Origin of the sequence: Staphylococcus sp. T93, from assembly GCF_016743875.1 — a bacterium.
In the GTDB taxonomy this organism is placed as follows: Bacteria; Bacillota; Bacilli; order Staphylococcales; family Staphylococcaceae; genus Staphylococcus; species Staphylococcus aureus.
Genome location: NZ_CP068247.1, coordinates 230,686 through 288,356 on the forward strand (window position 1 = coordinate 230,686; position 57,671 = coordinate 288,356).

Annotated in this window: 55 protein-coding genes (2 of these 55 only partly in view); 41 read left to right on the forward strand and 14 right to left on the reverse strand. The window is 32.4% G+C overall.

Features of this window, described 5'->3' with window-relative positions; genetic code table 11:
• From JG553_RS01115 to JG553_RS01125, 3 genes are all read left to right on the forward strand, one after another.
• Positions 1-349, forward strand: partial view of an ABC transporter permease/substrate-binding protein gene (locus tag JG553_RS01115; RefSeq protein ID WP_000180991.1) — the end only. Its footprint begins 1,166 nt before the window's first position; 349 of the gene's 1,515 nt are visible here — the last part of the coding sequence; its start codon lies beyond the left edge, outside the window; the stop codon is at positions 347-349.
• 239 nt (positions 350-588) lie between these two features.
• Entirely contained in the window at positions 589-1,647 is a 1,059-nt protein-coding gene (gene hisC, locus JG553_RS01120) for a histidinol-phosphate transaminase (RefSeq protein WP_000663030.1), read from the forward strand.
• 350 nt (positions 1,648-1,997) lie between these two features.
• Positions 1,998-2,540 (forward strand): 5' nucleotidase, NT5C type, encoded by a 543-nt coding sequence (locus tag JG553_RS01125; RefSeq protein ID WP_000197271.1) that lies wholly within the window; start codon positions 1,998-2,000, stop codon positions 2,538-2,540.
• Between the two features lie 623 nt (positions 2,541-3,163).
• Here JG553_RS01125 and JG553_RS01130 read toward each other — a convergent pair.
• Positions 3,164-4,081: a diacylglycerol/lipid kinase family protein gene (locus tag JG553_RS01130; protein ID WP_000429014.1), complete on the reverse strand. Its 918-nt coding sequence runs from the start codon at positions 4,079-4,081 to the stop codon at positions 3,164-3,166.
• A 90-nt stretch (positions 4,082-4,171) separates the two neighbouring features.
• Between JG553_RS01130 and JG553_RS01135 the strand changes: the two genes are divergently transcribed.
• Positions 4,172-4,273 (forward strand): hypothetical protein, encoded by a 102-nt coding sequence (locus tag JG553_RS01135; RefSeq protein WP_001790641.1) that lies wholly within the window; start codon positions 4,172-4,174, stop codon positions 4,271-4,273.
• A gap of 77 nt (positions 4,274-4,350) precedes the next feature.
• On the opposite strand, the gene JG553_RS01140 is transcribed toward JG553_RS01135, so the two are convergent.
• The 4 genes from JG553_RS01140 to JG553_RS01150 all read right to left on the reverse strand — a co-directional run bounded on the left by JG553_RS01140 (position 4,351) and on the right by JG553_RS01150 (position 7,583).
• Positions 4,351-5,856, reverse strand: a complete 1,506-nt coding sequence (locus JG553_RS01140) for a peptide MFS transporter (RefSeq protein ID WP_000193751.1) — start codon at positions 5,854-5,856, stop codon at positions 4,351-4,353.
• Positions 5,857-5,921: 65 nt separating this feature from the next.
• The gene (locus JG553_RS13295) at positions 5,922-6,167 is read right to left on the reverse strand and encodes a hypothetical protein (RefSeq protein ID WP_001788366.1); all 246 of its coding nucleotides are present in this window, start codon (positions 6,165-6,167) and stop codon (positions 5,922-5,924) included.
• A 29-nt stretch (positions 6,168-6,196) separates the two neighbouring features.
• Positions 6,197-6,697 carry a preQ(1) synthase gene (gene queF / locus JG553_RS01145; protein ID WP_000930014.1) on the reverse strand — a complete coding sequence of 167 codons (501 nt, stop codon included), beginning with the start codon at positions 6,695-6,697 and terminating at the stop codon, positions 6,197-6,199.
• A gap of 19 nt (positions 6,698-6,716) precedes the next feature.
• Positions 6,717-7,583, reverse strand: a complete 867-nt coding sequence (locus tag JG553_RS01150; protein ID WP_001068497.1) for a DMT family transporter — start codon at positions 7,581-7,583, stop codon at positions 6,717-6,719.
• Positions 7,584-8,383: 800 nt separating this feature from the next.
• Here JG553_RS01150 and nrdI point away from each other — a divergent pair.
• The 8 genes from nrdI to JG553_RS01190 all read left to right on the forward strand — a co-directional run bounded on the left by nrdI (position 8,384) and on the right by JG553_RS01190 (position 16,466).
• Entirely contained in the window at positions 8,384-8,782 is a 399-nt protein-coding gene (gene nrdI / locus JG553_RS01155; protein WP_000692521.1) for a class Ib ribonucleoside-diphosphate reductase assembly flavoprotein NrdI, read from the forward strand.
• Complete coding sequence (nrdE, locus tag JG553_RS01160; protein ID WP_000855505.1) at positions 8,745-10,850, forward strand: class 1b ribonucleoside-diphosphate reductase subunit alpha; 2,106 nt, start codon at positions 8,745-8,747, stop codon at positions 10,848-10,850. Before nrdI ends, nrdE begins: the two co-directional genes overlap by 38 nt.
• A gap of 117 nt (positions 10,851-10,967) precedes the next feature.
• On the forward strand, positions 10,968-11,939 hold the full coding sequence (gene nrdF / locus JG553_RS01165; RefSeq protein ID WP_000562498.1) for a class 1b ribonucleoside-diphosphate reductase subunit beta: 972 nt from the start codon (positions 10,968-10,970) through the stop codon (positions 11,937-11,939).
• A 513-nt stretch (positions 11,940-12,452) separates the two neighbouring features.
• The gene (locus JG553_RS01170; RefSeq protein ID WP_000499195.1) at positions 12,453-12,608 is read left to right on the forward strand and encodes a hypothetical protein; all 156 of its coding nucleotides are present in this window, start codon (positions 12,453-12,455) and stop codon (positions 12,606-12,608) included.
• A gap of 38 nt (positions 12,609-12,646) precedes the next feature.
• Positions 12,647-13,618, forward strand: coding sequence for an ABC transporter permease (locus JG553_RS01175; RefSeq protein ID WP_000876318.1), 972 nt, complete (start codon positions 12,647-12,649; stop codon positions 13,616-13,618).
• On the forward strand, positions 13,605-14,561 hold the full coding sequence (locus JG553_RS01180; protein WP_001245578.1) for an iron chelate uptake ABC transporter family permease subunit: 957 nt from the start codon (positions 13,605-13,607) through the stop codon (positions 14,559-14,561). Before JG553_RS01175 ends, JG553_RS01180 begins: the two co-directional genes overlap by 14 nt.
• Positions 14,558-15,319: an iron ABC transporter ATP-binding protein gene (locus tag JG553_RS01185; protein WP_000616842.1), complete on the forward strand. Its 762-nt coding sequence runs from the start codon at positions 14,558-14,560 to the stop codon at positions 15,317-15,319. Before JG553_RS01180 ends, JG553_RS01185 begins: the two co-directional genes overlap by 4 nt.
• Positions 15,320-15,437: 118 nt before the next feature.
• Positions 15,438-16,466 carry a ferrated catecholamine ABC transporter substrate-binding lipoprotein SstD gene (locus tag JG553_RS01190; RefSeq protein ID WP_000754443.1) on the forward strand — a complete coding sequence of 343 codons (1,029 nt, stop codon included), beginning with the start codon at positions 15,438-15,440 and terminating at the stop codon, positions 16,464-16,466.
• Positions 16,467-16,782: 316 nt separating this feature from the next.
• On the opposite strand, the gene JG553_RS01195 is transcribed toward JG553_RS01190, so the two are convergent.
• From JG553_RS01195 to JG553_RS01205, 3 genes are all read right to left on the reverse strand, one after another.
• On the reverse strand, positions 16,783-17,097 hold the full coding sequence (locus tag JG553_RS01195) for a CHY zinc finger protein (RefSeq protein ID WP_001127269.1): 315 nt from the start codon (positions 17,095-17,097) through the stop codon (positions 16,783-16,785).
• Positions 17,098-17,114: 17 nt separating this feature from the next.
• Complete coding sequence (gene murB / locus JG553_RS01200) at positions 17,115-18,038, reverse strand: UDP-N-acetylmuramate dehydrogenase (protein ID WP_000608440.1); 924 nt, start codon at positions 18,036-18,038, stop codon at positions 17,115-17,117.
• Positions 18,039-18,164: 126 nt separating this feature from the next.
• Positions 18,165-18,683 carry a GrpB family protein gene (locus JG553_RS01205; protein WP_000287207.1) on the reverse strand — a complete coding sequence of 173 codons (519 nt, stop codon included), beginning with the start codon at positions 18,681-18,683 and terminating at the stop codon, positions 18,165-18,167.
• A gap of 119 nt (positions 18,684-18,802) precedes the next feature.
• Between JG553_RS01205 and JG553_RS01210 the strand changes: the two genes are divergently transcribed.
• From JG553_RS01210 to JG553_RS01220, 3 genes are all read left to right on the forward strand, one after another.
• The gene (locus JG553_RS01210; protein WP_000724887.1) at positions 18,803-19,681 is read left to right on the forward strand and encodes an EMYY motif lipoprotein; all 879 of its coding nucleotides are present in this window, start codon (positions 18,803-18,805) and stop codon (positions 19,679-19,681) included.
• A 153-nt stretch (positions 19,682-19,834) separates the two neighbouring features.
• A complete protein-coding gene (gene ytxJ, locus JG553_RS01215; RefSeq protein ID WP_000985617.1) occupies positions 19,835-20,155 on the forward strand; it encodes a bacillithiol system redox-active protein YtxJ in 321 nt (106 codons plus the stop codon).
• 424 nt (positions 20,156-20,579) lie between these two features.
• Complete coding sequence (locus JG553_RS01220) at positions 20,580-21,704, forward strand: glycerate kinase (RefSeq protein ID WP_000866742.1); 1,125 nt, start codon at positions 20,580-20,582, stop codon at positions 21,702-21,704.
• Between the two features lie 188 nt (positions 21,705-21,892).
• Here the strand turns inward: JG553_RS01220 and pepT are convergent, their stop codons facing one another.
• From pepT to gdpS, 4 genes are all read right to left on the reverse strand, one after another.
• Entirely contained in the window at positions 21,893-23,119 is a 1,227-nt protein-coding gene (pepT, locus tag JG553_RS01225; protein ID WP_000795826.1) for a peptidase T, read from the reverse strand.
• A gap of 13 nt (positions 23,120-23,132) precedes the next feature.
• Positions 23,133-23,627: a threonine/serine exporter family protein gene (locus tag JG553_RS01230; RefSeq protein WP_000899890.1), complete on the reverse strand. Its 495-nt coding sequence runs from the start codon at positions 23,625-23,627 to the stop codon at positions 23,133-23,135.
• A gap of 17 nt (positions 23,628-23,644) precedes the next feature.
• Positions 23,645-24,406, reverse strand: a complete 762-nt coding sequence (locus JG553_RS01235; RefSeq protein WP_001113406.1) for a threonine/serine exporter family protein — start codon at positions 24,404-24,406, stop codon at positions 23,645-23,647.
• A 195-nt stretch (positions 24,407-24,601) separates the two neighbouring features.
• On the reverse strand, positions 24,602-25,672 hold the full coding sequence (gene gdpS / locus JG553_RS01240) for a GGDEF domain-containing protein GdpS (RefSeq protein ID WP_000460983.1): 1,071 nt from the start codon (positions 25,670-25,672) through the stop codon (positions 24,602-24,604).
• A gap of 317 nt (positions 25,673-25,989) precedes the next feature.
• Between gdpS and JG553_RS01245 the strand changes: the two genes are divergently transcribed.
• Positions 25,990-27,045 carry a glycosyltransferase family 4 protein gene (locus JG553_RS01245; protein ID WP_000258151.1) on the forward strand — a complete coding sequence of 352 codons (1,056 nt, stop codon included), beginning with the start codon at positions 25,990-25,992 and terminating at the stop codon, positions 27,043-27,045.
• Between the two features lie 169 nt (positions 27,046-27,214).
• Here JG553_RS01245 and JG553_RS01250 read toward each other — a convergent pair whose 3' ends face one another.
• Complete coding sequence (locus JG553_RS01250; protein WP_000192947.1) at positions 27,215-27,856, reverse strand: YigZ family protein; 642 nt, start codon at positions 27,854-27,856, stop codon at positions 27,215-27,217.
• Positions 27,857-27,999: 143 nt separating this feature from the next.
• Here JG553_RS01250 and fakB1 point away from each other — a divergent pair, with 143 nt between their 5' ends.
• The 22 genes from fakB1 to clpP all read left to right on the forward strand — a co-directional run bounded on the left by fakB1 (position 28,000) and on the right by clpP (position 53,404).
• Positions 28,000-28,383: a fatty acid kinase FakB1 gene (gene fakB1, locus JG553_RS01255; protein WP_001804582.1), complete on the forward strand. Its 384-nt coding sequence runs from the start codon at positions 28,000-28,002 to the stop codon at positions 28,381-28,383.
• Positions 28,384-28,746: 363 nt separating this feature from the next.
• On the forward strand, positions 28,747-29,829 hold the full coding sequence (locus JG553_RS01260; RefSeq protein WP_001548033.1) for an ATP-dependent helicase ComFA: 1,083 nt from the start codon (positions 28,747-28,749) through the stop codon (positions 29,827-29,829).
• Entirely contained in the window at positions 29,822-30,496 is a 675-nt protein-coding gene (locus JG553_RS01265) for a ComF family protein (protein ID WP_001057965.1), read from the forward strand. The genes JG553_RS01260 and JG553_RS01265 overlap by 8 nt, the downstream gene beginning before the upstream one ends.
• A 60-nt stretch (positions 30,497-30,556) precedes the next feature.
• Entirely contained in the window at positions 30,557-31,129 is a 573-nt protein-coding gene (hpf, locus tag JG553_RS01270) for a ribosome hibernation-promoting factor, HPF/YfiA family (RefSeq protein WP_000617735.1), read from the forward strand.
• A gap of 413 nt (positions 31,130-31,542) precedes the next feature.
• On the forward strand, positions 31,543-34,074 hold the full coding sequence (gene secA / locus JG553_RS01275; RefSeq protein WP_000506534.1) for a preprotein translocase subunit SecA: 2,532 nt from the start codon (positions 31,543-31,545) through the stop codon (positions 34,072-34,074).
• Positions 34,075-34,115: 41 nt separating this feature from the next.
• Positions 34,116-34,220: a hypothetical protein gene (locus JG553_RS01280; RefSeq protein WP_001790092.1), complete on the forward strand. Its 105-nt coding sequence runs from the start codon at positions 34,116-34,118 to the stop codon at positions 34,218-34,220.
• A 168-nt stretch (positions 34,221-34,388) separates the two neighbouring features.
• Positions 34,389-35,499 (forward strand): peptide chain release factor 2 gene (gene prfB, locus JG553_RS01285; RefSeq protein ID WP_010956549.1). Its coding sequence is split into 2 segments (ribosomal slippage): positions 34,389-34,460 and positions 34,462-35,499, totalling 1,110 coding nucleotides; the frame shifts between segments, so codons are not numbered across the junction.
• 153 nt (positions 35,500-35,652) lie between these two features.
• The gene (locus tag JG553_RS01290; protein WP_001790093.1) at positions 35,653-35,760 is read left to right on the forward strand and encodes a hypothetical protein; all 108 of its coding nucleotides are present in this window, start codon (positions 35,653-35,655) and stop codon (positions 35,758-35,760) included.
• A gap of 147 nt (positions 35,761-35,907) precedes the next feature.
• On the forward strand, positions 35,908-36,747 hold the full coding sequence (locus JG553_RS01295) for a COG3942 and LysM peptidoglycan-binding domain-containing protein (protein WP_000749380.1): 840 nt from the start codon (positions 35,908-35,910) through the stop codon (positions 36,745-36,747).
• A gap of 173 nt (positions 36,748-36,920) precedes the next feature.
• Complete coding sequence (locus tag JG553_RS01300) at positions 36,921-37,571, forward strand: YfbR-like 5'-deoxynucleotidase (RefSeq protein WP_000538141.1); 651 nt, start codon at positions 36,921-36,923, stop codon at positions 37,569-37,571.
• Positions 37,568-37,804: a CsbA family protein gene (locus JG553_RS01305; protein ID WP_000638419.1), complete on the forward strand. Its 237-nt coding sequence runs from the start codon at positions 37,568-37,570 to the stop codon at positions 37,802-37,804. The genes JG553_RS01300 and JG553_RS01305 overlap by 4 nt, the downstream gene beginning before the upstream one ends.
• Positions 37,805-38,072: 268 nt before the next feature.
• Complete coding sequence (gene uvrB, locus JG553_RS01310) at positions 38,073-40,058, forward strand: excinuclease ABC subunit UvrB (RefSeq protein WP_000229253.1); 1,986 nt, start codon at positions 38,073-38,075, stop codon at positions 40,056-40,058.
• Between the two features lie 7 nt (positions 40,059-40,065).
• Positions 40,066-42,912, forward strand: coding sequence for an excinuclease ABC subunit UvrA (gene uvrA / locus JG553_RS01315; RefSeq protein WP_000662681.1), 2,847 nt, complete (start codon positions 40,066-40,068; stop codon positions 42,910-42,912).
• Positions 42,913-43,573: 661 nt separating this feature from the next.
• The gene (hprK, locus tag JG553_RS01320) at positions 43,574-44,506 is read left to right on the forward strand and encodes an HPr(Ser) kinase/phosphatase (protein ID WP_000958224.1); all 933 of its coding nucleotides are present in this window, start codon (positions 43,574-43,576) and stop codon (positions 44,504-44,506) included.
• A 5-nt stretch (positions 44,507-44,511) separates the two neighbouring features.
• Entirely contained in the window at positions 44,512-45,351 is an 840-nt protein-coding gene (gene lgt, locus JG553_RS01325; RefSeq protein WP_000513308.1) for a prolipoprotein diacylglyceryl transferase, read from the forward strand.
• A 7-nt stretch (positions 45,352-45,358) separates the two neighbouring features.
• Positions 45,359-45,844, forward strand: coding sequence for an acyltransferase (locus JG553_RS01330; RefSeq protein ID WP_001224793.1), 486 nt, complete (start codon positions 45,359-45,361; stop codon positions 45,842-45,844).
• 7 nt (positions 45,845-45,851) lie between these two features.
• A complete protein-coding gene (locus JG553_RS01335) occupies positions 45,852-47,291 on the forward strand; it encodes a tetratricopeptide repeat protein (RefSeq protein WP_000057542.1) in 1,440 nt (479 codons plus the stop codon).
• A 66-nt stretch (positions 47,292-47,357) separates the two neighbouring features.
• Positions 47,358-48,293: a thioredoxin-disulfide reductase gene (gene trxB / locus JG553_RS01340; RefSeq protein ID WP_000134963.1), complete on the forward strand. Its 936-nt coding sequence runs from the start codon at positions 47,358-47,360 to the stop codon at positions 48,291-48,293.
• A 993-nt stretch (positions 48,294-49,286) separates the two neighbouring features.
• Positions 49,287-50,198 carry an RNase adapter RapZ gene (rapZ, locus tag JG553_RS01345; protein WP_000369722.1) on the forward strand — a complete coding sequence of 304 codons (912 nt, stop codon included), beginning with the start codon at positions 49,287-49,289 and terminating at the stop codon, positions 50,196-50,198.
• Positions 50,195-51,190 carry a YvcK family protein gene (locus tag JG553_RS01350; protein WP_001248939.1) on the forward strand — a complete coding sequence of 332 codons (996 nt, stop codon included), beginning with the start codon at positions 50,195-50,197 and terminating at the stop codon, positions 51,188-51,190. Before rapZ ends, JG553_RS01350 begins: the two co-directional genes overlap by 4 nt.
• A gap of 109 nt (positions 51,191-51,299) precedes the next feature.
• Positions 51,300-52,244 carry a DNA-binding protein WhiA gene (whiA, locus tag JG553_RS01355; protein ID WP_000006551.1) on the forward strand — a complete coding sequence of 315 codons (945 nt, stop codon included), beginning with the start codon at positions 51,300-51,302 and terminating at the stop codon, positions 52,242-52,244.
• Positions 52,245-52,816: 572 nt separating this feature from the next.
• The gene (gene clpP / locus JG553_RS01360) at positions 52,817-53,404 is read left to right on the forward strand and encodes an ATP-dependent Clp endopeptidase proteolytic subunit ClpP (protein WP_001049165.1); all 588 of its coding nucleotides are present in this window, start codon (positions 52,817-52,819) and stop codon (positions 53,402-53,404) included.
• A 242-nt stretch (positions 53,405-53,646) separates the two neighbouring features.
• On the opposite strand, the gene JG553_RS01365 is transcribed toward clpP, so the two are convergent.
• Entirely contained in the window at positions 53,647-54,549 is a 903-nt protein-coding gene (locus tag JG553_RS01365; RefSeq protein WP_000816295.1) for a TIGR01777 family oxidoreductase, read from the reverse strand.
• Between the two features lie 702 nt (positions 54,550-55,251).
• Between JG553_RS01365 and JG553_RS01370 the strand changes: the two genes are divergently transcribed.
• From JG553_RS01370 to gap, 3 genes are all read left to right on the forward strand, one after another.
• On the forward strand, positions 55,252-55,881 hold the full coding sequence (locus JG553_RS01370) for a DUF4887 domain-containing protein (RefSeq protein ID WP_000070826.1): 630 nt from the start codon (positions 55,252-55,254) through the stop codon (positions 55,879-55,881).
• Positions 55,882-56,522: 641 nt separating this feature from the next.
• The gene (locus tag JG553_RS01375; RefSeq protein ID WP_000654030.1) at positions 56,523-57,536 is read left to right on the forward strand and encodes a sugar-binding transcriptional regulator; all 1,014 of its coding nucleotides are present in this window, start codon (positions 56,523-56,525) and stop codon (positions 57,534-57,536) included.
• 52 nt (positions 57,537-57,588) lie between these two features.
• Positions 57,589-57,671, forward strand: partial view of a type I glyceraldehyde-3-phosphate dehydrogenase gene (gene gap, locus JG553_RS01380; protein WP_000279414.1) — the 5' portion only. 928 nt of this gene lie beyond the right edge of the window; 83 of the gene's 1,011 nt are visible here — the first part of the coding sequence; it begins with the start codon at positions 57,589-57,591; the stop codon falls past the right edge of the window.

Consider the following 57,671-nt stretch of genomic DNA (forward strand, 5'->3'; position numbering starts at 1 on the left):
TTTAAATTTAGATAACATACGTACAATGGAACCTAAGTTGAGATATCAAGCGATCAATAAAGGTAATATTAATTTAATAGATGCATATTCAACTGACGCTGAATTAAAACAATATGATATGGTTGTGTTAAAAGATGATAAGCACGTATTTCCACCATATCAAGGAGCACCATTATTTAAAGAAAGCTTTTTAAAGAAACATCCAGAAATTAAGAAACCGTTAAACAAACTAGAAAACAAAATATCTGATGAAGATATGCAAATGATGAACTATAAAGTAACAGTTAAAAATGAAGACCCATATACAGTTGCGAAAGATTATTTAAAAGCAAAAGGGTTAATCAAATAACGACCAACGCCACATAAGATGCGTAACACCAAATTATATCTTATGTGGCGTTGTTATATTTAAATCTATAATTATGTTCAATTTAAACATGCAATAATGATTAAAAAATATGACATGTTAAACACAATGTAAGCTATTATGATGTGAAAATAGTAGCATTGCATTTTAGAAACATAGAGCGATATAATGAATATAAGTTTTTTGAAATTTCAGTTAATTCTAAGGAGGTTGTTTTTATTATGAAAGAACAACTTAATCAACTATCAGCATATCAGCCTGGTTTATCTCCAAGGGCATTGAAAGAAAAGTATGGCATTGAAGGAGATTTATATAAACTTGCATCAAATGAAAATTTGTATGGACCATCGCCTAAAGTTAAAGAAGCGATATCAGCACACTTAGATGAGTTATATTATTATCCTGAAACAGGATCACCGACATTAAAAGCGGCGATTAGTAAACATTTAAATGTAGATCAATCACGCATTTTATTTGGTGCGGGATTAGATGAAGTTATATTAATGATTTCTAGAGCTGTATTAACGCCAGGGGATACTATTGTTACAAGTGAAGCGACATTCGGTCAATATTATCACAATGCGATTGTTGAATCAGCTAATGTGATACAAGTACCTTTAAAAGATGGTGGCTTCGATTTAGAAGGTATTTTAAAAGAAGTTAATGAAGATACGTCATTGGTATGGTTATGTAATCCAAATAATCCTACAGGTACATATTTTAATCATGAGAGCTTAGATTCGTTTTTATCTCAAGTACCTCCACATGTACCAGTAATTATAGATGAAGCTTATTTTGAATTTGTGACAGCAGAGGACTACCCGGATACACTTGCTTTGCAACAAAAATATGACAATGCTTTCTTATTACGTACATTTTCAAAGGCGTATGGATTAGCGGGTTTACGTGTAGGATATGTGGTAGCAAGTGAACATGCGATTGAAAAATGGAACATCATTAGACCACCATTTAATGTGACACGTATATCTGAATACGCAGCAGTTGCAGCACTTGAAGATCAACAATATTTAAAAGAGGTAACACATAAAAATAGTGTTGAACGCGAAAGATTTTATCAATTACCTCAAAGTGAGTATTTCTTGCCAAGTCAAACGAATTTTATATTTGTAAAAACAAAGCGGGTAAATGAACTTTATGAAGCACTTTTAAATGTAGGGTGTATTACGCGACCATTTCCAACTGGTGTTAGAATTACAATTGGTTTTAAAGAACAAAATGATAAAATGTTAGAAGTTTTATCAAACTTTAAATACGAATAGTAAGTGGGGAGTGGGACAGAAATGATATTTTCGCAAAATTTATTTCGTCGTCCCACCCCAACTTGCATTGTCTGTAGAAATTGGGAATCCAATTTCTCTTTGTTGGGGCCCCGCCGGCAAGGTTGACTAGAATTGAAAAAAGCTTGTTACAAGCGCATTTTCGTTCAGTCAACTACTGCCAATATAACTTTGTAGAGCATTGAACATTGATTTATGTCTCAAGCTCAATGCAGTGTGAATGATGAGGTGAGAGTATTCAGTGTAAAAAGCAACAATAGATGATATTGTTTTGTATCAATTGCTTTTTTGCTATACTGAATCAATACTGATATTTTCAGGAGAAGATTAAAATGACCCGTAAATCAATCGCGATTGATATGGATGAAGTATTGGCAGATACATTAGGAGAAATCATTGATGCTGTCAATTTTAGAGCGGATTTAGGTATTAAAATGGAAGCTTTGAATGGTCAAAAACTTAAACATGTTATTCCTGAACATGATGGATTAATTACAGAAGTATTGAGAGAACCAGGCTTCTTCAGACATCTTAAAGTGATGCCGTATGCACAAGAAGTTGTGAAAAAATTAACTGAACATTATGATGTATATATTGCTACAGCAGCAATGGATGTACCAACATCATTTAGTGATAAATATGAATGGTTACTAGAGTTCTTTCCATTTTTAGATCCTCAGCATTTTGTTTTTTGTGGTAGAAAAAACATCGTTAAAGCTGATTATTTAATAGATGACAATCCTAGACAGCTTGAAATTTTTACTGGTACACCGATTATGTTTACAGCAGTGCATAATATTAATGATGATCGATTTGAACGCGTAAATAGCTGGAAAGATGTAGAACAGTATTTTTTAGATAATATTGAGAAATAAAATATATCACTTGAAAAATTTCATGTAGAAAAGATGATGGATAGGCTATAAAGTAATTGTGACTGAGATGAACTTTTATGTCTTAGACACTACAACACTATATTGGCAGTAGTTGACTGCGGGGCCCCAACATAGAGAAATTGGATTCCCAATTTCTACAGACAATGCAAGTTGGGGTGGGCCCCAACATAAAGAAATACTTTTTCTTTAGAAATTAGTATTTCTTATGCATGAGTGTAACTCATGCATTCATATTTTTAAGTACACATTAGCTGTGACTAATGATAAAGAATCGCTACATAATCAATCATTAGTCGTTCTTTATCATTTCCGTCCCGCTCTCAATAAATGTTAGTCTATCTTATTATTATAAATCGGATGAATGTGTTAATCTATGGCAGATTACACGTCATCCGATTTTTTATAGAATTTGAAAAAGACGCATAAACCACTATGATTTAAAATACAACATCAATCATTTTAGTGGCATGCGCCAAAATTATATGTCTGTTTTTGAAACAGGGTAATAGCTTAAAGCTAATAAAAACGAATATAAGGTGCGTTGAATCTTATGATTACACTCCAAACCTAATATAATATCGGGTTAAGATCATTCCGGATGCTTACAAATCATTGACAGTAAGTAACTGAATGGCATTTGGTATAACCTCAATATCAATAGGTGTTTCTAATGAAATTTCGCCATCAATATCAACTTTCATTGCTGGATCTGTTGTAAGTGAAATCTTTTTACCAGGTATATGCTCAATACCTTGAGTAATTTCATTCCAATTCATGCTATCACGCTTTTTAAAAATATCATTTAAAATACTGAAACTTTGTTCATTAAAAATGAAAGTGTTCAGTTCACCATCTTGAGGAGACAAATCAGTCAATGGTATACGACTACCACCAATGAATGGACCATTTGCTGTTAGTATCATGGTCGTTTCGCCAGAATATGTCTTATCATCTATTGATAATTGATAATTAAATTGTGTTGGATTTAGCAGTGTTTTGACAGTTGATCCAATATAACTCAATTTACCAAATATATCTTTTGAACCATCTTGTACGTTTTCAGCGTTTTGAACAATGAGACCTAAGCCAACAAAGTTGAGTGCATATTGATTATTTATTTTAATTACATCGTATGTACCAACTTGTGCAGAAATCATTTGTTCACTAGCTTGTTTATGATTAGGTGCTATATTTAGCGTTTTTGTAAAATCATTAAAAGTACCGCCTGGTAAAATGCCAATAGGGAGTTGAAGGTCATGTGTCATAACACCGTTTATAAGTTCGTTAACCGTGCCATCACCGCCAAGAATAAATAATATATCTACATCTTTTGCATAGTTTTTAGTTTTGATTTCTTGGCAATATTTAATAATGTCACCTTCGTTTTCACTCAATTGAATAGAAAGATGCTTACAAATTGAACTTAATGCTGTTGTAACTTCCCCAATACCTTGATTAATATTTTTTAATCCACTGTGTTCATGGTAAAAGAGGACACCATGTGTATATTTATTTTCCATAGTTTAGCCTACTTTCTAAAAATTGGTTCATTAAATATATATACCCACTTTTAATTGTTAATACCAAAAATATGTTTTTAAATAGAGAAAATGGTAATAAATGAAATTGATTTCTATAGAGTGGGACGAGAAAATATAGTTATAGCTGTCTATAATGAGCATATTAAGTTTTTATTTATACTGATATCTTGAATTTAATTAATAGAAACCTATAAAAAAACAGTAAGCCATTTAAATGACTTACTGTTTTTTGAATTAGGCCAACAATATTAACGTATACCTTTCATCGCTTTGATGATTAAAGGTGAGAATGCTAATACAATTGTTGTAACAATAATTGCAACAACACCTAGGAAAATAAAGTAATTTGTTTGACCTAGTGGTTCTATTAACTTAACTAAAGTACCATTGATTGCTTGTGCAGAAGCGTTAGTTAAGTACCAAATACTCATCATTTGGGCATTAAATGCTTTAGGTGCTAACTTAACAGCAGCACTATTACCCGTTGGTGATAAGCATAGCTCACCGATAACACAAATAATGTACGATAAAATAACCCAGTTAACTGAAAAGTTTGATGAACCTGATGCATAACCTACAATACCAATTAGTATGTATGACGCACCTGCTAAGAACGTACCAATTGCAAATTTTACTGGCAGGCTAGGTTGTTTAGTTCCAAGCTTTTGCCATAAAAGTGAAATAATTGGAGCTAGTAATAAAATAAATAATGGGTTAATTGATTGGAAGATCGCTTCACCAAAGTTTGTTTTCCAACCAAATAAGTTTAATTTCATATCTGAATGTTCAATTCCATATATGTTTAATACATTAGACCCTTGTTCTTGAATAGCCCAGAACACCATTCCAAGAATAAATAATGGAATAAATGCTTTAACACGAGAACGTTCAGTATCAGTGACATCTTTACTTCTAATAATTAAAGTGAAGTAAATGATTGGTAATGCAATACCTAATACTAAAACAGTATTACTAACTAAGTTAAATGATAATGAGTTAGTTAATGCACCAATAACGATAATTAATACAATTGCTAAAACAACACTTCCGATAATAAGACCATACTTTTTCTTTTCAGCTGGTGTCAATGGGTTAGTAGGTTTCATACCAACGCTACCTAAGTTTTTGCGGTTGAAAAGTACATACCATACTAAACCTAATGCCATACCAACTGCTGCAATCAAGAATCCGCCGTGGAAGTTTTTAACATTAACAAAGTGTTGCAAAATAATAGGTGATAATAATGCACCCATATTAACTGACATATAGAAAATAACAAAACCTGCATCCATACGTCTATCATTTTCAGGATATAAACGGCCAACGATATTTGAAATGTTTGGCTTCATTAAACCTGAACCAATAATGATGAAGAACATTGATGTGAATAAGCCGATTAATGCAAATGGTAAGCTTAAACAAATATGTCCGATAATAATAAAGACTGCACCTAATAAAGTAGCGCCTCTAGTGCCTGTAATTCTGTCAGCAATCCATCCGCCTGGTATTGATGTCATATAGATTAATGAACCATAAACTGACATAATTGACATAGCTGTTGTTTTATCAATTCCAAGGCCATTATCTGTTACGGCAAAGTACATGTAGAAAATGAGTAGGGCACGCATGCCATAATAACTAAACCTTTCCCAGAACTCTACAAAGAAGAGTACGCCTAGTCCTCGAGGATGCCCGAAAAATCCTGTTTGAGGTATGTCTTGAATTTGATTTCCATGGGAGTTTTGTTGTGTCATGTATACATCCCATCCTTTCTTCCCCTAATACAATAGTTTAAGTAAATTTGATTGTGCCTTATCAACTAAATATTCCAACAAATCACAAAAAAATAAAAATATTGAGAATATTCTGTTATTAAGCGCGCACAATTAATTAGAGATAATATAAAAATATACTTATTGACGTTAAAGTGCAATAGGTTTCTATAAAAATGTTGTTTAATTCGTGTACTAATATTCTTTTGGTGTACTTTGGTATAAAATGTTATTTTAATGTAACCTATTATGTATGCTAAATGAAAAACACACCAATAAGTTAGGAAAATCAACTTATTGGTGTGTTTATTAAATGATACATTTAACGATTATCTATTTTTTCGGGATATAAATCATGATTCATCAAACGATGCTCAGCCATTTTTTCATATTTAGAATTTGGACGTCCATAGTTTGTATAAGGATCAATAGAAATTCCACCACGTGGTGTGAACTTGCCCCAGACTTCAATATAATGTGGGTCCATAAGCTCTATCAAATCATTCATAATAATATTCATACAATCTTCGTGAAAATCACCGTGATTTCTGAAACTAAATAAGTATAATTTCAAAGATTTTGATTCAACCATTTTAACATTTGGAATATATGAAATATAGATAGTTGCAAAATCTGGTTGCCCAGTAATTGGACATAATGATGTAAATTCTGGACAGTTGAATTTTACGAAATAGTCACGACCTTGATGCTTATTATCAAACGATTCTAATACATCAGGACGATAGTCAAAATTGTAAGTATTGTCTTGATTTCCTAATAAAGTTATATCTTGTAATTCATCTTGTTGACGGCCATGTGCCATATAAAGCGCTCCTTTAAATTTATTTTTTTATTATTTTGGCGTCTCGGCGTGCTTTTTCAAACATGTAATAACTTGCACCGATAATAACGACGTAACCTAATGTTGCATAGAAATCTGGAGATTCTCCGAATAGAATAAATCCAAGTATTGCTGTGAAAATTATAGATGCATACGTAAAAATAGAAATATCTTTTGCTGCTGCAAAACTATATGCTAAAGTAACACCAATTTGACCCACAGCGGCAGCTAAGCCAGCCCCTAATAGATAAAGTATTTGCATCTGACTCATTGGTTCATAAGTATATGCAGTGAAAGGTATTAAAACGATGACAGAAAATAAGGAGAAGTAAAATACTATAGTATATGGTGCTTCTCTTGTACTAAGTGCTCGAACACATGTATATGCTGATGCTGCAAAAATACCTGAGAATAAGCCAGCTAATGATGGAATCATAGATGATGAAAATTCAGGTTTCACTATTAAAAGCATACCTAAAATAGCAATTATCATTGCTGTAATTTGATACTTCCTTACCTTTTCATGTAAGAAAACAATGCTTAATAAAATCGTCCAGAAAGGATTGAGTTTCATTAATGAATCGGCATCACTAAGTACCATATGATCAATGGCATAAATATTTAACAATACACCAATAAGTCCAAGTGTTGATCGTGTTATTAATAAGGGTTGACTTGAAAGTCTGCCAAACATTGGCTGATGGTATTTATATATAAAAAATAATGGAATAAACATTGCTACTAAGTTTCGTGCTAATGATTTTTGAAAAACAGGAAGGTCACCTGCAAGTCTGAAAAACACTGACATAAAACTGAAACCAATAGCCGAAATTAAAATGGCAATGATACCTTTTACTTTAGGATTCAATTTTATCGCCTCTTTTATATAAAATTAACGTATTTATATTAGCATAAAACAACATGTTGTGCATAAATAGTTGAAATTTACTATAAAAAGACTATAATAGACTGTAGCGAACAAACGTTCTGTGTTTATTTGTCGGAATAATAGGGCATTACACTTTTATGAATGTTTGTGTTATTACATAAAACAAATATCAATTCAGTATCAAGCTAATAAGCTTTTTCTTGATTTCTGTTGATACAATTGAGATTGACACAGATTTAAAAAAATCAAGTGATATCTACTAAAAAATTTTTTTAAATTTGTTCAAGTTTTTCTAATTTAGTATTGGTGCCTAGTTGGAACGTTTTACGAACATTCGATTAGAAAATGGCACTTTAAATCATAGTGTGTCTTATGTATAATGAAACACATAATATAGTGTTGGTGAAACGAAAAAGACACAATATCTTGTGTTTTGTATGCAAATGCTTTATTTATGAAGAAATTACATTTAAAAGTAATTTAACACAGAAATTTAATAGTTATTATCAATTAATAGTCATATTTTTAGAAAATGTACTGAGCAAATGGAAGATATCCAATGATGTAAACACTACATATAGTGATTTTTATACATTCAACCCATATAAGCTACTATTTTCTCAAATATAAATCTATGCAATTGGTTTACATTTGAGAAAATAAGTAGCTTCATTATAGTTAATACAATGCTGAGATAACCATAGTAACCATGTTGTTAAAGCATTTTTTAATTGGAATGACTACTTTATTTAAAAGGGTTGAAGAAAGAAGGTGATCCAATGAAAATAATATATTTTTCATTTACTGGAAATGTCCGTCGTTTTATTAAGAGAACAGAACTTGAAAATACGCTTGAGATTACAGCAGAAAATTGTATGGAACCAGTTCATGAACCGTTTATTATCGTTACTGGCACTATTGGATTTGGAGAAGTACCAGAACCCGTTCAATCTTTTTTAGAAGTTAATCATCAATACATCAGAGGTGTGGCAGCTAGCGGTAATCGAAATTGGGGACTAAATTTCGCAAAAGCGGGTCGCACGATATCAGAAGAGTATAATGTCCCTTTATTAATGAAGTTTGAGTTACATGGAAAAAACAAAGACGTTATTGAATTTAAGAACAAGGTGGGTAATTTTAATGAAAACCATGGAAGAGAAAAAGTACAATCATATTGAATTAAATAATGAGGTCACTAAACGAAGAGAAGATGGATTCTTTAGTTTAGAAAAAGACCAAGAAGCTTTAGTAGCTTATTTAGAAGAAGTAAAAGACAAAACAATCTTCTTCGACACTGAAATCGAGCGTTTACGTTATTTAGTAGACAACGATTTTTATTTCAATGTGTTTGATATTTATAGTGAAGCGGATCTAATTGAAATCACTGATTATGCAAAATCAATCCCGTTTAATTTTGCAAGTTATATGTCAGCTAGTAAATTTTTCAAAGATTACGCTTTGAAAACAAATGATAAAAGTCAATACTTAGAAGACTATAATCAACACGTTGCCATTGTTGCTTTATACCTAGCAAATGGTAATAAAGCACAAGCTAAACAATTTATTTCTGCTATGGTTGAACAAAGATATCAACCAGCGACACCAACATTTTTAAACGCAGGCCGTGCGCGTCGTGGTGAGCTAGTGTCATGTTTCTTATTAGAAGTGGATGACAGCTTAAATTCAATTAACTTTATTGATTCAACTGCAAAACAATTAAGTAAAATTGGGGGCGGCGTTGCAATTAACTTATCTAAATTGCGTGCACGTGGTGAAGCAATTAAAGGAATTAAAGGCGTAGCGAAAGGCGTTTTACCTATTGCTAAGTCACTTGAAGGTGGCTTTAGCTATGCAGATCAACTTGGTCAACGCCCTGGTGCTGGTGCTGTGTACTTAAATATCTTCCATTATGATGTAGAAGAATTTTTAGATACTAAAAAAGTAAATGCGGATGAAGATTTACGTTTATCTACAATATCAACTGGTTTAATTGTTCCATCTAAATTCTTCGATTTAGCTAAAGAAGGTAAGGACTTTTATATGTTTGCACCTCATACAGTTAAAGAAGAATATGGTGTGACATTAGACGATATCGATTTAGAAAAATATTATGATGACATGGTTGCAAACCCAAATGTTGAGAAAAAGAAAAAGAATGCGCGTGAAATGTTGAATTTAATTGCGCAAACACAATTACAATCAGGTTATCCATATTTAATGTTTAAAGATAATGCTAACAGAGTGCATCCGAATTCAAACATTGGACAAATTAAAATGAGTAACTTATGTACGGAAATTTTCCAACTACAAGAAACTTCAATTATTAATGACTATGGTATTGAAGACGAAATTAAACGTGATATTTCTTGTAACTTGGGCTCATTAAATATTGTTAATGTAATGGAAAGCGGAAAATTCAGAGATTCAGTTCACTCTGGTATGGACGCATTAACTGTTGTGAGTGATGTAGCAAATATTCAAAATGCACCAGGAGTTAGAAAAGCTAACAGTGAATTACATTCAGTTGGTCTTGGTGTGATGAATTTACACGGTTACCTAGCAAAAAATAAAATTGGTTATGAGTCAGAAGAAGCAAAAGATTTTGCAAATATCTTCTTTATGATGATGAATTTCTACTCAATCGAACGTTCAATGGAAATCGCTAAAGAGCGTGGTATCAAATATCAAGACTTTGAAAAGTCTGATTATGCTAATGGCAAATATTTCGAGTTCTATACAACTCAAGAATTTGAACCTCAATTCGAAAAAGTACGTGAATTATTCGATGGTATGGCTATTCCTACTTCTGAGGATTGGAAGAAACTACAACAAGATGTTGAACAATATGGTTTATATCATGCATATAGATTAGCAATTGCTCCAACACAAAGTATTTCTTATGTTCAAAATGCAACAAGTTCTGTAATGCCAATCGTTGACCAAATTGAACGTCGTACTTATGGTAATGCGGAAACATTTTACCCTATGCCATTCTTATCACCACAAACAATGTGGTACTACAAATCAGCATTCAATACTGATCAGATGAAATTAATCGATTTAATTGCGACAATTCAAACGCATATTGACCAAGGTATCTCAACGATCCTTTATGTTAATTCTGAAATTTCTACACGTGAGTTAGCAAGATTATATGTATATGCGCACTATAAAGGATTAAAATCACTTTACTATACTAGAAATAAATTATTAAGTGTAGAAGAATGTACAAGTTGTTCTATCTAACAATTAAATGTTGAAAATGACAAACAGCTAATCATCTGGTCTGAATTAGCAGATGATTAGACTGCTATGTCTGTATTTGTCAATTATTGAGTAACATTACAGGAGGAAATTATATTCATGATAGCTGTTAATTGGAACACACAAGAAGATATGACGAATATGTTTTGGAGACAAAATATATCTCAAATGTGGGTTGAAACAGAATTTAAAGTATCAAAAGACATTGCAAGTTGGAAGACTTTATCTGAAGCTGAACAAGACACATTTAAAAAAGCATTAGCTGGTTTAACAGGCTTAGATACACATCAAGCAGATGATGGCATGCCTTTAGTTATGCTACATACGACTGACTTAAGGAAAAAAGCAGTTTATTCATTTATGGCGATGATGGAGCAAATACACGCGAAAAGCTATTCACATATTTTCACAACACTATTACCATCTAGTGAAACAAACTACCTATTAGATGAATGGGTTTTAGAGGAACCCCATTTAAAATATAAATCTGATAAAATTGTTGCTAATTATCACAAACTTTGGGGTAAAGAAGCTTCGATATACGACCAATATATGGCCAGAGTTACGAGTGTATTTTTAGAAACATTCTTATTCTTCTCAGGTTTCTATTATCCACTATATCTTGCTGGTCAAGGGAAAATGACGACATCAGGTGAAATCATTCGTAAAATTCTTTTAGATGAATCTATTCATGGTGTATTTACCGGTTTAGATGCACAGCATTTACGAAATGAACTATCTGAAAGTGAGAAACAAAAAGCAGATCAAGAAATGTATAAATTGCTAAATGACTTGTATTTAAATGAAGAGTCATACACAAAAATGTTATACGATGATCTTGGAATCACTGAAGATGTGCTAAACTATGTTAAATATAATGGAAACAAAGCACTTTCAAACTTAGGCTTTGAACCTTATTTTGAGGAACGTGAATTTAACCCAATCATTGAGAATGCCTTAGATACAACAACTAAAAACCATGACTTCTTCTCAGTAAAAGGTGATGGTTATGTATTAGCATTAAACGTAGAAGCATTACAAGATGATGACTTTGTATTTGACAACAAATAACAATTAAATTAAAAGACCTTCACATGTAAAGGGAAATAGCGATTCGTTTCGTCTTGTCTCCTACATGTTGAAGGTCTTTTTTTATGTGTATCTAACTCATTATGAGTCTGAGTAAGAAATCAATGCTCTAAGATGTACAATGCTATTTATATTGGCAGTAGTTGGCGGGGCCCCAACACAGAAGCAGGCGGAAAGTCAGCTAACAATATTGTGCAAGTTGGCGGGGCCCCAACATAGAAGCAGGCGGAAAGTCAGCTAACAATAATGTGCAAGTTGGCGGGGCCCCAACATAAAAGCAGGCGGAAAGTCAGCTAACAATATTGTGCAAGTTCGGGCGGGGCCCCAACATAAAGAAAAACTTTTTCCTTTAGAAATTATCACTTCCACATGAGTTTTACTCATGTATTCCTATTTTTAAGTACACATTAGCTGAGGCTAATGTTAAGAACCACTACTTAATCAATCATTAGTAGTTTTTATCATTTCCACTATTCCCAGACATCAAAATCTTAAGTGTTCTATTTTACTTTAAGTAAACAAAATACACATTCCGAAAAATTAAATTTCAGTTTAATTGCAAATATCAATAAAATTGACACTAAATTATTTGAAAGGCTATTGAAATTATGGTCAAAAAACGCTACTATTAATGAGAAATATTATCAATGATAATGATTATCATTAATTTAAAGGGAGAAAAATTTGTAATGAAGTATTTATTAAAGGGAAATATTTTGCTTCTATTACTAATATTGTTGACAATTATTTCGTTGTTCATAGGTGTGAGTGAACTATCAATTAAAGATTTACTACATTTAACTGAGTCACAGCGGAATATTTTATTCTCAAGCCGAATACCAAGGACGATGAGTATTTTAATTGCTGGAAGTTCGTTGGCTTTAGCAGGCTTGATAATGCAACAAATGATGCAAAATAAGTTTGTTAGTCCGACTACAGCTGGAACGATGGAATGGGCTAAACTAGGTATTTTAATTGCTTTATTGTTCTTTCCAACCGGTCATATTTTATTAAAACTAGTATTTGCTGTTATTTGCAGTATTTGCGGTACGTTTTTATTTGTTAAAATCATTGATTTTATAAAAGTGAAAGATGTCATTTTTGTACCGCTTTTAGGAATTATGATGGGTGGGATTGTTGCAAGTTTCACAACCTTCATCTCATTGCGCACGAATGCTGTTCAAAGCATTGGTAACTGGCTTAACGGGAACTTTGCCATTATCACAAGTGGACGCTATGAAATTTTATATTTAAGTATTCCTCTTTTAGCATTGACATATCTTTTTGCTAATCATTTCACGATTGTAGGAATGGGTAAAGACTTTACTAATAATTTAGGTTTGAGTTACGAAAAATTAATTAACATCGCATTGTTTATTACTGCAACTATTACAGCATTGGTAGTGGTGACTGTTGGAACATTACCGTTCTTAGGACTAGTAATACCAAATATTATTTCAATTTATCGAGGTGATCATTTGAAAAATGCTATCCCTCATACGATGATGTTAGGTGCCATCTTTGTATTATTTTCTGATATAGTTGGCAGAATTGTTGTTTATCCATATGAAATAAATATTGGTTTAACAATAGGTGTATTTGGAACAATCATTTTCCTTATCTTGCTTATGAAAGGTAGGAAAAATTATGCGCAACAATAATAAAAAAATAATGCTTTTAATTGCAGTAACGTTATTAATTAGTATGCTGTACTTATTTGTAGGTATTGATTTTGAAATATTTGAATATCAATTTTCAAGTCGTTTAAGAAAGTTCATATTAATTATTTTAGTAGGTGCTGCCATTGCAACTTCAGTGGTGATTTTTCAAGCGATTACAAATAACCGTCTATTGACACCATCAATAATGGGGTTAGATGCAGTTTATTTATTTATCAAAGTATTGCCAGTCTTTTTATTTGGAATTCAATCGGTATGGGTTACTAATGTATATTTGAACTTTATATTAACACTTATAACGATGGTGTTATTCGCACTAATCCTATTCCAAGGTATCTTTAAAATCGGACATTTTTCAATTTATTTTATCTTACTTATTGGTGTCCTTTTAGGAACATTTTTTAGAAGCATAACAGGTTTTATTCAACTGATTATGGATCCTGAGTCATTTTTAGCAATACAAAGTAGTATGTTTGCTAATTTTAATGCTTCTAATTCGAATTTAGTTACTTTCTCAGCAGTGCTATTAGTAATCTTATTAGTCATTACAATTTTACTATTGCCTTATTTAGATGTATTGCTTTTAGGTCGTGCTGAAGCAATTAATCTTGGGATATCGTATGAAAAATTAACGCGAATTCTACTTGTAATAGTCTCAGTTTTAGTTTCTGTGTCAACTGCATTAGTAGGACCAATTACATTTTTAGGTTTATTAACTGTAAATCTAGCGCATGAACTAATGAAGACGTATGAACATAAGTATATTTTAATTGCGACAATTTGCTTGAGTTGGATTAGTTTATTTAGTGCGCAATGGGTAGTTGAAAGTGTGTTTGAAGCTACGACAGAAATGAGTATACTTATTGATTTGATTGGTGGAAGTTATTTCATTTATCTATTAGTTAGAAGGAGAAATGCGCAATGATTCAAGTTGAAAATTTAACTAAAACTATAAATAATCAAATGATATTGGAAGATATTAGCATAGATATCGAAAAAGGTAAATTGACTTCTTTAATTGGACCTAATGGTGCGGGTAAGAGTACTTTACTTTCAGCGATATGTAGGTTAATTCGTTTTGAGAACGGTGAAGTGAAAATAGATGGACAGCTCATGTCTGATTATAAAAATAATGACTTGTCGAAAAAAATATCTATATTAAAACAAACAAACCATACTGAAATGAATATTACGGTAGAGCAGTTGGTAAACTTTGGACGATTCCCTTATTCTAAAGGTCGTTTGACGAAAGAGGATCATGATATTGTCAATGATGCGCTAGATTTGTTGCAACTACAAGATATCAGAAATCGTAATATTAAGTCATTATCTGGTGGACAACGTCAGCGTGCATACATTGCAATGACAATAGCACAAGATACTGAATATATTTTGCTAGATGAACCATTAAATAATTTAGATATGAAGCATGCTGTTCAAATTATGCAAACGTTAAAAATGTTAGCGCATAAAATGAATAAAGCGATTGTCATTGTGTTACATGATATTAACTTTGCGTCCTGTTATTCAGATCAGATTGTAGCATTGAAAAACGGACAACTAGTTAAGTCAGATTTGAAAGATAATGTCATTCAAAGTAGTGTTTTAAGTGATTTATATGACATGAATATTCAAATTGAACATATAAGAAATCAAAGGATTTGTTTATATTTTAAGGATTGATAATTTGGAGACACTTTAAAGGGGTGATGCGCCAATTAAAGAAGGGTTAAACGTAAAGCATTTATTTATATTTCACATCAAGCACACAGATTAAGCCAAAAGAGGAGAATATTATATTATGAAGAAAACAGTCTTATATTTAGTATTAGCAGTAATGTTTTTATTAGCGGCATGCGGTAACAATTCTGATAAAGAACAATCAAAATCAGAAACTAAAGGTTCTAAAGATACAGTAAAAATTGAAAATAACTATAAAATGCGTGGCGAGAAAAAAGATGGTAGTGACGCTAAAAAAGTTAAAGAAACTGTTGAAGTACCAAAAAATCCTAAAAATGCAGTTGTGTTAGACTATGGCGCATTAGATGTAATGAAAGAAATGGGCTTATCAGATAAAGTAAAAGCATTACCTAAAGGGGAAGGCGGTAAGTCATTACCGAATTTCTTAGAATCATTTAAAGATGATAAATATACAAACGTTGGTAATTTAAAAGAAGTGAATTTTGATAAAATTGCTGCGACGAAACCCGAAGTAATCTTTATCTCTGGACGTACAGCTAATCAAAAGAATTTAGATGAATTCAAAAAAGCTGCACCTAAAGCGAAAATTGTTTATGTTGGTGCAGATGAAAAGAACTTAATTGGTTCAATGAAACAAAACACTGAAAATATCGGAAAAATTTACGATAAAGAAGATAAAGCTAAAGAATTAAATAAAGATTTAGATAACAAAATTGCTTCAATGAAAGATAAAACGAAAAACTTCAATAAAACTGTTATGTATTTACTAGTTAACGAAGGTGAATTATCAACATTTGGACCTAAAGGTCGTTTTGGTGGATTAGTTTACGATACATTAGGATTCAATGCAGTTGATAAAAAAGTAAGTAATAGCAATCATGGACAAAATGTTTCTAACGAATATGTTAATAAAGAAAATCCAGATGTTATTTTAGCGATGGATAGAGGTCAAGCGATAAGTGGTAAATCAACTGCGAAACAAGCATTAAATAATCCTGTATTAAAAAATGTTAAAGCAATTAAAGAAGACAAAGTATATAATTTAGATCCTAAATTATGGTACTTTGCAGCTGGATCAACTACAACTACAATTAAACAAATTGAGGAACTTGATAAAGTTGTAAAATAATTTTAAAAGAGGGGAACAATGGTTAAAGGTCTTAATCATTGCTCCCCTCTTTTCTTTAAAAAAGGAAATCTGGGACGTCAATCAATGTCCTAGACTCTAAAATGTTCTGTTGTCAGTCGTTGGTTGAATGAACATGTACTTGTAACAAGTTCATTTCAATACTAGTGGGCTCCAAACATAGAGAAATTTGATTTTCAATTTCTACTGACAATGCAAGTTGGCGGGGCCCAAACATAGAGAATTTCAAAAAGGAATTCTACAGAAGTGGTGCTTTATCATGTCTGACCCACTCCCTATAATGTTTTGACTATGTTGTTTAAATTTCAAAATAAATATGATAGTGATATTTACAGCGATTGTTAAACCGAGATTGGCAATTTGGACAACGCTCTACCATCATATATTCATTGATTGTTAATTCGTGTTTGCATACACCGCATAAGATTGCTTTTTCGTTAAATGAAGGCTCAGACCAACGCTTAATGGCGTGCTTTTCAAACTCATTATGGCACTTATAGCATGGATAGTATTTATTACAACATTTAAATTTAATAGCAATAATATCTTCTTCGGTAAAATAATGGCGACAGCGTGTTTCAGTATCGATTAATGAACCATAAACTTTAGGCATAGACAAAGCTCCTTAACTTACGATTCCTTTGGATGTTCACCAATAATGCGAACTTCACGATTTAATTCAATGCCAAATTTTTCTTTGACGGTCTTTTGTACATAATGAATAAGGTTTTCATAATCTGTAGCAGTTCCATTGTCTACATTTACCATAAAACCAGCGTGTTTGGTTGAAACTTCAACGCCGCCAATACGGTGACCTTGCAAATTAGAATCTTGTATCAATTTACCTGCAAAATGACCAGGCGGTCTTTGGAATACACTACCACATGAAGGATACTCTAAAGGTTGTTTAGATTCTCTACGTTCTGTTAAATCATCCATTTTAGCTTGTATTTCAGTCATTTTACCAGGAGCTAAAGTAAATGCAGCTTCTAATACAACTAAGTGTTCTTTTTGAATAATGCTATTACGATAATCTAACTCTAATTCTTTTGTTGTAAGTTTAATTAACGAGCCTTGTTCGTTTACGCAAAGCGCATAGTCTATACAATCTTTAACTTCGCCACCATAAGCGCCAGCATTCATATACACTGCACCACCAATTGAACCTGGAATACCACATGCAAATTCAAGGCCAGTAAGTGCGTAATCACGAGCAACACGTGAGACATCAATAATTGCAGCGCCGCTACCGGCTATTATCGCATCATCAGATACTTCGATATGATCTAGTGATAATAAACTAATTACAATACCGCGAATACCACCTTCACGGATAATAATATTTGAGCCATTTCCTAAATATGTAACAGGAATCTCATTTTGATAGGCATATTTAACAACTGCTTGTACTTCTTCATTTTTAGTAGGGGTAATGTAAAAGTCGGCATTACCACCTGTTTTAGTATAAGTGTATCGTTTTAAAGGTTCATCAACTTTAATTTTTTCATTTGGGATAAGTTGTTGTAAAGCTTGATAGATGTCTTTATTTATCACTTCTCAGTACATCCTTTCTCATGTCTTTAATATCATATAGTATTATACCAATTTTAAAATTCATTTGCGAAAATTGAAAAGAAAGTATTAGAATTAGTATAATTATAAAATACGGCATTATTGTCGTTATAAGTATTTTTTACATAGTTTTTCAAAGTATTGTTGCTTTTGCATCTCATATTGTCTAATTGTTAAGCTATGTTGCAATATTTGGTGTTTTTTTGTATTGAATTGCAAAGCAATATCATCATTAGTTGATAAGAGGTAATCAAGTGCAAGATAAGATTCAAATGTTTGGGTATTCATTTGAATGATATGTAGACGCACCTGTTGTTTTAGTTCATGAAAATTGTTAAACTTCGCCATCATAACTTTCTTAGTATATTTATGATGCAAACGATAAAACCCTACATAATTTAAGCGTTTTTCATCTAAGGATGTAATATCATGCAAATTTTCTACACCTACTAAAATATCTAAAATTGGCTCTGTTGAATATTTAAAATGATGCGTACCGCCAATATGTTTTGTATATTTTACTGGGCTGTCTAAGAGGTTGAATAATAATGATTCAATTTCAGTGTATTGTGATTGAAAACAATTAGTTAAATCACTATTAATGAATGGTTGAACATTTGAATACATGATAAACTCCTTTGATATTGAAAATTAATTTAATCACGATAAAGTCTGGAATACTATAACATAATTCATTTTCATAATAAACATGTTTTTGTATAATGAATCTGTTAAGGAGTGCAATCATGAAAAAAATTGTTATTATCGCTGTTTTAGCGATTTTATTTGTAGTAATAAGTGCTTGTGGTAATAAAGAAAAAGAGGCACAACATCAATTTACTAAGCAATTTAAAGATGTTGAGCAAAAACAAAAAGAATTACAACATGTCATGGATAATATACATTTGAAAGAAATTGATCATCTAAGTAAAACTGATACAACTGATAAAAATAGTAAAGAATTTAAGGCACTACAAGAAGATGTTAAAAACCATCTCATACCTAAATTTGAAGCATATTATAAGTCAGCAAAAAATTTGCCTGATGATACAATGAAAGTTAAGAAATTAAAAAAAGAATATATGACGCTTGCAAATGAGAAGAAGGATGCGATATATCAATTAAAAAAATTCATAGGTTTATGTAATCAATCTATCAAGTATAACGAAGACATTTTAGATTATACGAAACAATTTGAAAAAAATAGATACAAAGTTGAATCAGAAATTAAATTAGCTGATAATAAAAGTGAAGCAACTAATCTTACGACAAAATTAGAACATAATAATAAAGCGTTAAGAGATACTGCGAAGAAGAACCTAGATGATAGTAAAGAAAATGAAGTAAAAGGCGCGATTAAAAATCACATTATGCCAATGATTGAAAAGCAAATTACCGATATTAACCAAACTAATATTAGTGATAAGCATGTTAATAATGCAAGGAAAAACGCAATAGAAATGTATTACAGTCTGCAGAACTATTATAATACACGTATTGAAACAATAAAGGTTAGTGAGAAGTTATCAAAAGTCGATGTAGATAAGTTGCCGAAAAAGGGTATAGATATAACTCACGGCGATAAAGCCTTTGAAAAAAAGCTTGAAAAATTAGAAGAAAAATAACTATAATCATTTTTCAAAGTTAAAAATTTTGAATTTATGGTTAACATGTCAACTTACTATGTGTATAATGGTAAACATTGATATTAACTATATGTATAAAAATGTCACGCAGATGCTATTTAAATGTGATAAATATTTTTAGAGGTGAATAGAGTGGCTATAAAGCTAAGTTCAATTGACCAATTTGAACAGGTTATTGAGGAAAATAAATATGTTTTTGTATTAAAACATAGTGAAACTTGTCCAATATCGGCAAATGCGTACGATCAATTTAATAAATTTTTATATGAACGCGATATGGACGGTTATTATTTGATTGTCCAACAAGAACGCGATTTGTCAGATTATATTGCTAAAAAAACGAACGTTAAACATGAATCACCTCAAGCATTTTATTTTGTAAATGGTGAAATGGTTTGGAATCGAGACCACGGTGATATCAATGTGTCGTCATTAGCACAAGCAGAAGAATAATGAAACTATAGGGTTGGAACATTTTGCCTTACACTACTAGACGTGAATAGCACAACTTAAATTCGTGTGAATCAGAGTAGTTTGGCTATAATGATGTTCTGACCTTTTATTTTATGTCACCTTTAGAAGCAGTTAAGTTAGTACTTTTTTACAAACATATGTATAATATATTCGAGTATTTTTATTGAAAATATTTTGGAAAACGACGAATCCAATAAGAAAATTTAAACATGATTTGTAAGTTAGTTTAATAGGAAATATATGCTAAACCAAAAGAAGCATATTGTTATTTACTGGAATAATTAATAATCATGTCATGTTAAATGTTAGCATATAATCACGAGATAAAATCTAAAATTTAAGATTAATCTTTTATGAATAAAAAACGTATCACAACAAATAATAAAGTAAGGTGGTCAAGGTTATGAAAGTATTAGTAGCCATGGATGAGTTTCATGGAATTATTTCAAGTTATCAAGCTAATAGATATGTTGAAGAGGCAGTTGCAAGCCAAATTGAAACTGCAGATGTAGTTCAAGTACCATTGTTTAATGGAAGACATGAATTATTAGATTCTGTATTTTTATGGCAATCTGGGCAAAAGTATCGTATACCAGTACATGATGCAGATATGAATGAAGTTGAAGGTGTTTACGGACAAACTGATACAGGGATGACCGTTATCGAGGGGAATTTATTTTTAAAAGGTAAAAAACCAATTGTTGAACGAACAAGTTATGGTTTAGGAGAAATGATTAAACATGCATTAGATAACGACGCAAAACATGTTGTAATTTCACTAGGTGGGATTGATAGTTTTGATGCTGGTGCAGGTATGTTACAAGCATTAGGTGCTCAATTCTATGATGACGAAGGGCGTGTCGTAGATATGAGACAAGGTGCTGGTGTAATTAAATATATTCGTCGTATGGATATGTCGAACTTACACCCTAAAATGGAAACAGCAAGAATTCAAGTAATGTCGGATTTTTCAAGTCGATTATATGGTAAGCAAAGTGAAATCATGCAAACTTATGATGCGCATCAGTTGAATCATAATCAAGCAGCAGAAATCGATAATTTAATTTGGTATTTTAGTGAGTTATTTAAAAGTGAATTGAAAATTGCAATTGGTCCAGTTGAACGTGGTGGTGCTGGTGGTGGAATTGCAGCAGTCTTGAATGGACTGTATCAAGCTGAAATATTAACCAGTCATGCATTAGTAGACCAACTAACACATTTAGAAAATTTAGTTGAACAAGCGGATTTAATTATTTTTGGAGAAGGATTAAATGAAAATGATCAGTTGCTAGAAACGACAACATTGCGTATTGCAGAACTTTGTCATAAACATCAAAAGGTTGCCATTGCAATTTGTGCAACTGCTGAAAAGTTTGATTTATTTGAATCACAAGGGGTTACAGCAATGTTTAATACATTTATCGATATGCCAGAAACTTATACTGACTTTAAAATGGGGTTACAAATTAGGCATTATACGGTTCAGTCTTTAAAACTGTTGAAAACACATTTTAATGTTGAGGTTTAGTAAAGAAGGACTAAATTGGTGATGCTGTCATGATGGTTAATAACATTTATGATGGTTAGCAAAACGAATTAGAAGATCGAAAGTATACGTAAAAAATATGAAAAATCACGCTATCATTGCACTGAATGTTAGCGTGATTTTTATATATTAATTAAGCCTGAGTTGAACTAGTATATAATCGTTGGTTTTTAGTGATTTTCAGCGATATCTTCTACAATTCCAATGATTACTTGTACTGCTTTTTCCATAACATCAATGGATGCATATTCATATGGGCCGTGGAAGTTACCGCAACCTGTAAAGATGTTTGGAGTTGGTAACCCCATAAATGACAATTGTGAACCATCTGTACCACCGCGAATAGGTTCAGTGTTTGCTGGAATATCTAATTTGGCAAAGACACGTTTAGGTATATCAATAATATGAGGCAATGGTAATATTTTTTCTGCCATATTGAAATATTGATCCGATATATCAACTTTAACTGGATAATTTTCAAAATGGGCATTGATATCGTCACGTATTTCTAAAATACGTTTCTTACGCAATTCGAATTGTTTTTTATCATGATCACGAATAATGTATTGCAAAGTTGCTTTTTCAACAGTTCCTTCAAAGTTCATTAAGTGATAAAAGCCTTCGTATCCTTCTGTTCGCTCCGGAACTTCACTATCAGGTAGCAAACTATCGAATTGTTCACCTAAACGTATTGCGTTTACCATTGCATTTTTAGCTGAACCAGGATGAACATTTACACCGTGGCATGTAATAACCGCTTCAGCAGCGTTAAAGCTTTCATATTGTAATTCTCCATATTGACTACCATCCATAGTATAAGCAAAATCAGCATTGAAGCGGTCAACATCAAATTTATGTGGACCACGACCGATTTCTTCGTCTGGTGTAAATCCAATGCGAATGGTACCATGTTTAATTTCTGGATGTTCTTGTAAATAACAAATAGCTTCCATAATTTCCACAATACCCGCTTTATCGTCTGCACCTAGTAACGATGTACCATCAGTTACCATTAATGTATGACCAACTAAACTGTTAAGTTCTGGAAATACTTTAGGATCTAAGACACGTTTAGTATTGCCTAGTTTGTATGGCTTACCATCATAGTTTTCAATAATTTGCGGTTTAACATTTGAAGCATTGAAATCAGGTGATGTATCAACATGCGCCAAAAATCCAACTGTTGGGACGTCGACATCGATGTTACTTTCTAATGTAGCAAATAAGTAGCCATTTTCATCTAAATCAGTTGGCAATCCTAATTGTTGTAATTCTTTTTCTAATAAATGTAACAAATCCCATTGCTTTTCAGTTGAAGGTGTTGTTGTAGATTTTGGATCAGATTGCGTATCAATTGTCGTATATCTTGTTAATCTATCTATCAATTGGTTCTTCATTATATTCGACCCCTTAAACTCTATTATTCATGTTGTAAGATTTTTTATATGTCTTACCTTTGATTTTACCATACAGTTGTTTGATACGTGTGTATAGGTAATATAGAATTTCAGAAACTAATATACCGAAAGCAATCGCACCTGAAATCAGTGTAACTTCTAAAAATGTATTTACAGCACTTGTATAATCATTTGATACTAAAAAACGAGTCGCTTGATAAGCTGCACCACCAGGTACTAATGGTATAATGCCTGGCACTATGAATATAATTACCGGTCGTTTATATCTGCGACTCATAGTATGACTCATTAAGCCTAAAATTAAGCTTCCCAAAAATGAAGCGCCAACTTTTCCAAACTCTAAATCTACCGTTAATTGGTAAATCGTCCATGCAATGGCACCCACAAATCCACATGCTACTAAGAGGCGTTTGGGTGCATTGAAAATGATAGAGAAAAGTACTGTTGATATAAAGCTGATTGTAAAATGAAATAAATAAAATAGCATGCTTTAACAGTCCTTCCTTAAATGATTAATAAAACGATTGCGACACCAGCACCGATTGCGAATGCTGTTAATGCAGCTTCAACACCGCGAGACATACCTGCAAGTAATTCACCCGCTAATAAATCTCGAATGGCATTGGTAATTAATATACCAGGGACAAGTGGCATGACACTGGCTATAGTAATGATATCTTGATTGGTTGCAATGCCTAATTTAGTAAATGTGGCTGCAATGGATATGACCACAGCGGCTGCAACAAACTCTGAGAAAAATTTAATTTGTATATAGCGTTGCACAAAGCTGAATGTTAAAAATGCGGATCCGCCAGCAATGACTGCAATCCAACAATCTGATGCGACACCACCAAACATAAATAGGAAGAAGCCACATGCAATGGCAGCTGCAAAGAAATTCGTTAAAAAAGAATATTGTAATGATGCATGCTGTAAATGAATAAATTCAGATTTAGCTTCATCAATTGTGAGTTCTTTATTTGATATTTTACGTGAAAGACTATTCGTTAAAGCGATTTTCTCTAAATCTGTTGTACGCTCTTGTACACGAATTAATCTTGTACTTGTTCGATCGTTTAATGAAAAAATAATTGCAGTTGAACTGACAAAACTATATGTATTATGAAGACCATAACTATGTGCGATACGGTTCATTGTATCTTCAACTCGATATGTTTCAGCACCTGATTCAAGTAAAATTCTACCTGCAATTAATACAACATCAATCACTTTGTTTTCATCTATAATTGTGATTGAATCTGGCATATCAATTCACCTCCAATGATATGTGTTATTTATTTGAACAATTGAAGTTTACAACTTGTTGTTACAACTTTCAATAGTGAGACTTTGTGTTAGTATGATGAACTTGTATGGTTCAAATTTAAATAAGAAAAACTGTTAATCTTTGCTATTATACTATGATTTAATAATAGCAAAGGATTAACAGTTTTGTCGTTGTTATAAATTGATAATAGGGTTAAACATTACTTTGTTTCGCCCTTGATTTTTGGCTACATGCACCATATCGTCTGCATCTTTAAACACTTTACGCTGTGATTTTGGATCGTCATCTGTTAAATAACCAACACCGATAGACACTGACAATTTAATAACTTCTTTGTTTGGTAAATGGAATGATGATTTTTCAACACCCGAACGAATATTTTCAGCTAATTTAACACTTTGATCAAGTGAATAATTGTGAATGACAACTGAGAACTCTTCGCCACCATTTCTAAAAATTTTAAATTGATTCGGCACATAGTTTTTAAGTAATTGAGACATTTGTTTTAATACAGCATCACCTGATTTGTGTGAGTAGGTATCATTGACATCTTTAAATCCATCGATATCGATTAATAATAATGCGATACTTTGATGTTCTTTTTCAGCTTTTCGTGAAATTTCATTTAAATGTCTATCAAATTCTTTTACATTACCTAAGCCTGTTAAGTAATCATATTTATCTTCGTTTTCATAACGATTTACGAGTGAGAAGAAATGCCAAATATCGACAAATGTTATCGCTGAAGCTAAAGTGATAATTAATGAAATTGGTATTAAAATGATAACTTCCGATAGTGTGTAAATAGGACTCACTAACGCGACACCAAATAAAATGATTATTGTAACAACATTAAGTATTAATAATGATAGCACATCATTTTGTTTTAAAAATGGTCCAATAGCACTTGTTACTGCAGCAATAACAATCAACGTAACACCGTACATAATCGAGTTGTTAAATACTACAATTTCAACAATTGCTACAATTACTGTGGCAGATAATGTATAGACCATATTTGTAAATCTACCTAAAAACAATAAAGGAACGAATGTTAAGTGAATTAAATAATCTTCACGATAAGGGATAGGGTAGACAGATAATAATAATGATACGATTGTCATTAAAACAGTGACATAAGCCTTAGAAAAAACCATACGTTTGTTTTCTGAATACTGTAAGCGATGGAATAAATAGATTCCAGCGACTATAACAGATATATTGTATATAAATGCTTCGAACATGTCTGAATCGACTCCTTTAATTGACCACTAGCTATTGTAAGTGAAAACTTACAATTTGTCATTAGTTTACATATAAAATTAATGTATGATATAGACTTTGATGTTAAAATGTTGCCTTAAATGATATGATGAAAAAATGAATAATAGGCGATATATAAGAAATGAATCGTATAGTTGTAAATATGATATCATTGATTGAACGAATTAATTTATAATAAAGCTATAAGATATACGTAGAAAATAGATATATCATTCTATAAAGACAATATTAAATAAATATAACGTTAAAAACAATTAATATCGATGAAGGTGAATAAATGGTTACATTATTACTAGTTGCAGTAACAATGATTGTCAGTTTGACGATAACACCAATTGTTATTGCAATATCGAAAAGATTAAATTTAGTTGATAAACCAAATTTTAGAAAAGTACACACTAAACCTATTTCAGTTATGGGTGGTACAGTGATTCTCTTTTCATTTTTAATAGGTATTTGGATTGGTCATCCTATTGAAACAGAAATCAAACCACTTATTATTGGTGCGATTATTATGTACGTACTTGGGCTTGTAGATGATATCTACGATTTGAAACCGTATATAAAATTGGCTGGTCAAATTGCCGCTGCCTTAGTAGTTGCTTTTTATGGTGTGACTATTGATTTTATTTCGTTGCCAATGGGTACAACGATTCATTTTGGATTTCTTAGTATTCCAATTACTGTGATTTGGATTGTTGCTATTACAAATGCAATTAACTTAATTGATGGACTCGATGGTTTGGCGTCGGGTGTTTCTGCAATCGGACTCATTACAATAGGGTTCATTGCAATTTTACAAGCTAATATTTTCATAACGATGATTTGTTGTGTTTTATTAGGCTCTTTAATTGGGTTTTTATTTTACAATTTCCATCCTGCCAAAATATTTTTAGGTGATAGTGGGGCTTTAATGATTGGATTTATCATCGGATTCCTTTCTTTACTCGGATTCAAAAATATTACAATTATTGCATTGTTCTTCCCAATTGTTATCTTAGCAGTTCCATTCATTGATACTTTGTTCGCAATGATTCGACGTGTGAAAAAAGGGCAGCATATAATGCAAGCTGATAAATCGCATTTGCATCATAAACTATTAGCTTTAGGCTACACACATAGACAAACAGTATTATTAATCTATTCAATCTCTATTTTATTTAGTCTTTCGAGCATTATTTTGTATGTATCGCCACCATTAGGTGTTGTATTAATGTTTGTATTAATCATATTTAGTATTGAATTAATTGTTGAATTTACAGGATTAATAGATAACAACTACCGACCAATATTAAATTTAATTAGTCGTAAGTCATCTCATAAAGAGGAATAGGGAATGAAAGCATAGCTGTATGGGATAATTTGTATTATATGGCTTTACTCTTTACAATTTTTTTGTATTAAATTTCAAATATAAAAAGCACTGCCATAAACGTGTACTTCAATTGTCGTTTAATAATACGCAATTGATATTTACCGTCTTATGATAGTGCTTTTTATTTTTATTCAGTTGGTATATCGAAAGGTAACTGCTTTGGAGTTTCTTCAGTCAAATCGAAATTTCCTGCAGTCATTTGATTTAAAAAGTTAATAAACGCTTCATAGTCACTTTTAACGACATCGATATAGTAGCTTACCTTATCAGTGTAAGTTTGGTTTCTTAACATAAAATGAGTTGAAGCTAATTCATATTCAAATTTACCAGTTTGATCATAATTCAGTGTTACTATACATGGTACTGCTTCTCGTAGTTCGACACGCCCGATATCATAAATGACGTCTCTAACAGCACCGCTATAGGCGCGAATTAAACCGCCACCACCTAATTTAATACCACCAAAATATCTTGTTACTACGACACACGCATTATGAACATCGAGCTTTTTTAATATGTCTAACATTGGGACACCGGCAGTTCCTGTCGGTTCACCATCATCATTCGCTTTTTGAATATTCATTTCAGGTCCAATAGTATATGCAGAACAATTATGAGTGGCATCTTTATGTTCTTTTTTTATTGCAGCAATAAATGCTTTAGCTTCATCTTCATTTTGAACAGGTTTGATATGAGCAATGAATCTTGATTTACTAATCACATTTTCAATAATGTGTTCTTTTTTAACAGTAATGATATTTTGTGTCATAATAACTCCTTAATTCATAAGCTTAAGATTATTTAATCTTCATTATACACTGAAAATGACATGACTATAAATCGTTTGATTGCCATTTTCTTTTTAACTGAAATATTGTATCATTGCTATGAGTATATTTTAGGAGGACGACTATGAAAATTGCTGTGATGACCGATTCTACAAGTTATCTGTCGCAGGACTTAATCGATAAATATAATATTCAAATAGCGCCATTAAGTGTGACTTTTGAAGATGGCAAGATTATACCAGAAGAAAAAGTTCGTACTAAAAAGCGTGCCATTCAAACATTAGAAAAGAAAGTATTAGATATTGTAAAAGACTTTGAAGAAGTAACTTTATTTGTCATAAATGGAGATCATTTCGAAGATGGTCAAGCGTTATACAAAAAGTTACAAGATGATTGTCCTTCAGCTTATCAAGTAGCATACTCTGAGTTTGGTCCAGTTGTTGCAGCACATTTAGGTTCTGGTGGATTAGGTTTAGGCTATGTTGGCAGAAAAATAAGATTAACATAATTATAAAATTTTAATAAAAGAGTCTATATTGTAATTGGAAATTATCTCTCGTATACATGGCTTTAAATGTTCATCATTTGAAAGCCAAAATGCTAAAGATATAAGAAAATCATTATAATATTAGGCTCTTTTTTACGTTGAAATGAGGTTTTAAGCATTAAACATTACGGGAAATTAATTCATCCTCATACTTCACTTACTAATGAAAAAATTAAAAAAGAAGTAACAGGTGTCATCAAACAAAATTCAAACTATTATTGTGTTCAATGTGAAAGTACAAATCCAAAGCATTTTTATCAGTATGATTCCTCAGTACATTCCAAGAAAATTGTATATTGCAGAAATTGTATATCACTGGGTCGAATGGATAATGTAACAAGATATAAAATAACAGAGAGTTCGCAAAGTTCATCACAAGCATATTATCATCTCTCATTTGAATTGTCGGAACAGCAGTCTTATGCCTCAGAACATATTGTTCGAGCCATTAGAAAGAGACAAACGATTTTGTTATATGCCGTAACAGGTGCAGGTAAGACAGAAATGATGTTTCAAGGCATTCAATATGCAAGAATACAGGGAGATAATATAGCTATTGTGTCACCACGTGTAGATGTTGTTGTAGAAATTAGTAAACGTATTAAAGACGCATTTCTTAATGAAGATATAGACATACTACACCAGCAATCAAGACAACAATTTGAAGGGCATTTTGTTGTATGCACAGTGCATCAACTTTACCGATTCAAACAGCACTTTGATACTATTTTTATTGATGAAGTCGATGCCTTTCCTTTATCAATGGATAAAAATTTACAACAAGCATTGAAGTCATCTTCTAAAGTTGAACATGCAACAATTTATATGACAGCAACACCACCGAAACAACTTCTGTCAGAGATTCCCCACGAAAATATAATTAAATTGCCAGCTCGCTTTCATAAAAAATCACTTCCAGTTCCTAAATATCGTTATTTCAAACTTAATAATAAGAAGATTCAGAAAATGTTATACCGAATTTTACAAGATCAAATTAATAATCAACGTTATACACTGGTGTTTTTTAACAATATAGAAACAATGATTAAAACATTTTCGGTTTATAAGCAGAAAATTACTAAATTAACATACGTCCATAGCGAGGATGTTTTTCGCTTTGAAAAAGTTGAACAATTAAGGAATGGACATTTCGATGTCATTTTTACTACGACAATATTAGAACGTGGATTTACAATGGCAAATTTGGATGTTGTTGTTATCGATGCACATCAATATACTCAAGAGGCTTTAATACAAATTGCTGGACGTGTTGGACGAAAATTAGAATGTCCTACTGGAAAAGTATTGTTTTTTCATGAAGGGGTAAGTATGAATATGATTCAAGCTAAAAAAGAGATTCAAAGGATGAACAAATTAGCATTAAAAAGAGGTTGGATTGATGAATAATTGTTTGAGTTGTGGTGCTAAGTTATATGAAAATATAACCATTTATAATTTGTTCAAGAAACCTAATAGATTATGTGACAGATGCAAAGAGAATTGGGACAATATTAAACTTGATATTAAAGCAAGGCGATGTTCAAGGTGCTTAAAACACTTAAATCAAGATGAAGCGTATTGTTTAGACTGCAAGTTTCTATCGGCACACTTTAATTTAATGGAACAATTATATTGTCAATTTCAATATGACGGTTTAATGAAAGAGATGATACATCAGTATAAATTTTTGAAAGACTATTATTTATGTGAATTATTGGCACATTTGATTGAAATACCACAAACATCTTATGACTATATTGTGCCAATTCCTTCTTCGCCGGCACATGATTTATCTAGAACATTTAACCCGGTAGAAGCAGTACTAAAAGCTAAAGGGATTCGCTTTGATAAGATTTTAAAGATGTCAAATAGACCAAAACAGTCTCATTTAACTAAGAAAGAGCGTCTGGCAGATGAAAATCCATTTATTATTGATACGGAATTAGATTTAAATGGTAAGGAAATATTACTCGTTGACGATATTTATACAACTGGATTAACAATTCATCGTGCAGGGTGTAAATTATATGCTAAAAATATCAGAAAATTCAAAGTGTTTGCGTTTGCACGATAGCGTAAAAATGTTAAAATATAATAAAGAGTTACCAATAAAGAGGTTTAAGGAGAGATTACTATGATTAGATTTGAAATTCATGGAGATAACCTCACTATCACAGATGCTATTCGCAACTATATTGAGGAAAAAATTGGTAAGTTGGAACGTTATTTTAATGACGTACCAAATGCAGTGGCGCATGTTAAAGTTAAAACTTATTCAAATTCAGCTACTAAAATTGAAGTAACAATTCCATTGAAAAATGTTACGTTAAGAGCTGAAGAGCGAAACGATGATTTATACGCAGGTATTGATTTAATTAATAATAAACTTGAAAGACAAGTTCGAAAATATAAAACACGTATTAATCGTAAGAGCCGTGATCGAGGAGATCAAGAAGTGTTTGTTGCCGAATTACAAGAAATGCAAGAAACACAAGTTGATAATGACGCTTACGATGATAACGAGATAGAAATTATTCGTTCAAAAGAATTCAGCTTAAAACCAATGGATTCAGAAGAAGCGGTATTACAAATGAATCTATTAGGTCATGACTTCTTTGTATTCACAGACAGAGAAACTGATGGAACAAGTATCGTTTACCGCCGTAAAGACGGTAAATATGGCTTGATTCAAACTAGTGAACAATAAATTAAGTTTAAAGCACTTGTGTTTTTGCACAAGTGCTTTTTTATACTCCAAAAGCAAATTATGACTATTTCATAGTTCGATAATGTAATTTGTTGAATGAAACATAGTGACTATGCTAATGTTAATGGATGTATATATTTGAATGTTAAGTTAATAATAGTATGTCAGTCTATTGTATAGTCCGAGTCGAAAATCGTAAAATATTTATAATATAATTTATTAGGAAGTATAATTGCGTATTGAGAATATATTTATTAGTGATAAACTTGTTGACAACAGAATGTGAATGAAGTATGTCATAAATATATTTATATTGATTCTACAAATGAGTAAATAAGTATAATTTTCTAACTATAAATGATAAGATATATTGTTGTAGGCCAAACAGTTTTTTAGCTAAAGGAGCGAACGAAATGGGATTTTTATCAAAAATTCTTGATGGCAATAATAAAGAAATTAAACAGTTAGGTAAACTTGCTGATAAAGTAATCGCTTTAGAAGAAAAAACGGCAATTTTAACTGATGAAGAAATTCGTAATAAAACGAAACAATTCCAAACAGAATTAGCTGACATTGATAATGTCAAAAAGCAAAATGATTATTTAGATAAAATTTTACCAGAAGCATATGCACTTGTTAGAGAAGGCTCTAAACGTGTATTCAATATGACACCATATAAAGTTCAAATTATGGGTGGTATTGCAATTCATAAAGGTGATATCGCTGAGATGAGAACAGGTGAAGGTAAAACATTAACAGCGACAATGCCAACATACTTAAATGCATTAGCTGGTAGAGGTGTTCACGTTATTACAGTCAATGAATACTTATCAAGTGTTCAAAGTGAAGAAATGGCTGAGTTATATAACTTCTTAGGTTTGACTGTCGGATTAAACTTAAACAGTAAGACGACAGAAGAAAAACGTGAAGCATACGCACAAGACATTACTTACAGTACTAATAATGAGCTAGGTTTTGATTACTTACGAGATAACATGGTGAATTATTCTGAAGATAGAGTAATGCGTCCATTACATTTTGCAATCATTGATGAGGTTGACTCAATTTTAATCGACGAGGCACGTACGCCATTAATTATTTCTGGTGAAGCTGAAAAGTCAACGTCACTTTATACACAAGCAAATGTTTTTGCGAAAATGTTAAAACAGGACGAAGATTATAAATACGATGAAAAAACGAAAGCTGTACATTTAACAGAACAAGGTGCGGATAAAGCTGAACGTATGTTCAAAGTTGAAAACTTATATGATGTACAAAATGTTGATGTTATTAGTCATATCAACACAGCTTTACGTGCGCACGTTACATTACAACGTGACGTAGACTATATGGTTGTTGATGGCGAAGTATTAATTGTCGATCAATTTACAGGACGTACAATGCCAGGCCGTCGTTTCTCGGAAGGTTTACACCAAGCTATTGAAGCGAAGGAAGGCGTTCAAATTCAAAATGAATCTAAAACTATGGCGTCTATTACATTCCAAAACTATTTCAGAATGTACAATAAACTTGCGGGTATGACAGGTACAGCTAAAACTGAAGAAGAAGAATTTAGAAATATTTATAACATGACAGTAACTCAAATTCCGACAAATAAACCTGTGCAACGTAACGATAAGTCTGATTTAATTTACATTAGCCAAAAAGGTAAATTTGATGCAGTAGTAGAAGATGTTGTTGAAAAACACAAGGCAGGGCAACCAGTGCTATTAGGTACTGTTGCAGTTGAGACTTCTGTATATATTTCAAATTTACTTAAAAAACGTGGTATCCGTCATGATGTGTTAAATGCGAAAAATCATGAACGTGAAGCTGAAATTGTTGCAGGCGCTGGACAAAAAGGTGCCGTTACTATTGCCACTAACATGGCTGGTCGTGGTACAGATATCAAATTAGGTGAAGGCGTAGAGGAATTAGGCGGTTTAGCAGTAATAGGTACAGAGCGACATGAATCTCGTCGTATTGATGACCAGTTACGTGGTCGTTCTGGACGTCAAGGTGATAAAGGGGATAGTCGCTTCTATTTATCATTACAAGATGAATTAATGATTCGTTTTGGTTCTGAACGTTTACAGAAAATGATGAGCCGACTAGGTTTAGATGACTCTACACCAATTGAATCAAAAATGGTATCAAGAGCTGTAGAATCAGCACAAAAACGTGTAGAAGGTAATAACTTCGACGCGCGTAAACGTATCTTAGAATACGATGAAGTATTACGTAAACAACGTGAAATTATCTATAACGAAAGAAATAGTATTATTGATGAAGAAGACAGCTCTCAAGTTGTAGATGCAATGCTACGTTCAACGTTACAACGTAGTATCAATTACTATATTAATACAGCAGATGACGAGCCTGAATATCAACCATTCATCGACTACATTAATGACATCTTCTTACAAGAAGGTGACATTACAGAGGATGATATCAAAGGTAAAGATGCTGAAGATATTTTCGAAGTCGTTTGGGCTAAGATTGAAGCAGCATATCAAAGTCAAAAAGATATCTTAGAAGAACAAATGAATGAGTTTGAGCGTATGATTTTACTTCGTTCTATTGATAGCCATTGGACTGATCATATCGACACAATGGATCAATTACGTCAAGGTATTCACTTACGTTCTTATGCACAACAAAATCCATTACGTGACTATCAAAATGAAGGTCATGAATTATTTGATATCATGATGCAAAATATTGAAGAAGATACTTGTAAATTCATTTTAAAATCTGTAGTACAAGTTGAAGATAATATTGAACGTGAAAAAACAACAGAGTTTGGTGAAGCGAAGCACGTTTCAGCTGAAGATGGTAAAGAAAAAGTGAAACCGAAACCAATCGTTAAAGGCGATCAAGTTGGTCGTAACGATGATTGTCCATGTGGTAGTGGTAAAAAATTCAAAAATTGCCATGGAAAATAAATGATATAAAATAACTCCTTCCAATTAAACACCTATAGTTTGTGTTATGGGAGGAGTCTTTTTATTTTACAAGCGTTAAATACTTTAAAAAATGTGAAGAAGTTGTTAAACGTTGTTATGTACTTAGTTTTAAAAAATCGGTTTAGGCATATGTCGATGATAAATGTACTGATTTTTAACAATAAATGCATAAACTAATTGTCAGTGTGCTTATATTTCTTAACATTGTTATTTAACAAAATTATGTTAAAATTTAGCATTATAAAAGATGCAAATCAATGACTTGAATTGAAATATAAATAGGAGCGAATGCTATGGAATTATCAGAAATCAAACGAAATATAGATAAGTATAATCAAGATTTAACACAAATTAGGGGGTCTCTTTGACTTAGAGAACAAAGAAACTAATATTCAAGAATATGAAGAAATGATGGCAGAACCTAATTTTTGGGATAACCAAACGAAAGCGCAAGATATTATAGATAAAAATAATGCGTTAAAAGCAATAGTTAATGGTTATAAAACACTACAAGCAGAAGTAGATGACATGGATGCTACTTGGGATTTATTACAAGAAGAATTTGATGAAGAAATGAAAGAAGACTTAGAGCAAGAGGTCATTAATTTTAAGGCTAAAGTGGATGAATACGAATTGCAATTATTATTAGATGGGCCTCACGATGCCAATAACGCAATTCTAGAGTTACATCCTGGTGCAGGTGGCACGGAGTCTCAAGATTGGGCTAATATGCTATTTAGAATGTATCAACGTTATTGTGAGAAGAAAGGCTTTAAAGTTGAAACTGTTGATTATCTACCTGGGGATGAAGCGGGGATTAAAAGTGTAACATTGCTCATCAAAGGGCATAATGCTTATGGTTATTTAAAAGCTGAAAAAGGTGTACACCGACTAGTACGAATTTCTCCATTTGATTCATCAGGACGTCGTCATACATCATTTGCATCATGCGACGTTATTCCAGATTTTAATAATGATGAAATAGAGATTGAAATCAATCCGGATGATATTACAGTTGATACATTCAGAGCTTCTGGTGCAGGTGGTCAGCATATTAACAAAACTGAATCGGCAATACGAATTACCCACCACCCCTCAGGTATAGTTGTTAATAACCAAAATGAACGTTCTCAAATTAAAAACCGTGAAGCAGCTATGAAAATGTTAAAGTCTAAATTATATCAATTAAAATTGGAAGAGCAGGCACGTGAAATGGCTGAAATTCGTGGCGAACAAAAAGAAATCGGCTGGGGAAGCCAAATTAGATCATATGTTTTCCATCCATACTCAATGGTGAAAGATCATCGTACGAACGAAGAAACAGGTAAGGTTGATGCAGTGATGGATGGAGACATTGGACCATTTATCGAATCATATTTAAGACAGACAATGTCGCACGATTAATATATATTTTAAAACCGAGGCTCTAAAAGGGCGTCGGTTTTTGGTTTTTTTAAAGGTAGCTAAATAAATTGTAAATTAGATTTTGGAATATGATTTGTTTATGAATATTTAAGTACAATTCGGTAGATAGAGTTAGAATATATTTTTTAAAAGTTGTGTTTGTTAAAACAACATATGCAGTGTGCATTTAGTAATATTACCTATGGCGATTTTCAAGGTATTGAATTAATTATTGAAAACGTTCTCAATTACATGGTATGAATACATTTTACACTATGATAAAAGGTTGTATTCTTTTTATATTGTTAACCATTTGATTACATCGTTATAACAATAGCTTTTGACAAAATGTATTGTGCTATAGTATTTGCATACTTAAAATACTAACAGCAAAGGAATGACAGCAAGATGAAAAAATCTCTTACAGTGACGGTTTCGTCAGTGTTAGCTTTTTTAGCTTTAAATAATGCAGCACATGCACAACAACATGGCACACAAGTAAAAACACCTGTTCAACATAATTATGTATCAAATGTTCAAGCACAAACGCAATCACCGACAACTTATACAGTAGTTGCTGGCGATTCATTATATAAGATTGCTTTAGAGCATCACTTAACGTTGAATCAATTATATTCATACAATCCTGGTGTAACACCTTTAATTTTTCCTGGTGACGTGATTTCACTTGTGCCTCAAAATAAAGTGAAACAAACTAAAGCGGTTAAATCACCAGTAAGAAAAGCAAGCCAAGCTAAAAAGGTAGTAAAACAACCTGTACAACAAGCATCTAAAAAAGTAGTAGTTAAGCAAGCACCTAAGCAAGCAGTAACTAAGACAGTTAATGTAGCATACAAACCTGCTCAAGTACAAAAATCAGTACCAACTGTACCTGTTGCACATAACTACAATAAATCAGTTGCTAACAGAGGAAACTTATATGCTTATGGAAACTGCACATATTATGCTTTCGATCGTCGTGCACAATTAGGTAGAAGTATAGGAAGTTTATGGGGCAATGCAAATAACTGGAATTACGCAGCAAAAGTTGCAGGATTTAAAGTAGATAAAACACCAGAAGTTGGCGCTATTTTCCAAACAGCTGCTGGTCCATATGGACATGTTGGTGTTGTTGAATCTGTAAACCCTAATGGAACAATTACTGTTTCTGAAATGAACTATGCTGGATTTAATGTTAAATCTTCAAGAACAATTTTAAATCCAGGAAAATATAATTACATCCACTAAGTAATATATCAAGACAAGACTATCCTCTTAGCCTGTTTAAGTAACAGGTTGAGAGGATTTTTTGGTATCATTTAATCAGAGTTATATAAAGAAGATATTTAAATGATATTTAATTGATTGATATGTAAAAAGAAAGTATAATTTATGATTAATTAATGGAGGAGGTAATTGAAATGGGTGTACATCAATATTTTAAAAGATTATCAGATATGGAAAGACTTATAAGATTACCTGGAAAATTTAAATATTTTGAACACAATGTTGCAGCACACTCCTTTAAAGTAACTAAAATTGCACAATATCTAGCAACAGTTGAAGAATATCATGGACGAAAGATTAATTGGAAAAGCTTATATGAAAAAGCATTAAATCATGATTTCGCCGAAGTGTTTACTGGTGATATAAAAACACCTGTTAAATATGCGAGTAGTGAATTAAAAAAATTATTTTCGCAAGTTGAAGAAGAAATGGTAGAGACCTTTATTGAAGAAGAAATTCCATTACAATATAGAGATGTTTATAAGCAACGACTGCAAGAAGGTAAAGATGATTCATTAGAAGGCCAAATACTTTCAGTTGCTGATAAAATTGATTTGCTTTATGAAACATTTGGAGAAATACAAAAACGTAATCCCGAAGAATTATTTTTCGAAATTTATGAAATGAGTCTAGAAACAATTATTCAATTTGACCATTTAGCATCTGTACAAGATTTTATTAATAATATCATTCCAGAAATGTTGACTGAAAACTTTATACCTAGAACAGAATTAAGAGAAACAACCATGAACATTTTAAATAAAAGAAAAGAGGAAAATGAATGATATGGTATTTTAGCGCAGCATTCTTTCCATGTGTCTTGGTAGTATTATTTAGTGTAATAACAAGAAGTAAATGGGTCGGTACTATTCTGACATTAATTTTAATTGGTGCCTCAATCTATAAAGAGTATTTCCATAACGAGTGGATTATTTTTATTGATGTAGTGTCATTATTAGCTGGTTATTTAATTATAGATCAACTCGAATTTCATAAACATCAAGATGAAGATCGCTAAGATTAACTTTAAAATAATGTTTCAAACAAATTTGTTGAAACAAAATGATGATTAATATAATGTGTATTTACATACTAAAAATAACAAGATAAACGATTTGATTTAAGGCAAGCATAGTTAGCACAACTATGTTTGTTTTTCTTTGTTCGACATTTTTACGAACAAACGTTTGCTTTTTGTGTGACTACTTTGCTAAAATATGTAATGAGAAAGCAAAGAGTTGAGCGGAAATATAAATAATACGTTGAAAGAGGAGGCATATGTGACAATGGTTGAACATTATCCTTTTAAAATACATTCTGATTTTGAGCCTCAAGGTGACCAACCGCAAGCAATTAAAGAAATCGTGGAAGGTATTAAAGCGGGGAAAAGACATCAAACTTTATTAGGTGCTACTGGCACAGGGAAAACATTTACGATGAGTAATGTTATTAAAGAAGTTGGGAAACCAACGTTAATTATCGCGCATAACAAAACATTAGCAGGACAATTATATAGTGAGTTTAAAGAATTTTTTCCTGAAAACAGGGTGGAATACTTTGTAAGTTACTATGATTATTATCAACCAGAGGCATACGTACCGTCTACTGACACTTTTATTGAAAAAGATGCCTCAATCAATGATGAAATTGATCAACTACGACATTCTGCTACAAGTGCATTATTTGAACGCGATGATGTAATTATTATTGCTAGTGTAAGTTGTATATATGGTTTAGGTAATCCTGAAGAATATAAAGATTTAGTAGTAAGTGTTCGAGTTGGTATGGAAATGGATAGAAGTGAATTACTTAGAAAACTTGTAGATGTGCAATATACACGAAATGACATCGATTTCCAACGAGGAACGTTTCGAGTGCGTGGTGATGTAGTGGAAATATTCCCAGCCTCTAAAGAAGAACTTTGTATAAGGGTTGAGTTTTTCGGCGATGAGATTGACCGTATCCGAGAAGTTAACTACCTAACAGGTGAAGTGTTGAAAGAAAGAGAACATTTTGCGATATTCCCAGCTTCTCACTTCGTAACACGTGAAGAAAAGTTGAAAGTTGCGATTGAACGTATTGAAAAAGAATTGGAAGAACGATTGAAAGAATTACGAGATGAGAATAAATTACTAGAAGCGCAAAGGTTAGAACAGCGTACCAACTATGATTTAGAAATGATGCGAGAGATGGGATTCTGTTCAGGAATTGAAAACTATTCCGTACATTTAACTTTGCGACCACTGGGTTCGACACCATATACTTTATTGGATTACTTTGGCGATGATTGGTTAGTAATGATTGATGAATCACATGTGACATTACCGCAAGTTCGAGGCATGTATAACGGAGACAGAGCGCGTAAACAAGTTTTGGTGGATCATGGGTTTAGATTACCGAGTGCATTAGATAACCGTCCACTTAAATTTGAAGAATTTGAAGAAAAGACAAAACAACTTGTGTATGTATCTGCAACGCCTGGACCATACGAAATTGAACATACGGATAAGATGGTTGAACAAATTATTCGTCCTACTGGTTTACTGGATCCTAAGATTGAGGTTAGACCTACTGAAAATCAAATTGACGATTTATTAAGTGAAATTCAAACAAGAGTTGAGCGTAATGAACGCGTACTTGTTACAACGCTCACTAAAAAGATGAGTGAAGATTTAACCACATACATGAAAGAAGCGGGTATTAAAGTTAATTATCTGCATTCAGAAATCAAGACATTAGAACGAATTGAAATAATTAGAGACTTACGAATGGGTACATATGATGTTATCGTAGGTATTAATTTATTAAGAGAGGGTATTGATATACCAGAAGTTTCTCTAGTTGTCATATTAGATGCAGATAAAGAAGGGTTTTTACGTTCTAACCGCTCATTAATTCAAACAATAGGTAGAGCTGCGCGTAACGATAAAGGTGAAGTCATTATGTATGCCGATAAAATGACTGATTCGATGAAGTATGCAATTGATGAGACACAACGTCGTCGAGAAATACAGATGAAACATAATGAAAAACATGGTATTACACCTAAAACAATTAATAAAAAAATACATGATTTAATTAGTGCTACTGTTGAAAATGACGAAAATAATGACAAAGCACAAACTGTGATACCTAAGAAGATGACGAAAAAAGAACGTCAAAAGACAATCGACAATATAGAAAAAGAAATGAAACAAGCAGCGAAAGATTTAGATTTCGAGAAAGCTACAGAATTAAGAGATATGTTATTTGAATTAAAAGCAGAAGGGTGACAAGTAAATGAAAGAACCATCCATAGTAGTAAAAGGTGCTCGTGCGCATAACTTGAAAGATATTGATATCGAACTACCTAAAAATAAATTAATTGTTATGACAGGTTTATCTGGGTCAGGTAAATCGTCATTAGCATTCGATACTATATATGCTGAAGGACAACGACGTTATGTTGAATCATTAAGTGCCTATGCGCGTCAATTTTTAGGCCAAATGGACAAACCAGATGTTGATACAATTGAAGGATTATCGCCAGCAATTTCAATAGATCAAAAAACAACAAGTAAAAATCCAAGATCAACTGTAGCAACAGTAACAGAAATATATGATTATATACGTTTGTTATATGCACGTGTTGGTAAACCTTACTGTCCAAATCACAATATAGAAATTGAATCGCAAACAGTACAACAAATGGTTGACCGCATTATGGAATTAGAGGCACGTACAAAGATTCAATTATTAGCACCTGTCATCGCTCATCGTAAAGGTAGTCATGAAAAGCTAATCGAAGATATTGGTAAAAAAGGTTATGTACGTTTAAGAATCGATGGCGAAATTGTTGATGTAAATGATGTACCTACTTTAGATAAGAACAAGAATCATACAATAGAAGTTGTTGTAGACCGATTAGTTGTTAAAGATGGAATTGAAACACGACTAGCTGACTCTATAGAAACTGCCTTAGAGCTTTCAGAAGGACAATTAACAGTCGATGTCATTGACGGGGAAGACCTTAAGTTTTCAGAAAGCCATGCTTGTCCTATATGTGGATTTTCAATCGGAGAGTTAGAACCAAGAATGTTTAGCTTTAACAGTCCTTTTGGTGCTTGTCCGACATGTGATGGCTTAGGCCAAAAGTTAACAGTCGATGTAGACTTGGTTGTTCCCGACAAAGATAAGACGCTAAACGAAGGTGCAATAGAACCTTGGATACCGACGAGTTCTGATTTTTATCCAACATTGTTAAAACGTGTTTGTGAAGTTTATAAAATCAATATGGATAAACCTTTTAAAAAGTTAACAGAACGTCAACGTGATATTTTATTGTATGGTTCTGGTGACAAAGAAATTGAATTTACATTTACACAACGTCAAGGTGGTACTAGAAAACGAACAATGGTTTTCGAGGGTGTAGTTCCTAATATAAGTAGACGATTCCATGAATCTCCTTCAGAATATACACGTGAAATGATGAGTAAATATATGACTGAACTACCTTGCGAAACTTGTCATGGAAAGCGATTGAGTCGTGAAGCGTTATCTGTTTATGTAGGTGGTTTAAATATTGGTGAAGTAGTCGAATATTCAATCAGTCAAGCGCTGAACTATTATAAAAACATTGATTTGTCAGAACAAGATCAAGCGATTGCAAATCAAATATTGAAAGAAATTATTTCCCGACTCACTTTTTTAAATAATGTGGGACTTGAATATTTAACGTTAAACAGAGCTTCAGGTACACTTTCAGGTGGTGAAGCACAACGTATTCGATTAGCAACGCAAATTGGGTCGCGTTTGACTGGTGTCTTATATGTATTAGATGAGCCATCAATTGGACTGCATCAAAGAGATAATGATCGATTAATTAATACACTTAAAGAAATGAGAGATTTAGGAAATACTTTAATTGTAGTTGAACACGATGATGATACAATGCGTGCGGCTGATTACTTAGTGGATATAGGTCCTGGTGCTGGTGAACATGGAGGGCAGATTGTGTCTAGTGGTACTCCTCAAAAGGTAATGAAAGATAAAAAATCATTAACAGGACAATACTTGAGTGGTAAGAAACGTATTGAAGTACCTGAATATCGCAGACCGGCTTCAGATCGTAAAATTTCTATACGTGGAGCTAGAAGCAACAATCTTAAAGGGGTTGATGTGGACATACCACTATCAATCATGACGGTTGTTACAGGTGTATCAGGTTCTGGTAAAAGCTCATTAGTAAATGAAGTATTATACAAATCATTAGCTCAAAAAATTAATAAATCTAAAGTAAAGCCAGGATTGTACGATAAGATTGAAGGTATTGATCAACTTGATAAAATTATTGATATTGATCAATCACCAATAGGTAGAACGCCACGCTCTAATCCAGCAACATATACTGGTGTGTTTGATGATATACGTGATGTGTTTGCGCAAACAAATGAAGCTAAAATTCGAGGATATCAAAAAGGGCGTTTTAGTTTTAATGTAAAAGGTGGACGCTGTGAAGCTTGTAAAGGTGACGGTATTATTAAAATTGAAATGCATTTTTTACCTGATGTTTATGTTCCTTGTGAAGTGTGTGATGGTAAACGATATAATCGTGAGACACTAGAGGTTACTTACAAAGGTAAAAATATTGCTGACATTTTAGAAATGACTGTTGAAGAAGCAACACAATTTTTTGAAAATATTCCTAAGATTAAGCGCAAGTTACAAACACTAGTTGATGTTGGTCTTGGATACGTCACATTAGGTCAACAAGCTACAACGTTATCAGGTGGTGAGGCTCAACGTGTGAAACTTGCATCTGAACTTCATAAACGTTCAACTGGTAAATCTATTTATATCCTAGATGAACCGACAACAGGGTTACATGTTGACGATATTAGTAGATTATTAAAAGTATTAAACCGATTAGTTGAAAATGGTGATACTGTTGTAATTATTGAACATAACCTAGATGTTATCAAAACAGCAGACTATATTATAGACTTAGGTCCTGAAGGTGGTAGTGGCGGTGGTACTATTGTTGCGACTGGCACACCCGAAGATATTGCTCAGACAAAGTCATCATATACAGGAAAGTATTTAAAAGAAGTACTTGAACGAGATAAACAAAATACTGAAGATAAATAAGATTAAAAGAAGTGAAGGATGTTATAAATTTATCCTTCGCTTCTTTTTATTAATTTAGTAATGAATAGTAGAAAGAAAAGATGCGTAAAAAGAATTATGTTAAGATAGGGTCAATCTAGAGTAGTTAAACATAAATCGAACTGGGAGTGGGACAGAAATGATAAAGAATCACTAATGATTTATTATGTAGTGGTTCTTTGTCATTAGCCACAGCTATTGTGTACTTAAAAATAGGAATGCATGAGTGCAACTCATGCATAAGAAATACTAATTTCTAAAGAAAAAGTATTTCTTTATGTTGGGGCCCCGCCAACTTGCATTGTTTGTAGAATTTCTTTTCGAAATTCTTTATGTTGGGGCCCCGCCAACTTGCATTGTTTGTAGAATTTCTTTTCGAAATTCTTTATGTTGGGGCCCCGCCAACTAATTCCAATATATCATTGTAGAGCTTAGGTCATTGATTTTTGGCTCGGACTTTTATGGCGATATGAACCATGTAAATTAAGCAAGCAATAAATTAATGATTGATATTGACTTGTAAAATAATAACAATAATGAACAATTAATATTTATTTTAGCTTTTCAATGTAGATTGGTGTTATATTTTTGATATGATAAGAAGAGATGTAAGAGTAGGGATAAATACAATTGAGGTGAACCCATGTTAACGACAGAAAAACTAGTTGAAACATTAAAGTTAGATTTAATCGCTGGTGAAGAAGGACTATCGAAGCCAATTAAAAATGCTGATATATCAAGACCGGGCTTAGAGATGGCAGGTTATTTTTCACATTATGCGTCAGATAGAATACAACTATTAGGAACAACGGAACTATCGTTTTACAATTTATTACCAGATAAGGATCGCGCAGGTCGTATGCGTAAACTATGCAGACCAGAAACGCCTGCAATTATTGTGACACGTGGATTGCAGCCACCAGAAGAATTAGTTGAAGCTGCAAAAGAATTAAATACCCCACTTATAGTTGCTAAAGATGCGACTACAAGTTTAATGAGTCGCTTAACAACGTTTTTAGAGCATGCACTTGCAAAGACGACATCTTTACATGGTGTTTTAGTAGATGTTTACGGTGTTGGTGTACTAATTACCGGTGATTCAGGAATAGGTAAAAGTGAGACTGCGTTGGAATTAGTTAAACGTGGGCATAGATTAGTAGCAGATGATAATGTAGAAATACGTCAAATTAATAAAGATGAACTAATAGGGAAACCACCAAAGTTAATAGAACATCTATTAGAAATACGTGGACTAGGTATTATCAATGTTATGACTTTATTTGGCGCGGGTTCAATATTAACTGAAAAACGAATTAGATTAAATATTAATTTGGAAAACTGGAACAAGCAAAAGTTATATGACCGCGTAGGTCTTAATGAAGAGACGCTAAGTATTTTAGATACTGAAATCACTAAAAAAACAATACCTGTAAGACCTGGTAGAAATGTTGCGGTAATTATTGAGGTCGCTGCAATGAACTATCGATTAAATATCATGGGCATTAACACGGCCGAAGAATTTAGTGAAAGATTAAATGAAGAAATTATCAAGAACAGTCATAAGAGTGAGGAGTAGGTTGAATGGGTATTGTATTTAACTATATAGATCCTGTGGCATTTAACTTAGGACCACTGAGTGTACGATGGTATGGAATTATCATTGCTGTCGGAATATTACTTGGTTACTTTGTTGCACAACGTGCACTAGTTAAAGCAGGATTACATAAAGATACTTTAGTAGATATTATTTTTTATAGTGCACTATTTGGATTTATCGCGGCACGAATCTATTTTGTGATTTTCCAATGGCCATATTACGCGGAAAATCCAAGTGAAATTATTAAAATATGGCATGGTGGAATAGCAATACATGGTGGTTTAATAGGTGGCTTTATTGCTGGTGTTATTGTATGTAAAGTGAAAAATTTAAACCCATTTCAAATTGGTGATATCGTTGCGCCAAGTATAATTTTAGCGCAAGGAATTGGACGCTGGGGTAACTTTATGAATCACGAGGCACATGGTGGATCGGTGTCACGCGCTTTTTTAGAACAATTACATTTGCCTAATTTTATAATAGAAAATATGTATATTAACGGCCAATATTATCATCCAACATTCTTATATGAATCCATTTGGGATGTCGCTGGATTTATTATCTTAGTTAATATTCGTAAACATTTAAAATTAGGAGAAACATTCTTTTTATATTTAACTTGGTATTCAATTGGTCGATTCTTTATAGAAGGATTACGTACAGATAGCTTAATGCTCACAAGTAATATTAGAGTTGCACAATTAGTATCAATTCTTTTAATTTTAATAAGTATAAGTTTAATTGTATATAGAAGGATTAAGTATAATCCACCGTTGTATAGCAAAGTTGGGGCGCTTCCATGGCCAACAAAAAAAGTGAAGTAGTGATAGTTTGAGGAAATTTTTATCAAAAACACATCATCATACAAACCCTTTATGGCGTGTATACCGTCTTGTTAAATTTTCGAAAGTTTTTAAGAATGTAATTATCATTGAATTTTCGAAATTTATTCCAAGTATGGTACTGAAAAGACATATATATAAACAACTTTTAAATATTAATATCGGTAATCAATCGTCGATAGCTTATAAAGTAATGTTAGATATTTTTTACCCAGAACTGATTACGATTGGTAGTAACAGTGTTATTGGTTACAATGTAACAATTTTGACGCATGAAGCATTAGTTGATGAATTTCGTTATGGACCAGTGACGATAGGATCTAACACTTTGATTGGTGCAAATGCTACCATTTTACCCGGTATAACGATTGGTGACAATGTAAAAGTTGCAGCTGGTACGGTTGTTTCAAAAGATATACCGGATAATGGATTTGCATATGGCAACCCTATGTATATAAAAATGATTAGGAGGTGACAATTTTATGGCGCAAAAGAATAATAATGTAATTCCAATGACTTTTGATGATGCATTTTATCGTAAAATGGCTAAACAGAAGTTTAAACAAAGAGAATATAAACGAGCTGCTGAATACTTTGAAAAAGTGTTAGAATTGTCACCTGATGATCTGGAAATTCAAATTGATTATGCACAATGTCTAGTGCAACTTGGTATTGCTAAAAAAGCAGAACATTTATTTTATGACAATATTATTTATAATAGGCATCTAGAAGATAGCTTTTATGAATTGAGTCAGCTCAACATTGAAGTTAACGAACCAAACAAGGCATTCTTGTTTGGTATTAATTATGTTATTGTTAGCGACGACCAAGATTATAGAGATGAATTAGATCAAATGTTTGATGTGAAATATCAAAGTGAAGAACAAATTGAACTTGAAGCTCAATTGTTTGTAGTTCAAATACTATTCCAATATCTTTTTTCTCAAGGTCGATTAAAAGATGCAAAGAATTATGTCTTACATCAACCACAAGAAGTTCAAGATCATCGTGTAGTACGTAATTTATTGGCAATGTGTTATTTATATCTCGGTGAATATGATACGGCTAAAGCATTGTACGAAGCACTATTACAAGAGGATAGTACAGATATATATGCATTATGCCATTATACTTTGCTACTTTATAACACTAAGGAAAATGAACAATATCAAAAATATTTAAAAATATTAAACAAAGTTGTACCTATGAATGACGATGAAAGTTTTAAATTAGGTATTGTATTAAGTTATTTAAAGCAGTATCGTGCATCACAACAATTGTTGTACCCTTTATATAAAAAAGGGAAATTTTTATCAATTCAAATGTACAATGCTTTAGCATATAATTATTATTATTTAGGTGAAGAAGACGAAAGTCATTACTACTGGGATAAATTGAAGCAAATTTCTAAAGTGGAAATTGGACATGCGCCTTGGGTAATTGAAAATAGCAAAGAAGTTTTTGACCAACATATTTTGCCATTACTTCAAAGTGATGACAGTCATTATCGTTTATATGGTATTTTTTTATTGGATCAATTAAATGGTAAAGAAATTGTGATGACGGAAAGTATTTGGCAGGTTTTGGAAAATCTAAATAATTATGAGAAATTGTATTTAACGTATTTAGTTCAAGGTTTAACGCTCAATAAATTAGACTTCATTCATCGCGGCTTATTAACGCTTTACCATAATGAATTATTTGTAAGTGAAAATGATGTAATGGTTGCATGGATTAATCAAGGTGAACTCATAATTGCTGAAAAAGTAGATTTAACTGATGTTGAGCCATATATCGGTGCGTTTATTTATTTGTATTTTAAAAATCAACCTCGAAACGTTACAAAGAAGCAAATTACAACATGGTTAGGCATAACACAATATAAACTGAACAAAATGATTGAATTTCTCTTGAGCATATAGATTTATGAAAAGTTAGATTTATTATATAATGCGCATAATGATTAATAATGAGGAGGCGTTAATAAAATGACTGAAATAGATTTTGATATAGCAATTATCGGTGCAGGTCCAGCTGGTATGACTGCTGCAGTATACGCATCACGTGCTAATTTAAAAACAGTTATGATTGAAAGAGGTATTCCAGGCGGTCAAATGGCTAATACAGAAGAAGTAGAGAACTTCCCTGGTTTCGAAATGATTACAGGTCCAGATTTATCTACAAAAATGTTTGAACACGCTAAAAAGTTTGGTGCAGTTTATCAATATGGAGATATTAAATCTGTAGAAGATAAAGGCGAATATAAAGTGATTAACTTTGGTAATAAAGAATTAACAGCGAAAGCGGTTATTATTGCTACAGGTGCAGAATACAAGAAAATTGGTGTTCCGGGTGAACAAGAACTTGGTGGACGCGGTGTAAGTTATTGTGCAGTATGTGATGGTGCATTCTTTAAAAATAAACGCCTATTCGTTATCGGTGGTGGTGATTCAGCAGTAGAAGAGGGAACATTCTTAACTAAATTTGCTGACAAAGTAACAATCGTTCACCGTCGTGATGAGTTACGTGCACAGCGTATTTTACAAGATAGAGCATTCAAAAATGATAAAATCGACTTTATTTGGAGTCATACTTTGAAATCAATTAATGAAAAAGACGGCAAAGTGGGTTCTGTGACATTAACGTCTACAAAAGATGGTTCAGAAGAAACACACGAGGCTGATGGTGTATTCATCTATATTGGTATGAAACCATTAACAGCGCCATTTAAAGACTTAGGTATTACAAATGATGTTGGTTATATTGTAACAAAAGATGATATGACAACATCAGTACCAGGTATTTTTGCAGCAGGAGATGTTCGCGACAAAGGTTTACGCCAAATTGTCACTGCTACTGGCGATGGTAGTATTGCAGCGCAAAGTGCAGCGGAATATATTGAACATTTAAACGATCAAGCTTAATTCGAAGTCGAATTAAGATGTTGAGCTGTAAATTATTTGGATATTTATTTTAATAGTGTCATCACAGCGTTAAAATAATGTCTTACTTTTAAATTAAAGCAAATTATATAGAAAACTAGAACTTAGTACGTATCATTTGTGCGTTTCAATGAGTTCTAGTTTTTTTATATGTTATATTAAACTTATAACTTTATGGGAGTGGGACAGAAATGATAAAGAGCCACTAATGATTTATTATGTAGTGGTTCTTAAACATTAGCCACAGCTAATGTGTACTTAAAAATAGGAATACATGAGTAAAACTCATGCATAAGAAATACTAATTTCTATAGAAAAAGTATTACTTTATCGTTGTCCCACCCCAACTTGCACATTATTGTAAGCTGACTTTCCGCCAGCTTCTGTGTTGGGGCCCCGCCAACTTGCACATTATTGTAAGCTGACTTTTCGTCAGCTTCTGTGTTGGGGCCCCGCCAACTTGCACATTATTGTAAGCTGACTTTTCGTCAGCTTCTGTGTTGGGGCCCCGCCAACTTGCATTGTCTGTAGAAATTGGGAATCCAATTTCTCTATGTTGGGGCCCACACCCCAACTCGCATTGCCTGTAGAATTTCTTTTCGAAATTCTCTGTGTTGGGGCCCACACCCCAACTCGCATTGCCTGTAGAATTTCTTTTCGAAATTCTCTGTGTTGGGGCCCACACCCCAACTCGCATTGCCTGTAGAATTTCTTTTCGAAATTCTCTGTGTTGGGGCCCCTGACTAGAGTTGAAAAAAGCTTGTTGCAAGCGCATTTTCATTCAGTCAACTACTAGCAATATAATATTATAGACCCTAGGACATTGATTTATGTCCCAAGCTCCTTTTAAATGATGTATATTTTTAGAAATTTAATCTAGACATAGTTGGAAATAAATATAAAACATCGTTGCTTAATTTTGTCATAGAACATTTAAATTAACATCATGAAATTCGTTTTGGCGGTGAAAAAATAATGGATAATAATGAAAAAGAAAAAAGTAAAAGTGAACTATTAGTTGTAACAGGTTTATCTGGCGCAGGTAAATCTTTGGTTATTCAATGTTTAGAAGACATGGGATATTTTTGTGTAGATAATCTACCACCAGTGTTATTGCCTAAATTTGTAGAGTTGATGGAACAAGGAAATCCATCCTTAAGAAAAGTGGCAATTGCAATTGATTTAAGAGGTAAGGAACTATTTAATTCATTAGTTGCAGTAGTGGATAAAGTCAAAAGTGAAAGTGACGTCATCATTGATGTTATGTTTTTAGAAGCAAGTACTGAAAAATTAATTTCAAGATATAAGGAAACGCGTCGTGCACATCCTTTGATGGAACAAGGTAAAAGATCGTTAATCAATGCAATTAATGATGAGCGAGAGCATTTGTCTCAAATTAGAAGTATAGCTAATTTTGTTATAGATACTACAAAGTTATCACCTAAAGAATTAAAAGAACGCATTCGTCGATACTATGAAGATGAAGAGTTTGAAACTTTTACAATTAATGTCACAAGTTTCGGTTTTAAACATGGGATTCAGATGGATGCAGATTTAGTATTTGATGTACGATTTTTACCAAATCCATATTATGTAGTAGATTTAAGACCTTTAACAGGATTAGATAAAGACGTTTATAATTATGTTATGAAATGGAAAGAGACGGAGATTTTCTTTGAAAAATTAACTGATTTGTTAGATTTTATGATACCCGGGTATAAAAAAGAAGGGAAATCTCAATTAGTAATTGCCATCGGTTGTACGGGTGGACAACATCGATCTGTAGCATTAGCAGAACGACTAGGTAATTATCTAAATGAAGTATTTGAATATAATGTTTATGTGCATCATAGGGACGCACATATTGAAAGTGGCGAGAAAAAATGAGACAAATAAAAGTTGTACTTATCGGTGGTGGCACTGGCTTATCAGTTATGGCTAGGGGATTAAGAGAATTCCCAATTGATATTACGGCGATTGTAACAGTTGCTGATAATGGTGGGAGTACAGGGAAAATCAGAGATGAAATGGATATACCAGCACCAGGAGACATCAGAAATGTGATTGCAGCTTTAAGTGATTCTGAGTCAGTTTTAAGCCAACTTTTTCAGTATCGCTTTGAAGAAAATCAAATTAGCGGTCACTCATTAGGTAATTTATTAATCGCAGGTATGACTAATATTACGAATGATTTCGGACATGCCATTAAAGCATTAAGTAAAATTTTAAATATTAAAGGTAGAGTCATTCCATCTACAAATACAAGTGTGCAATTAAATGCTGTTATGGAAGATGGAGAAATTGTTTTTGGAGAAACAAATATTCCTAAAAAACATAAAAAAATTGATCGTGTGTTTTTAGAACCTAACGATGTGCAACCAATGGAAGAAGCAATCGATGCTTTAAGGGAAGCAGATTTAATCGTTCTTGGACCAGGGTCATTATATACGAGCGTTATTTCTAACTTATGTGTGAATGGTATTTCAGATGCGTTAATTCATTCTGATGCGCCTAAGCTATATGTTTCTAATGTGATGACGCAACCTGGGGAAACAGATGGTTATAGCGTGAAAGATCATATCGATGCGATTCATAGACAAGCTGGACAACCGTTTATTGATTATGTCATTTGTAGTACACAAACTTTCAATGCTCAAGTTTTGAAAAAATATGAAGAAAAACATTCTAAACCAGTTGAAGTTAATAAGGCTGAACTTGAAAAAGAAAGCATAAATGTAAAAACATCTTCAAATTTAGTTGAAATTTCTGAAAATCATTTAGTAAGACATAATACTAAAGTGTTATCGACAATGATTTATGACATAGCTTTAGAATTAATTAGTACTATTCCTTTCGTACCAAGTGATAAACGTAAATAATATAGAACGTAATCATATTATGATATGATAATAGAGCTGTGAAAAAAATGAAAATAGACAGTGGTTCTAAGGTGAATCATGTTTTAAATAAGAAAGGAATGACTGTACGATGAGCTTTGCATCAGAAATGAAAAATGAATTAACTAGAATAGACGTCGATGAAATGAATGCAAAAGCAGAGCTCAGTGCACTGATTCGAATGAATGGTGCACTTAGTCTTTCAAATCAACAATTTGTTATAAATGTTCAAACGGAAAATGCAACAACGGCAAGACGTATTTATTCGTTGATTAAACGTGTCTTTAATGTGGAAGTTGAAATATTAGTCCGTAAAAAAATGAAACTTAAAAAAAATAATATTTATATTTGTCGTACAAAGATGAAAGCGAAAGAAATTCTTGATGAATTAGGAATTTTAAAAGACGGCATTTTTACGCATGAAATTGATCATTCAATGATTCAAGATGACGAAATGAGACGCAGTTACTTGAGAGGAGCTTTTCTGGCAGGTGGCTCAGTGAATAACCCTGAAACATCTTCGTACCATTTGGAAATTTTTTCTCAAAATGAGAGTCATGCAGAAGGCTTAACGAAACTAATGAATAGTTATGAGTTGAATGCCAAACATTTAGAGCGAAAAAAAGGAAGTATTACGTATTTAAAAGAAGCGGAAAAGATTTCGGATTTTCTTAGTTTGATAGGTGGCTATCAAGCGTTATTAAAATTTGAAGACGTACGTATTGTAAGAGATATGCGTAATTCTGTTAACCGACTCGTTAATTGTGAAACGGCCAATCTAAATAAAACAGTTAGTGCTGCGATGAAACAAGTTGAGAGCATTAAATTGATTGATAAAGAAATTGGTATTGAAAATTTACCAGACAGGTTGAGAGAGATTGCTAGAATTCGAGTAGAACATCAAGAAATTTCGTTGAAAGAGCTTGGAGAAATGGTATCAACTGGTCCAATTTCAAAATCAGGTGTAAATCACCGATTAAGAAAACTGAATGATTTAGCCGATAAGATTAGAAATGGTGAACAAATAGAATTATAAGTAAGAAGGTGTTTTTGGTAGTGAATTATCAAAAACACTTTTTTATGATTAAAAAGTGTTTAATGAATAATAGTCGACTAACTATTAAATTGAGCTGGAAAGTTTAATGAAGGAAATTCAATAACCAAGTGATGCCTAATTTTCTCATTAAATAGCATCATATGTATCAATTTGGTCATAAGAAAATATGAATGTGATAATTAATTGAGTCCCTGAAAGTCCCTGATCATAGACAAAAACAAAATCAGCATAAATAAGAATCCCGACATTGCGGGATTCTCTGTATTGAAAAGTATTGTATTTTATTAAAACAGCCTCCTTGAAGGGAATTGAACCCCTATCTTAAGAACCGGAATCTTACGTGTTATCCATTACACCACAAGGAGCAAATATGTAATCATATCTCTGTACTATGAGAAGTAAAATAAGTACAATCTAAAATAGATATTATCAGTTTACAAAGGAAAGAGAAAAGCGTCAAACAATGTAACTATTTAAAGTCAAAGTGTTTGACCAAATTTGACTTAATATGTAAAATAATGAGTAACAGTTATTACAAGGAGGAAATATAGATGAATTTAATTCCTACAGTTATTGAAACAACAAACCGCGGTGAACGTGCATATGATATATACTCACGTTTATTAAAAGACCGTATTATTATGTTAGGTTCACAAATTGATGACAACGTAGCAAATTCAATCGTATCACAGTTATTATTCTTACAAGCGCAAGACTCAGAGAAAGATATTTATTTATACATTAATTCACCAGGTGGAAGTGTAACAGCTGGTTTTGCGATTTATGATACAATTCAACACATTAAACCTGATGTTCAAACAATTTGTATCGGTATGGCTGCATCAATGGGATCATTCTTATTAGCAGCTGGTGCAAAAGGTAAACGTTTCGCGTTACCAAATGCAGAAGTAATGATTCACCAACCATTAGGTGGTGCTCAAGGACAAGCAACTGAAATCGAAATTGCTGCAAATCACATTTTAAAAACACGTGAAAAATTAAACCGCATTTTATCAGAGCGTACTGGTCAAAGTATTGAAAAAATACAAAAAGACACAGATCGTGATAACTTCTTAACTGCAGAAGAAGCTAAAGAATATGGCTTAATTGATGAAGTGATGGTACCTGAAACAAAATAATTCAAAGTAAAGAGTAGACTAAGCTGTCTGCTCTTTTTGTATGAGTAAACCAAGGTGTCAATAATTTGTTTACTATACTTTGAGCGGAAATATGATTGAATGAAGCTAGTTGAACCGTAACTATATGAAATGTTCCCTTCAAAGTAGACATTGAAAGGAACATTTCAATCCTTTGTTTGTAAGTCGCTCTAGACATTACATTTAGTACATATGTTGTTTCTAATGCTCATTAATGGTATTGATTATTCTTTAATTAAATCTTCAAGTGCCATTTTTAAATTACTATATTTAAATTGGAATCCCAATGCTTGAATTTTATTAGGTAATACTTTTTGAGTATCCAATACTACTGTTGACATTTGACCAAGTATGAGACGCATTGCAAGACTTGGTGCCCAAGTTTCATGAGGCTTATGCATAGCTCTTGCTAAAGTGTAGCCAAATAAATTTTGACGTTCAGGTATAGGTGCAGTTAAATTAAACGGACCACTAGCTGACTCGTTATTTATTAAAAATAAAATAGCTTGAATTAAATCATTGATATGAATCCATGAATACCATTGTTGACCAGAACCTAATTTACCACCAATGTAATATTCGTATGGTAGTTTCATTGTTTGTAACGCACCGCCTTCATTCGATAAAATTATACCGAAACGACCGATGACAACTCGTGTACCTAATTGTTCAAATTGTTGTGCGAAACGTTCCCATTGATACACAATATCTGATAAGAAATCAAAAGGTAAAGTTTTATAAACTTCTGTGTAACTCATAAATAAATCAGGAGGATAGTAACCAGTGGCACTAGCATTAAATAAAGCTTTAGGTGCTTTATTACGTGATTTAAACAATTCATATAAAGCTTGCGTAGATTGAATTCTACTTAGCATTAGCGTTTGTTTATATTCCGGTGTCCATCGTTTATTCAATGTAGCACCTGCTAAGTTGATGACCACATCGATATTTTGAGGAACTTTGTGTTCCCACCCAGATTTAGCCCAGTTGACATATGAAATTTTCTTATCATTTGAAATTTGGTCGTGTCGCGTTAATATCGTGATATGTGAATCTGATTTTTTAATTTCATTAACTAATTGAGATCCAACCATACCAGTCCCACCAGTAATTAAGTATTGTTTCATTATCATTCACCCCATGTAATTTTGTATTTAGTTACTATTTAATAATCATTATTGTTGTTCAAAGGTTATACATTATTTAGACAATAATATGTCAATAACTTTTTTTGAATTGTATTTTAATAAAAATGATATAAGTTATAATAAAGGTGTACCTTCGATAACGAATAAACATCTCTTAAAAGTATGTGTAAAACGCTGCATGATACAAACGAAGGTAAAAATTTGACTCCCTTTAGTAGTGGACCCGTACGTTAATCGTGCGGGTCGTTTTTATTTATTTCTTATTCCCATTATACATCAATTTAAAGCATTAATTTTTTAAACAAATTTAAGAATACATAGTAATATAACAATCTAAACATAAAAACTTTTAACACAACACTTAAACCAATGCTTTAATTTTCAATACGTAGCTATAATTTGTTGTAAAATCAAAAAGGTTAAAATGTTAATTTTCAAAAAAAGGCTCAAAATATGTTTGATTTAGTTATTAAATGTTAAGATATATAAGACTACTATTTCTTTGTAAAAATGAATCCGATTTACGAGTGAGTAATAGTGAAGGCAGTTTTAAGTTGAAGAAGGCAAAAAGAGTAAATGTTTATTAATATTTGTAGAAACTAGGTAAGCAAATTAGTTGTGAAAATGTTAATGGTTGCGTGATAATTTCTATATTTAAATTAGTTTGAAGTGAGGGAGAGTATGTCGAATCAAAATTACGACTACAATAAAAATGAAGATGGAAGTAAGAAGAAAATGAGTACAACAGCGAAAGTAGTTAGCATTGCGACGGTATTGCTATTACTCGGAGGATTAGTATTTGCAATTTTTGCATATGTAGATCATTCGAATAAAGCTAAAGAACGTATGTTGAACGAACAAAAGCAGGAACAAAAAGAAAAGCGTCAAAAAGAAAATGCAGAAAAAGAGAGAAAGAAAAAGCAACAAGAGGAAAAAGAGCAGAATGAGCTAGATTCACAAGCAAACCAATATCAGCAATTGCCACAGCAGAATCAATATCAATATGTGCCACCTCAGCAACAAGCACCTACAAAGCAACGTCCTGCTAAAGAAGAGAATGATGATAAAGCATCAAAGGATGAGTCGAAAGATAAGGATGACAAAGCATCTCAAGATAAATCAGATGATAATCAGAAGAAAACTGATGATAATAAACAACCAGCTCAGCCTAAACCACAGCCGCAACAACCAACACCAAAGCCAAATAATAATCAACAAAACAATCAATCAAATCAGCAAGCAAAACCACAAGCACCACAACAAAATAGCCAATCAACAACAAATAAACAAAATAATGCTAATGATAAGTAGTATTTAGTCAAACAAAAATGAACCAGTATGACAGACAACACAATTAATTAGGTTGTCTCGAATATTGGTTCTTATTTTTATAATTGTTAATTAGGGGAGAGATGATACTTAAATAGTTAGTTGTTTATTTTACGGATAGTGAAATTTATTTTGAGTGAGGTGGGACAGAAATGATATTTTTGCAAAATTTATTTCGTCGTCCCACCCCAACTCGCATTGCCTGTAGAATTTCATTTCGAAATTCTCTATGTTGGGGCCCCTGACTTTAATTGAAAAAAGCTTGTTACAAGTGCATTTTCGTTCGGTTAACTACTACTAATGTGACTTTTTGGATTCTAGAGCATTGATTTATGTCCTAGTCTCAAATAATAAGCAAATGATTATCGAGTCAGTATAAGGGTATACATTTGACTACAGCGAATAAAATAAAACGTTTTGTTGAATAACAAATCGAAAATATATTGCAAGCGCTTTATCAAATTATTTAGAAAATTTAAGTTTTATGCTTGCAATTTTTGAAATAGAATAGTACTATTGCAAGTGTAAAGAGGTTAATTTTTGTCCCACGCGGGACTTAAAAAGGCAACCACTGGTTGTGACATATCCTTATTTACATTTATAAATATAAGGAGGAGGTAGTAGTGAAAGACTTATTGCAAGCACAGCAAAAGCTTATACCGGATCTCATAGATAAAATGTATAAACGTTTTTCTATTCTTACTACTATCTCAAAAAATCAGCCTGTCGGACGTCGAAGTTTAAGCGAACATATGGATATGACTGAACGTGTACTGCGTTCTGAAACAGATATGCTTAAGAAACAAGATTTGATAAAAGTTAAGCCTACCGGAATGGAAATTACAGCTGAAGGTGAGCAACTGATTTCGCAATTGAAAGGTTACTTTGATATCTATGCAGATGATAATCGTCTGTCAGAAGGTATTAAGAATAAATTTCAAATTAAGGAAGTTCATGTTGTTCCTGGTGATGCTGATAATAGTCAATCTGTTAAAACAGAATTAGGTAGACAAGCAGGTCAATTACTTGAAGGCATATTACAAGAAGACGCGATAGTTGCTGTAACTGGCGGATCCACGATGGCATGTGTTAGTGAAGCAATTCATTTATTACCATATAATGTATTCTTCGTACCAGCCAGAGGTGGACTAGGCGAAAATGTTGTCTTTCAGGCAAACACAATTGCAGCCAGTATGGCACAACAAGCTGGCGGTTATTATACGACGATGTATGTACCTGATAATGTCAGTGAAACAACATATAATACATTGTTGTTAGAGCCATCAGTCATAAACACTTTAGACAAAATTAAACAAGCAAACGTTATATTACACGGCATTGGTGATGCGCTGAAGATGGCGCATCGACGTCAATCACCTGAAAAGGTCATTGAACAACTTCAACATCATCAAGCTGTCGGAGAGGCATTTGGTTATTATTTTGATACACAAGGTCAAATTGTCCATAAGGTTAAAACAATTGGACTTCAATTAGAAGACCTTGAATCAAAAGACTTTATTTTTGCAGTTGCAGGAGGCAAATCGAAAGGTGAAGCAATTAAAGCATACTTGACGATTGCACCCAAGAATACAGTGTTAATCACTGATGAAGCCGCAGCAAAGATAATACTTGAATAAGAGATAAAAAGTTTAATACTTTTTAAATATCATTTTAAAGGAGGCCATTATAATGGCAGTAAAAGTAGCAATTAATGGTTTTGGTAGAATTGGTCGTTTAGCATTCAGAAGAATTCAAGAAGTAGAAGGTCTTGA

Excerpts from the sequence above, each read along its gene's own strand:
- secA (WP_000506534.1), top strand. The coding sequence starts at position 31,543 with ATGGGATTTTTATCAAAAATTCTTGATGGCAATAATAAAGAAATTAAA.
- JG553_RS01195 (WP_001127269.1), bottom strand. The coding sequence starts at position 17,097 with ATGCCTAAAGTTTATGGTTCATTAATCGATACTGAAACACGCTGTCGC.
- JG553_RS01295 (WP_000749380.1), top strand. The coding sequence starts at position 35,908 with ATGAAAAAATCTCTTACAGTGACGGTTTCGTCAGTGTTAGCTTTTTTA.
- nrdE (WP_000855505.1), top strand. The coding sequence starts at position 8,745 with ATGAAAACCATGGAAGAGAAAAAGTACAATCATATTGAATTAAATAAT.
- JG553_RS01300 (WP_000538141.1), top strand. The coding sequence starts at position 36,921 with ATGGGTGTACATCAATATTTTAAAAGATTATCAGATATGGAAAGACTT.
- JG553_RS01260 (WP_001548033.1), top strand. The coding sequence starts at position 28,747 with ATGGATAATGTAACAAGATATAAAATAACAGAGAGTTCGCAAAGTTCA.
- queF (WP_000930014.1), bottom strand. The coding sequence starts at position 6,697 with ATGGCACATGGCCGTCAACAAGATGAATTACAAGATATAACTTTATTA.
- lgt (WP_000513308.1), top strand. The coding sequence starts at position 44,512 with ATGGGTATTGTATTTAACTATATAGATCCTGTGGCATTTAACTTAGGA.
- JG553_RS01125 (WP_000197271.1), top strand. The coding sequence starts at position 1,998 with ATGACCCGTAAATCAATCGCGATTGATATGGATGAAGTATTGGCAGAT.
- gdpS (WP_000460983.1), bottom strand. The coding sequence starts at position 25,672 with ATGTTCGAAGCATTTATATACAATATATCTGTTATAGTCGCTGGAATC.
- uvrB (WP_000229253.1), top strand. The coding sequence starts at position 38,073 with ATGGTTGAACATTATCCTTTTAAAATACATTCTGATTTTGAGCCTCAA.
- clpP (WP_001049165.1), top strand. The coding sequence starts at position 52,817 with ATGAATTTAATTCCTACAGTTATTGAAACAACAAACCGCGGTGAACGT.
- hpf (WP_000617735.1), top strand. The coding sequence starts at position 30,557 with ATGATTAGATTTGAAATTCATGGAGATAACCTCACTATCACAGATGCT.
- JG553_RS01185 (WP_000616842.1), top strand. The coding sequence starts at position 14,558 with ATGATTCAAGTTGAAAATTTAACTAAAACTATAAATAATCAAATGATA.
- JG553_RS01265 (WP_001057965.1), top strand. The coding sequence starts at position 29,822 with ATGAATAATTGTTTGAGTTGTGGTGCTAAGTTATATGAAAATATAACC.
- hprK (WP_000958224.1), top strand. The coding sequence starts at position 43,574 with ATGTTAACGACAGAAAAACTAGTTGAAACATTAAAGTTAGATTTAATC.
- JG553_RS01305 (WP_000638419.1), top strand. The coding sequence starts at position 37,568 with ATGATATGGTATTTTAGCGCAGCATTCTTTCCATGTGTCTTGGTAGTA.
- nrdF (WP_000562498.1), top strand. The coding sequence starts at position 10,968 with ATGATAGCTGTTAATTGGAACACACAAGAAGATATGACGAATATGTTT.
- whiA (WP_000006551.1), top strand. The coding sequence starts at position 51,300 with ATGAGCTTTGCATCAGAAATGAAAAATGAATTAACTAGAATAGACGTC.
- JG553_RS01180 (WP_001245578.1), top strand. The coding sequence starts at position 13,605 with ATGCGCAACAATAATAAAAAAATAATGCTTTTAATTGCAGTAACGTTA.
- JG553_RS01175 (WP_000876318.1), top strand. The coding sequence starts at position 12,647 with ATGAAGTATTTATTAAAGGGAAATATTTTGCTTCTATTACTAATATTG.
- JG553_RS01350 (WP_001248939.1), top strand. The coding sequence starts at position 50,195 with ATGAGACAAATAAAAGTTGTACTTATCGGTGGTGGCACTGGCTTATCA.
- pepT (WP_000795826.1), bottom strand. The coding sequence starts at position 23,119 with ATGAAGAACCAATTGATAGATAGATTAACAAGATATACGACAATTGAT.
- uvrA (WP_000662681.1), top strand. The coding sequence starts at position 40,066 with ATGAAAGAACCATCCATAGTAGTAAAAGGTGCTCGTGCGCATAACTTG.
- JG553_RS01140 (WP_000193751.1), bottom strand. The coding sequence starts at position 5,856 with ATGACACAACAAAACTCCCATGGAAATCAAATTCAAGACATACCTCAA.
- JG553_RS01245 (WP_000258151.1), top strand. The coding sequence starts at position 25,990 with ATGGTTACATTATTACTAGTTGCAGTAACAATGATTGTCAGTTTGACG.
- JG553_RS01220 (WP_000866742.1), top strand. The coding sequence starts at position 20,580 with ATGAAAGTATTAGTAGCCATGGATGAGTTTCATGGAATTATTTCAAGT.
- JG553_RS01235 (WP_001113406.1), bottom strand. The coding sequence starts at position 24,406 with ATGCCAGATTCAATCACAATTATAGATGAAAACAAAGTGATTGATGTT.
- JG553_RS01335 (WP_000057542.1), top strand. The coding sequence starts at position 45,852 with ATGGCGCAAAAGAATAATAATGTAATTCCAATGACTTTTGATGATGCA.
- JG553_RS01205 (WP_000287207.1), bottom strand. The coding sequence starts at position 18,683 with ATGTATTCAAATGTTCAACCATTCATTAATAGTGATTTAACTAATTGT.
- fakB1 (WP_001804582.1), top strand. The coding sequence starts at position 28,000 with ATGAAAATTGCTGTGATGACCGATTCTACAAGTTATCTGTCGCAGGAC.
- JG553_RS01230 (WP_000899890.1), bottom strand. The coding sequence starts at position 23,627 with ATGCTATTTTATTTATTTCATTTTACAATCAGCTTTATATCAACAGTA.
- JG553_RS01190 (WP_000754443.1), top strand. The coding sequence starts at position 15,438 with ATGAAGAAAACAGTCTTATATTTAGTATTAGCAGTAATGTTTTTATTA.
- hisC (WP_000663030.1), top strand. The coding sequence starts at position 589 with ATGAAAGAACAACTTAATCAACTATCAGCATATCAGCCTGGTTTATCT.
- JG553_RS01250 (WP_000192947.1), bottom strand. The coding sequence starts at position 27,856 with ATGACACAAAATATCATTACTGTTAAAAAAGAACACATTATTGAAAAT.
- JG553_RS01130 (WP_000429014.1), bottom strand. The coding sequence starts at position 4,081 with ATGGAAAATAAATATACACATGGTGTCCTCTTTTACCATGAACACAGT.
- rapZ (WP_000369722.1), top strand. The coding sequence starts at position 49,287 with ATGGATAATAATGAAAAAGAAAAAAGTAAAAGTGAACTATTAGTTGTA.
- trxB (WP_000134963.1), top strand. The coding sequence starts at position 47,358 with ATGACTGAAATAGATTTTGATATAGCAATTATCGGTGCAGGTCCAGCT.
- JG553_RS01370 (WP_000070826.1), top strand. The coding sequence starts at position 55,252 with ATGTCGAATCAAAATTACGACTACAATAAAAATGAAGATGGAAGTAAG.
- JG553_RS01365 (WP_000816295.1), bottom strand. The coding sequence starts at position 54,549 with ATGAAACAATACTTAATTACTGGTGGGACTGGTATGGTTGGATCTCAA.
- nrdI (WP_000692521.1), top strand. The coding sequence starts at position 8,384 with ATGAAAATAATATATTTTTCATTTACTGGAAATGTCCGTCGTTTTATT.
- JG553_RS01210 (WP_000724887.1), top strand. The coding sequence starts at position 18,803 with ATGAAAAAAATTGTTATTATCGCTGTTTTAGCGATTTTATTTGTAGTA.
- JG553_RS01135 (WP_001790641.1), top strand. The coding sequence starts at position 4,172 with ATGGTAATAAATGAAATTGATTTCTATAGAGTGGGACGAGAAAATATA.